Genomic DNA, 57,671 nt, shown 5'->3' with positions numbered 1-57,671 from the left:
GTTTATTTAAAACAGGTTAATGAAGCTGCCATAATTGATGAGAATTACGAGAGAATTAAAGAAGAAATGCGACGTAAACTAAAAGACGGTTTTATAGAAGCAATGGAATTAGTAACCATGGATTTAAACGACTTTGGAATGAATCTAGATGAAGATGAGGAACTGAATGAAGATGTTCAATAAGATGCAAATAACTCTTCATATAGCCTTCTTTCCTTTTAAAGATTTGCTTTTTAATAGAAACGATGAGTTAGTTGAGTTAGTTTGGCACGTTCACCATAGAACGAAACAAAACTCAAGCCTTTTAAAAGCATTTTTGAATAGATTATATCCTTCGCTTATGTCACGTTGTACTCCTTCTAGTTTGGATGAAGTGAACTTACTACTTGAAAAATTTCATCCTTATTTGTTTCAAAACTATTTTTCTAAAGAGGATTTAACAGTTCAAGAAGTGGAATTTTATTTATATGAATATTATTTTCTTCTGGTAAATCAATTTACACGTGTGTTATTGTCTCATCGTGACGGAGAAGTGGTATTTAAGTATTGGAAGCATGAGATAGGAAAGAAGGACGAGCCTTTTGCAGATGTATGGCAGGCATACTCAGAATTTGACAAGGTTCATATGTTTAGCTTATTAAGTCGATTACTGCCTCTCGATTTGTTTGTGGCTAGTTATTATGCCTCCAATAATTTATTTGAACCACTGGATCTAGATGGGTTGTACCAACATATCAATCTAGTTGACGCTCCACTACACGATGTATTAAAAAGTGGAGTTGCTGAGAATCATATGCATGCAAGTGCGGCGTTTACTTTTACAATGCTATGGCAGACTTGTATGAACTTTAATGGGGATTTTACACGTAGTCCTATTGGAAACTATTTAAAAAACTTTCGTGTATCTTTTTCATGTAATTCGAGTGAGGTTAAGGAGTATATACTAACCGCCCAATTACTGAGGTATTTGTTGGCTGGGTACATTGCTTCAAATTCAAGGTTATCTTTAAGTAAGTGGGTTAAAGATAATTTGAGATCAAATGATAATGATTTACTAAATCTAGTGTTTAATGATTCTACATTTTCTTCAGTTGAAAAATTGAAAAGCACCTTAGAAAAAGTCAAAAAGGAGCTTCCGATTGATTTGAATTTGGGAATCGACTGGATTACATCAATATTTAAAGATTATAGGTATATCCATACTTATGGAGAAAATATATTTCTACACCAAGTTATGAAATATAAACAAGAGTGTATTGGAAAAGAATTAGAGAACCTAAACGAATTTCAACATGTATTTTTTCGCTATTTGAGAATCAAAAATGAATTTTATCAAGAGGTAAACCAATCTAATTCTGTAAAGGGGCTTGATTTCTTTAGGAGTTATTTCGATAGAGCAACATCAGGATTTAGTTCTCAGGATGACCAGTATTTTTTAGAGATGCTAAGGAATCTATTTCAAAATCAGTATTTAAAGAAAGTTGAACTGCGGTTATCTATTGCAAATCGGGAGTCAACAAACCGTCTTAATATTCTTAAGGTCCTTCAGGCTTATAAGAGAATATTGATCGAGGATTATCAGGTGGACAGAAATAAAGAAATATTCTTTCCACGTGTCGGTCTTGTTTATCATTTCATAAAGCAAAAAGATAATATCGATAAGGATTGGAAACAATTTGTTGAAAACCCGAGTCAACTCGAATATCTTCATTACGGCCGTATTCAAGAAGAATATTTTAAAAAAATAAATATGATTCTACAGCTACGTAATAGGGTGCCTTATCTTTCTAATTTCGTTGTCGGACTTGATGCGGCTAGTCTAGAAAATAACACACCGGTACAAGTTTTAAGCCCTGTGTTTGAGAAAGCACGAAATAGCGATCAAGATAGAATGAGAACACTAGATCAGAATGGTCGCAAAATCAAGCAACAAAGTTTGTTTTTTACATTTCATGCAGGTGAAGACTACAGACATCTAAATTCTGGGTTGAGAAGAATTGATGAGGTGATAGATTACTGTAAATTCCATTCTGGAGACCGAATTGGACATGGAATTGCTTTGGGAGTGCCTGTTGAGAGTTGGGTTCATGAAAATGAGCAGGTTATACTTCCACAGGGTGAGTATCTGGATAATCTCTTGTGGATTTGGGGGGTGTATACTCGCACTTCAAATTACAATTTTAGAACTTTTTCTTATCTACAACACAAAATATATGAAACAGCACAGAATATACTAAAAGATGCTTTTAGTTACGGAATTTCTATAGAGATGCTTTATCAGGTATATCAGAGCCGCTTTAAGCCAATTACTGAGCTAGTTGAAACTTCCTCAAAAGAGGCAGGTGACACCCAAAGAGTAAGTCAAAATATTCATTCCCTTGCGCTGATTTTTCACGACCGAACTTATTTAGAGAGACTTATGACTCCGATTTTTGTTAGGACCACTGAAATAGAAAAAGAGATGACTCTAGATATGCAGCAGTATGTTAAGCAAAAAGTAGCACTAAATGGTATTGTAATAGAGGTCAATCCTTCATCAAATTTTGTAATCGGTGACATAAAGTCTCTCTACGAAAATCAGTTTTTTCAAATTAATGATCCCATTGAAAATAGTGTTTCCGACACTTTAATTAGTATAAACACAGATGATCCGATTGTTTTCAACACAAATATTAGTAATGAATTCGCTTATTTATATTATGGTATGCTATACCGAGGTGTAAGTAGAAGCGAGGCATTAAGTTGGATTGAAAATATACGAAAGTCAGGGATGGATACCTCTTTTATCCGAGATGATGTAAGTAATTATGAATATCTAAGACAACTAGATTGTCTTATCGATGCATTAGGGAATCCGTATTACTGTGAAGAAAGCTAGTGCGGGTAAGAGGAGTATGTCAGACATGAAGGTAATAAGCTGATGCGCTTCTTATGAAATGCTGCCAACCCTTGTATCAACGAAGAATAAAGCAGTTGTTTAGGACGTGAATGACATGACCGAGGTTGCGGCAGCTATTATTGAAAATGGACAAGGTCAGATTCTGATCGCGAGACGGAAGCAAGGGAAGTCTCAAGCCGGGATGTGGGAGTTTCCCGGTGGCAAGATTGAGTCGGGCGAAACGGCCGAAGCTTGCTTAAAGAGAGAGTTGCTTGAGGAGATGCATATCGAGATTAACCCATATGCTTATTTTGGAGTTAATGATCATCACTATGGGGCAACCCACATCAGGCTGATTGCTTATAAAGCGACGTTCGTAAGTGGTGAGATCATGCTGGTTGATCATGATGAGTTTCGCTGGATCACCGCTGCAGAACTCGGGAAGTTTACATTTGCTCCGGCGGATCTTCCGTTTGTCGACATGCTGGGGGAAGGGAAATAGCAAAAAAAGTGTCACGCCAATCAGTAAATTTGATTCGCGTGACATTTTTTGGTTTGTATGAGTATTGTTATTTATTTCGATAAGTTAGTATGTTAATATGACGGTGTTATTTCCTTGTATGTGTATACTAACTTACCAGTTTTTGAAGGCGAATACATGGTCACTCATCTACTAATAAAAGGGGACTACGATCATGCAAAAAATCGTTCGATTACGCTGTGAGTACAACCACAACCCCATTGGCATACAAACAACCCAGCCTCGCTTCAGCTGGGAGCTGGAATCTTCCAAACGTAACCGAAAGCAGGCTGCCTATCAGGTTATCGTATCCGAGAGTGAAAAGGATGCGCTCTCCGGAATCGGCGAGCTATGGGATTCGGGCAAAGTCGAATCTGCCGATACCTTCCACATTGAGTATGCTGGCAGCCCACTCGCTAGCGGGCAACGCTGTTACTGGACGGTGAAATGTTGGGACCAGGATGGAGAGCTATATGAATCGGAAGAGGCTGCTTTTTTTGAGATGGGTATCCTGAGCCCGGATGAATGGACCGCACAATGGATTGGTGCAGACGAGACGATTGCATCGCCATTATTCAGAAAGTCCTTCCACATTGATAAAGATATAAAGCAGGCCTCCATATCAGTGTCGGGACTGGGCTACTTCGAGCTGTATATGAATGGCAATCGAGTTGGTGACCACGTCCTTGTTCCAAACTGGACGGATTATGATGACCGCAAGATCGAGGGGCTGCTGTATCCTTTCGACGATCAGACTTCCAAGAGGGTCAATTATCTTCAATACGCCATGACGGACAATGTTCGGCAAGGTGAAAATGCAATCGGTGTAATGCTGGGGAACGGCTTTTACAACCAGACCGAGAGAACGATTGAAGGGAAAATGAACTACGGCGCTCCCCGATTAATTTTGCAGATGGCCATAACCTACGAGGATGGTACGGTGGATTTCATCCGCAGTGATGAGAGCTGGAATTGGAGCTCCGGACCAATCGTGTTTAATAACGTTTTTTACGGAGAAATTTATGACGCGAGGCTTGAACAGCCAGGTTGGAATGACCGAGAGTTTGACGATTCGTCTTGGGATCAGGCCCGCTTGGTTCGTTCTCCGAAGGGCCAGCTGATGGCTCAGACGTCTCCCCCGGATAAAAAGATCAGCACGCTTAAACCCATCTCCCGTGCGGAGCCCAAACCTCATACCTACATCTTCGATTTCGGTCAAAACTTTTCCGGCTGGGTGCGCATTCGAATGCAAGGGGATGCCGGGCAACAGGTTACTTTGAAGTTTGCGGAAAATCTCTGTGGCGATGGCACGCTAGATACGCTAAGCTGCGGCGGTAATGACCAAATTCAATCGGATACTTACATCATGAAAGGCCAGGGAATAGAGCAATACGAACCCCGATTCGTCTGGCATGGTTTTCGCTATGTGGAGGTCACCGGGTATCCCGGGGTACCGGAGCTGACGGACCTCGGAGGCATTGTTGTTCATGCTTCGGTTGAGCCTATAGGCGAGTTCGCTTGCTCTGATCCATTACTCAATCAAGTGCAGAGCGCTTACCGTTGGTCGCAGCTGACCAATATGCATGGAGGCGTACCAAGCGATTGTCCGCATCGCGAACGACTTGGATACACAGGGGACGGACACCTGACTGCGGGGGCGGCGAGTTACAACTTTGATATGGCTGCTTTTTACGCGAAGTGGATTGGAGATATTAGCGACTCGCAGAACAAACAGACGGGCTTTGTCCCGCATACGGCTCCGTTCAACGGGGGCGGAGGTGGAGTCGCTTGGGGATCCGCCTATATCATTTTGCCGTGGACGATGTATCGCCTGTATGGGGATCGTCGTCTGCTCACTGAGCATTATGCAGGGATGCAAAGCTGGATAAGCTATCTAGGTACGCGTAATCGCGGAGGTTATCTGGTCCAGTTCGAAGAACCGGACAGCTGGTTCCTGGGGGATTGGTGTATCCCGGGTGCGAATGAGCTTCCTCCAACCTTAGTGAGCACGTTCTACTATGCCTATACGGTAAGGATGATGTCCGAAATCGCCGGAGTGCTTGGTCATGAAGAGGACGCCCAACAATACGCGAGGCTGTTTGACTTCATATGCTCAGCGTTTAACGAGGCGTTTTTCGATCCCGAAACCGCCACTTACTCCATAGGTCGGCAAGGTGCGGATCTGTTCCCGCTGGTTCTGGGCTGTGTTCCAGAGGGATATGAGGATCAAGTGTGGGAGCGGGTGCTGAAGCATTACCGGGATGATCTAGGCGGACACTTGGATACCGGTATATTCGGGACCTTCTTCTTGTTCGATCTTCTGAGTGAGCGGGGAGAAACGGATCTAGCGTTAAAGATGGTTGCGGCAAGAGACTACCCCGGCTACGGCTACATGATTGAAAATGGCGCCACCACCCTATGGGAATCCTGGGACGGACATGACTCCCATAATCATCCGATGTTCGGAAGCGTCAGCTCCTGGTTCTACAAGCATGTGGCCGGATTGTCCCCGCATCCGGATTCCGTAGCATTCGGGCAGGTTGTCTTTAAACCGTTCCGTGTGTACGAGTTAAACCATGCATCCGCATCGGTTCATACCATTCGCGGCGAGTATGCCGTTCGCTGGTCCAGAGAGGATAGCAGCAGCTGGGCCTGCGAGATCCAGATCCCGCCTAACGGCTCGGGAGAGGTTTATTTTCCTATAAAAACCCCCAATGCCCTTATAATATCCATTTTTGAAAAAGGATACAACCGGACCATATGGCCGTCATCCGATAAGGATCAATCTTCGGAAACCATTCAGTGGAGGGCGGAACCGAACGATATCGCCGTCACTCTAGGTTCAGGTCGATATGAGTTCAATGTAACCGTAAATCCCGAGTAAAATAACGCCTGAGCCAATCCTCATTGGTTCAGGCTTTTTTATGGGAACGTTTGGCTAAATCCGATTAATCCAGCCCACGTCTCTTGCGAAGGGGCTATAATGAAATGACTGGAAGTTTAATGGAGAAAGCGAAGTGAAAGCCATGCTGAATCAGGCCATGGAACAAAGCTTAAGCAAATTAATGACGAAGATCCTTCGGCATACGCCGGAACAGTTCGGGGTCAGCCTTGATCCGGAGGATGGTTCCTGCGGGATACATGTTTTGTTAGAGGCGATACAAGCTCAGCCCAAATGGGCTGGGATCACAATGGAAGATATAGAGCAGGTCGTCCGCCATTCGGAAAAGCAGCGTTTTGCTATCGAGGATGGACGTATTCGGGCAAGATATGGGCATAGTCATGATCGGGTTCAATATAAAGCTGGTGAACCACCGGCAATCCTCTATCACGGTACCAACAGGAAGGCCTTGCCGTCCATCTTGGGAGAAGGGCTTCATCCGATGTACCGTCTGTATGTGCATTTGTCGGAGGGGACTCATTTTGCAACGCTGGCGGGAAGCCGCAGGGGAGAACTGGTGATTCTGAAGATTGATACTTCGCGTGCAAAAGAAACTGGTGTCGTCTTCTACTTTGCAGGCAACGAAGTGTGGCTCGCTGACCGTGTTCCGGCAGATTGCTGCTCGGTCTTCGAACAGAAATAAGGGAGTAGATAACCATGACGAATAACCTTATAGATATCGGCGTGAATCTGATGCACCGTTCATTCCATGAGGATCGTGACCAAGTGGTAGCCAGAGCGGCGGAGAACCATGTTACGCCTCTTATCATCACCGGCACTAGCTTAAGGAACAGTGTGGACGCGGCACGTTATGCCGGAACATATTCCGGGAAGCTGTATTCCACAGCTGGCGTACATCCGCATGATGCGAAGAATTGCAACGAAGAGACGATTGCGAAGCTGCGCGAGTTAGCGGCGATGCCGCAGGTGGTTGCGATCGGGGAGTGCGGGCTGGATTACAATCGGGACTTCTCGCCGAGGGATGTACAGCGGAAATGGTTCGGAGAGCAGGTTCGTCTGGCGCTTGAGCTGGATATGCCGTTGTTCCTTCATGAACGGGAGGCGTCGTCGGATTTTATCGGGATGCTGAAGGAGCATCGCGTGAAAAATGCCGTCGTGCATTGCTTTACGGGTACGGTGCAGGAGCTGAAGGCGTATCTGGAGATGGGTTTCCATATCGGGATTACGGGCTGGATTTGTGATGAGCGGAGAGGCAAGCATCTCCGGGAGCTGGTGCAAATTGTTCCGCTGGACCGGCTGATGATCGAGACGGATGCGCCATTCCTGACGCCGAGGGATTTGAAGGAGAAGCCGAAAGACGGGAGGAATGAACCGGCCATTCTGCCACATATTTTGCAGGCGGTTGCGGAGTGTATAGGGAAACCGGCGGATGAAGTGGCTCAAGCGACTTCGCAGACGGCGAAAGCTTTTTTTCGCATCTAAGCTAAGCATAGAAAAAAAAGCGCCGGGCTTCCCTTGACCGACGCTTCTCTTCACTTTCTTTTGTACATTTTAGCCCACTCGTTGATGATCTCAGCTCTTGTCTTAGCCAGGTCGCTTGGCCATCGGGATGTCTCCCATTCTTGAATGGCTTCTTGTTTCGTTTTGTAGAAACGGTAATCGCAAATATTCCATGGACAGTACAGCTTCCGGTACCATTTTCCGTTTGAAATATCGGTGGTGAAGCGGCGTACGGTTTTTGCGGCTTGTCTTTTAGCCCAGATGGCATTTGGTGTACTCTGTTCCGTCCATGCAGGTGATTTCTTGAAACTTCTGCTCATAATTCTCTAACCTCCTTAGGGGGAAGCTAGAGGCCGTCTAAAGTCTTCATTGGTCACCTCAATTCGAAGTTTGTTACGGATTGCCTATATTAACGCGTCGGATAGGAAAATGTTTCTTAGGTGGAGGGCAGGTTGGGCAATGAGCTGTACGACTTTTTCCATACCTTCAGTTTCCATGAATATAACCTCAAGGAATACAAGCTCGTGCAAGCCGAAGTGCATGACGAGAAGATTATTGATCTGTATATCACCGTTAAGGGTGCCCAAGACGAATGGACTTTGGTCTATAACCATATCAGCAGGATCGGTATCACGATGGATCCACCTGACCTACTTGACCGCAGAGGCTTTGACGATTGGGGCTACGATGAGCTTCTGATCGTGGATGAAAAGACGCTTTCACACGAGATTCTTTTCGCCTCCGGAGCCGTATTTCTCGTCCATTTTCTCGATAAAAACCTAATTGTTAGGCAGAATTAATGTTTTTTTCCTAATGGGTTCCATTGGTATTAGCTATTTCCATTTGGATGTGCTATAATGAATTTATTAAACGTGACCTGAATTCACATCTCGTAGAGGGTTATTTTTATCGAAGGAAATAATCCTGCACGATATGTGAATTTTTTATTTTTTGAACAAAATAAGAATGTCATGTAAATCATATACAAGGTGGTAATTGAACATGGAACAAGGTACAGTTAAATGGTTTAACGCAGAAAAAGGATTTGGCTTCATCGAAGTTGAAGGCGGCAACGACGTATTCGTACACTTCAGCGCTATCCAAGGCGACGGCTTCAAATCCCTTGACGAAGGTCAACGCGTTGAGTTCAACATCGTACAAGGCAACCGTGGTCCTCAAGCGGAAAACGTTGTAAAACTGTAGGATTTTACGTAAAAATGCCCCGGACTTCAAGGTTTGGGGCTTTTTTCATTATTACAGATCAGAGGAAAGAGGGATATGAATGTATTCTCGGAAAAAGACGGCTGAAGAACTGCCTACTGAATTAACAGTGGTATGGTCATGCTCTAGCGAGCAATGCAAGGGATGGATGAGGGATAACTTCTCATTATCCGAAGCTCCCGTGTGCTTCCTATGCCAATCCCCGATGATCAAGGAAGAAAGAATGCTGGCTGTGGTGGCGAACACGAGCTACAGCTATCAGAAATAGAAGAACGAAAGCATCTCCTCATAAGGGAGATGCTTTTTTGCTGCCAACAGCTTCTAGCCAGGAGGGGCCGTATATGCGAGGACTCGGCATGCCTATGTTATTTGCAAGTATCGTGCTTCTTATCCTTATATGGGGAGTGCACAAGATTCCGTTGGATGAACAGGCGTTAGCGGAGCGGGCATTAACTATGAGGGGTTATAAGCTCACCAATGACGCGGTAACGACTGACCGTTATATATTGGATAAGAGTATGCTGATGGTTGAAGAAGGTAATTGGCCAAGGATTATGGTATGGGGTACACAGAAGGTGTCACCGGATGCGTACCTGGGCACAATGATAGAGGAATATCATTTTGTCGTTACGAATCATCCTCTGAAGAGATTTTCCAAGACGAATACGGCGGTTACGGTCATGCTGGCAGAAGGCAGGGTGATTGGAGGGTATGCTTTTCCTCTTCCTCTAAGCAATGGCGCGATATTTATGGGCGGTCCAAGCTATTTGGACGGATCGGACATGGAGCATATAACGGGACTTACTTACGCCGAGTGGTTGGATCAGTGGACTTTGAAATATGGAAAAGCGGACTGAACCGACAGATCGCAAAGGACGGAAGGCTGTTTGAACGCCCTCGCGTCCTTATTTTTTACCTGGCAGCTGCCCCGCGCCCAATCCCCGTAACCATCCGCGCAAGGCCATACACCATCAAGTACCCCGTGCTGATGATAAAAGTCGGAGACCCCAGCACCGAGTGGATCTCGGTCATGTATATGGTATTGTCCAAAATGGTACGGGTGGCGGAAGTGGCAATGACGGTGGAGGCCAGAAAGATCGCGATGGCGGCGAGACCGCCCAAGACGGATTTGCCCATCTGGCTCCGGTAGCTGATCCATCCGACAATGGCTGCGGCTACAGCCAGCCCTGCTCCGATGATAAAGATCATAAGGTTCACCTCTATCTACAGCTTTAGGCAAAAGGGCGATTCTTATGCGGTTTCTAAATTGACAGCGTTTTTGAGAATCGTTATCATATAAGAGGATTCTTTACATAGGATGAAAGAGGCAGTCTGGCGGTCCAGAGGCCTAGGGGAATCATGAAACGGAGGTCGGAGACGTTGTTCGATTTTAGTCTCGTAAAGATGTATTATCATATTTCGCCCGAGGGGGCGGAGCATCCGATTTACGATATACCGGCAACGGGCTTTTTTGATCCGGCTACTCTGCAGGAGGCGCTAAAGCGGAGCGGGGAGACGGTGCAGGCAATCTCGAACGCGCTGCCGGCATCGTTCATAGGAACTTCCCTGTGCAAAGTAAGCATCGTGCAGCTGTTGTTCGCTTCGATGTATAATCAGTTACTCGATATGTATCCGGATAATATCAACTACCAGGTGGAGTTGCATGACGATCATGCCCATCTGGGCTATAAAATAAAAGAGCTCCGCTCCATTCCGGTGCCAACGGAGCCCGAGGCGCGCAAAGCCTTCCTGCTCCAGCATTGGGAGGAGTATTTCACGAATTTCGTTACGCCTGCGATTGAAGCGATCGCCGAAGCCGGCGACCTGAAGCCGGATGCGATCTGGCAGCAATTCAGCGGTCAGCTCAAGATGACGCAGGATTTCGTCGCTGCTCACATGCAGATGCCGCAGCTCTACGAGCAATTCCTGGCGGATGGCAAGCTGCTTGCGGAATTCCTTGATCCCGCCTTGTTTAACCGCAGACGCAATCCGTATTACCTCGCGAACCCGCGTTACGTGGAGAACCCGTACAATACGGAGGAGAAATGGCTTATCCCTTCCTCCTGCTGCATGTACGACCGCCGCGAGAACGGGGCCAAATGCTACACATGCCCGCGTATGACCCATGACGAGCGTGAAGCGAGAAAATGCGAAATTCTCGCGGAAGCCGCTGTGCACTAATACTTGCTTTTTGCATAAAAGAGTATCTCCAGACCCGGTTAACCGGAAGGAGATACTCTTTTTCGCTTGAACGGGATCAGCGGCGATAAGTAAGGAGCGCCGGCACTCTTGAGCTGCACCATGTAGAGAATAACTAATGTTGTTCCCACGATGATCCCCGTGAAATCAGGAAGGCGCCTAAGACCAGAAATACAAATTTCAGGGTGGAAATGGCAGCGACTAATTATTTAGTACGAGAAAGGTTAATAAGGGTTCGGTCATGATGCAGCTCCTTTAAGCGTCAACCTGTATAGGTACAGGTTGAAGTAAACCGAACCTTCTTATACGCTTCGAGCCGCTATAAAGCCAGATTAATTCTGAATAGGAAACTGCATTTGCAGCCGATGAATAAAGGTTTTGATAATCTTGGAATTGGACTTGCTCTTCGATTGCATCCAGCCAAGCGGGACGGGCGGTGCGGTTGGCAGATCAATGTCCAGTATCTTATAGGTCGGGTAGTTCCGGTAATTGCCGTAATTGAAGGAATAGTTCAAACCGAGCGTAATGGCAAGCTCATCGTCGAGAGCCTGACGGATCGCCTCCAGATTATTGGTCGTGAACAGCAGGTTGGTTGCGCCGTAATGCTCGTTCAGGTGCTTGACGTACCAGTCGATATAGTCCTCATTGTAGAGGGCAAGCGGATAACGCATCAGATCCTCCGCTTTTACCCGTTCGCGCAAGGCGAGCGGGCTATTCTTATTGACGCAGCAGGTCATGCTGACGTCCATCACTTTCGTGAATTTGAGTCCTTCGACGCTAGGCTCGAGATCTTTGTAGAGGACGAGCAGGCCAAGGTCGATTTTATCCTGGTGAATGCTAGTGATCATCTCCTGGGAGCGGGTTTCCGAGATCTCGATCCGGATATTCGGAAAATCTTTCTTAAACGCCGCTATCGTCTTCACTAATAGCGACATCGGTCCCGGAATGGTGGCAATGCGCAGCTCGCCGCTGATCGTATTGGTGAAGCTCTGCGCTTCTTCGCGCAACTCCCGTACCTTTTCGATAATTTCGCTAACCTTCTCGATAAGGATGGTGCCTTCTGCCGTAGGGAAGGTCCCGTGCCTGGAACGGGTGAACAGCTTTACGCCAAGCTCGGTCTCTAGATGCGTAATGGATTGGCTGATCGCGGGCAGCGTGACATGCAGGTTGTTGGAAGCGGCCGAGATCGACTTCACCTTGGCGACTTCCAGGATATATTCAAGCTGATCAATATTCATGGCGGATGATCGTTCCTTTATTTTTATTTAACATCCCGTAAATTTAACTAAATTTATTATTACACTAAACCGTCCTATACTTGAATTGTAAGTTCATTCTTTATTCGTTTCGGGTGACACAATATAGAGACAAGGATGGTGCTTGGTATGCGTCTGGAAGGCAAAGTAGCGATTATTACAGGTGCGGGTACCGGGATTGGGAAGTCGACGGCGCTTCGTTTTGCGAAAGAGGGAGCGAAGGTTGTCGTTACGGATATTAATGAAGCAAGCGTGAAGCAGACGGCCGACGAGGTGAAAAAGCTGGGCGGCGAAGCGTTAGCGATTCGCCACGACGTTGGCAGCGAGGACAACTGGATTCAGGTTGTTGACGAGGCGGTTAAAGCGTTCGGAACAATCGACGTGTTGTTCAATAACGCCGGTATTTACGTAATAAAGCCGCTGTTTGACACAACGGTGGAGGATTGGAACCGTCTGATGAATATCAATGTGACCAGCGTCTTCCTCGGCATGAAGCATGTCATTCCGGTGATGCTGAAGCAGCAGCGCGGTTCGGTCATCAATGCATCTTCCATCGCGGGTATTGGCGGTTCGCCGAACCACGTGCTGTATGGCGCCAGCAAAGGCGCGGTGCGGACGATGACGAAGGATGTAGCGATGGAATTTGCCACGCAGGGCATACGGGTCAACTCGATTCATCCGGGGTACATTAATACGGCCATGGTTGATTATGCAGCGGCAACAACGCATCGCGACAAGGAAGCGCTTGGACAGGCTGTTTCGCCGATTGGCCGGGTAGGCAACGTGGATGAGGTTTCGAATCTCGTCTTGTTCCTGGCTTCGGACGAATCGTCTTACATGACCGGCACTGAGATGGTAATCGACGGCGGCGCGATGGCTAGATAAGCAATCATTTATTATTCTTCGAATAAGAGGTGGCAATAACGATGCGTTTTGAAAACAAAGTAGCAATCGTAACCGGCGGAGCAAGCGGTATTGGGGAAGCGACAGTCCGTGCATTCGCGGCTGAAGGAGCGAAGGTTGTAATCGCGGACTTTTCGGACCACGGGGCAGCGGTAGCCGAAGAGTTGAACAAGCAGGGCTATGATACCCTGTTCGTAAAAACAAACGTAGCTGAAGAAGCAAGCGTCAAGGCGATGGTGGCCGCAACGGTGAAAAAATACGGCAAGCTGGATATCTTGTTCGCGAATGCGGGGATTGGCGCGCAAGGCGTTACTCATGAGCTGTCTATGAAGGACTGGCAGCGCATGATCGACATCAATCTGACAGGCGTATTCCTGTGCGATAAATACGCGATTGACCAGATGCTGAAGCAGGGCACTGGCGGAGCGGTCGTGAACTGCGGCTCGATTCACAGCCACGTGGCCCGCAACACCATTCCGGCTTATTCGGCGGCAAAAGGCGGCGTGAAGCTGTTAACGCAAAGCACCGCGATTGCTTATGCGCAGCAGAACATCCGCGTGAACGCGGTTTGCCCGGGTTATATCGATACGCCGCTTATCCAAGGCGGCAGCGAAGAGGCGCGACAATATCTGATTAACCTGCATCCTATGGGCCGTCTCGGCAAGCCGGAGGAGATTGCCAAGTCCGTTCTCTTCCTCGCAAGCGAGGATGCATCCTTCATTACGGGTACGACACTTACCGTAGACGGCGGTTATACGGCGCAATAATAGGCTGCAAACCGCAGACCGAACCCCTTATCCAGACGCGATAAGGGGTTTTTCTAATAGGCGTTTTTTGCATCTGACTCCCGGGATGGTACAATAGTCCAAGAATTTGAAATTCGAGGAGTTGTTCTAACGATGAGCGAACTGAACGAAAAAGAATTGGTGAACTATCTGGCGGAGAAGACCAAGGTTCCGGCTGAAACGATCAGCCTGGTGCTGAAGCATGAGCAGGCTTTTATCGATAAGGCGCAAAGCTCGGCGAAAGGCCAAGTTATCGATATCGACAGTGACGAGCTGGTCGATTATGTGCTGAAGCAGCGCGATGTGAAGCTGGACGAAGTGACGGTCGAGAAAATTCTCGATATGGAGATGGATTATCTCGTCGAGAACGGCTATGCGGAGCATGAAGACTAATCGGATGTACATAACCGTAACGAAGAAGGCCATCTGTCCGTTTGGGCAGATGGCCTTTCTATTATCGGCTTATTATTGCGATACCGCGGCTTTCTCGCTGTCTACCGGAACAGGGCGGGCTTGTTCGATCTCTACTGTGGAAGCGGCCTTGCGACCCATCATCCGGTCGTAATAAGGCATTAGCCTTGAAGAGACAAAGGCTACGATTGGCGCGGTAAGAATCACGCCGATACTGCCGGTCATGCCTTGCAGCACTTCAATGGTGACAAGGTTCATATTGACCAGCTGGTCATAAGGCACCTTGTACGCATACAGGACAAGCAGGGACATAAGCGAGGAGCCGGTAAAGGCGAGAATCAAGGTGGTTGCCATCGTCCCCATCATATCGCGGCCTACGTTCATGCCGGCAAGGAACAAGGCGCGTGGACCCAGCTCGCGATTTGTTATGTAAACCTCATGGACGGCCGATGCGATGGAGATGCCTAAATCCATAATGGCTCCAAGCGCGGCGATAATGACCCCGGCGAAGAGAAGGCCTTCAACCTTCATGCCGGTATTGTCGGCGATAATAAGGAGCGTCTCGGAATCATTGGTATTAAAGCCGGAAATGTGAAGCAGATGACCCGCCAATATAGCTACGCCGCCTGCCAGGATTACGCCAATCATCGTGCCGATGATGGCGGACAGCGACTTGGAGCTCCAGCCGTCGAGCAGCAGCAAGGTGGCGATTATCGTCGTCGTAACGACGATAATGGCTGCGAGCATCGGCGAGTAGCCTCGATACAGCATCGGCAGGAAGAGGAAGACGATGCTGCTGAAGGTAAAGAGGAGGGCAACAGCCGATTTCAGCCCTTTTTTGCCTCCGATTGCCCATAAAATAGCCAGGAAAATCGCGATCATGCCATAGAGATACGGCGCGCGGTAATAGTTGTAGATCGTCACGTTGATATGGGAGGCATCGGCCGTTGCGATGTTCACGACAAGCTTGGTGCCTACCTTCGCATGGACGTTAAACATGGTGCTGAGATAGTTGGTAACGGGCATGATTTCACCTTTATGTTCGCCGGACAGAATCTTAAGCTTCAGCTCCTGCGTTCCCCGGTACAGTCCTTCGATATTGGGATCCTTCTCAAGCTGTTCTTTCGTGATCTCCACGACCCGTGCTTTCTCGTAACGTTCATAACCGCTGCCTAGCTGCTCGTTAAACGTGAATTCATTCATCCGGTTGAACTGGTATACCGAGGCTGCGAATATAATCAGCAATGCGATAAATACGCCTGTCCGAAATCTGGGCTGCGCCATTTTGCTCCAAAATACGTTCACTGAAGATTCCCTCCGTGTCCTTCAATCTTGTCCCCATCATAATAATGAATTGTTAATTAGGGATTAATTTACAATTTATTTAAGGAATAAACCAATTCCATTAACAATTCACCTATACGATAGGACAAGAGTAGACATGAACTGGAGGTTATTTGGACTATGAACCGTAAGAGGATCCGCCGGCTGCTTGCGGCAAGCATGCTGGGTCTGTTTCTGCTCGTTGCCGGATTAGGCGGGGGGAAGGCCGCATTAGCGCATAGCGGCAACAGCGTCGCGTATTCCGATATTGGGCTGAAGGACGGCTCCATTGCTTATGATCTTCGGATCGATATGTACGATCTTCGCCTTGCCGTCGCCCCGAACGACCCGGATGTAGGCGACTTTTCGCCGGAAGTGCTGCAGAAGTTCGTTACCGAGCATAAGGACGATGTGGAAGCTTACCTTTTGGACAAAATCCATCTCTATGCGGACAGCCTGCCGCTGAATGGTTCCTTGCTGACATTGGATGCAACGGTAGCTAGGGATCAGCCGTATGCGGAAGCGATCCTTCGCTTCAACCTTTCGGGCAAGCCGGAGCATTTCGTACTCGACTACCAGCCGATCTACGATGACGTGGATCAATGGCACATGAACTACGTGACGCTGGACCTCAAGCAGGACGGCAGCGGTAAGCAAAGCTACGTCTTAAACTTCGACAACCGGGAAGTGGAGCTGGGGAAAATCAGTCTGCTCCGCGCGGTGAAGCAGTTCTTCATTCTTGGCATCGAGCATCTGATTACGGGTTATGACCATATTTTGTTCGTGCTTAGCCTCTTGATCGGCGCGCGTTCGATGAAGCAGATTCTTGGCGTCGTGACGGCATTTACCGCGGCTCATACGGTAACGCTCCTGCTGGCCGGCTTTGGCGTTATTCATCTGCCGGGCAAGCTGGTCGAGTCGGTGATCGCGCTGAGTATCATCTATGTGGCCTTGAACAGCATTCTGAACAAAAACGCGAGCAAGCATAATCTGTTCCTGGCCTTTGGTTTTGGTCTGATTCATGGGTGCGGCTTTGCGGCCACGCTGTCGGAGATGAGGCTGGACGGGGGGCAAATGGCAGCATCGCTGCTGACGTTTAACGTTGGCATCGAGTTCGGTCAACTGATGATCGTATTGCTGCTGTATCCGGTTATTCATTATGCCCGCCGGATCCGTTGGACCATGCCGGCCATGTCGGCGACGATATCGGTGTTTGGTCTGATCTGGCTGATTCAGCGTGCGTTTTTATAGGAAGGAATTGCGATGCTTAGTGTATAGATTTCATGAAGGTACGACAGGATTTTACAAATACTTCACCATGAGGATAACATTGCCAAAACATTTGAGCACTAAGGTTTTTATGATGCCTTAGATAGACAAGCTTTACCGTTCAAGGCAATCAAAAAGTGGGAGGGTATTACATTGTTTAACGTTTTGAAGCAACAAAAAGGCGTGCGCAAAGGACTGTACTCCGTACTGGTCGCTTCTGTACTCGCCACGTCACTGATGGCAACGCTCGTTAACGCGGCGGATGAGCCGGGCACGGGTGTCAGCACGCAAGCGGTTGATCCGTACACGGTGAGCAACATTCTGCTTAATCCCGGCGCGGACGAATCGCAGGTCAACCTGACTTGGTATTCGGCAGCAACGCAGCCGGTAGGCACGGTTGTTCAGATCGCGAAAAAAGCGGATGTGGTTGACGGCGTATTTCCTGCTGCAACGGCTGCTTCGTTTAACGGTACATCCTCGGCTGCGGTGACGGGCTTTTTCTCCAACAAAGCTACGATCACGGGACTTCAGGAATCAACCGATTATGTATACCGCGTAGGTGACGGTCTGGACGAGCATTGGAGCACGGCATATGACTTCAGCACGAAAGACTCCCATGATTTCAGCGTCATGTTCGTAGGCGACCCTCAGATCGGCGCTAGCGGCAACGCAGCGACGGATGCAGCCGGCTGGGCGAACACGCTGACGAAAGCGACTCAAATGTTCCCGGACATGAGCTATATTATGTCGGCCGGTGACCAAGTCAACACCGCTTCCAGCGAATCCGAGTACAGCGGCTTCCTGAGCCCGGCTCAGCTTCGCAATCTGCCGGTTGCAACCGTTGTCGGCAACCATGACGGCGCGGTAAACTACAAGTACCACTACAACCAGCCGAATGAGTCGGCTCAATACGGTGTTACGCCTGCCGGCGGCGACTACTACTATACGTACGGCGAGACTTTGTTTATGGTATTAAATACAAACTCCGCTAATAGCGCGGAGCATGAGACATTTATGAAAAACGCGATTGATGCGAATCCGGATGCAAGATGGAAAATTGTCACGTTCCACCACTCCATCTACAGCCCGGCTAACCATTCCACGGATGCCTCGATTCTTAACCTTCGCCAAGTGCTGTTCCCGGTATTTGATAAGCTGGACATCGACCTCGTCTTTATGGGCCATGACCATTCCTACGTAAAGACGTACCAAATGGAAGGCGACCAGGCGATCAAAGGCCAAGCGATGGACAACGGCGTTTTCGTTAACCCGAAAGGGATCATGTACCTGACTGCGAACTCCGCTTCTGGCAGCAAGTACTACGATCTGAAAACAACGCTGAACGACTACTACTCCGATGTGAAGAGCCAGCTGAAGGTTCCAACCTTCTCGATGATCAACATCGACCACAACTCGATTTCCGTAGATACTTACCGCACGGACACCATGGCTAAAGTGGACACTTACACGATGGTTCACACGGACATGTCGGGTCTTGAAGTAACAACGCCTCCAACGAAAAAGAGCTACGGGGTAGGCGAACTTCTGGATACAACGGGCCTGACGGTCAGCAAAATCAACCTTGACGGCTCCAAAACCGCATTGCCGCTCGACCAAGTAACGATCACCGGCTTTGATTCCGCAACAAAAGGCACGAAGCATGTCACGGTTACTTATACGGTTGCCGGCGTTCCTTACACAGGTACGTTTGACGTGGTAGTCGGAACGATGGTGAAGATTCACGCGAAGCAGGATACGATTATCAAGGAGGAAAGTCCGGGGGCAGAGTTCTATCTGGCTCTTGGCAAATCCGACAAGGTTAATGTGCTTGATGTAACGTTCAAGTTTGATGCGTCGAAGTTTACGTTTGATCCGGCGACAGGGGCAGAGCTTCTGGACAAAACAAACGGCTTCCTGCAGGCCAATGAAGTCGAGCCGGGCACGGTACGCGTGATCGCGGGCTTCCAAGAGCATCCGATTACGCTCACCGAGTTCACGGATCTGATCAAGCTGACGTTCAAACCGGTTAATCCGGATGTAGACAACGTTCAAGCGGATGTTCAGCTTGATAAAGTTATCGTGAACACCAGCTCGGAGAATACCGATCTGGGCGCTATTTTCGATAAATTGCCATCCTCCATCCTAATCCGTTCCTACAAAGATATTACGGACCTGTACAAGGACGGTACGCTGACTTCGGCCGACTTGTCGGTCGCAATCGATCATTACCGCGCAAGCTCGACTGACGCTGACTGGGCAACATCGAAGCTGGCGGACGTGAACTTCGACGGCAAGGTCGACTTGACGGACTTCACGATTATTATCCTTCATATTTTCCAAGGCAAGTAAGCACTTATTAGCAGCAGGAAAAGGCGCCCGCCGCCTTTTCCTGTATTTTAAACCCATGAGGAGTTCATGATGATGAAAAAGAAATTGTTAGCAGGTCTGCTGTTTATCTGCTTCCTGGTTCTCCCGTTTAACGCCTTGGCTTTTGCGGCCGATTCTTCTACGGTTCAATTCTCGAAGCAAGCGATCGAAGTCGACAAGAATGCCTCCTCCTTCTCGGTTGATCTCGTTCTCAATTCGCAGACTCTATTTAGCAGCGCGGAGTTTGGTATCAAGACGGACAGCCATGTACAGTTAAAATCGGTAACTTATTCGCAAGCAATCGGCAGTGCCTCGCAAGTATCCATGAAAGAAAAGAACGGCATCAGCTATTTTGGATTTTTTGATACATCGAACCATTTTTCGGGAAGCTTTACGGCTTGTACGCTTACCTTTACTTACACGGACAGCGCGGCTACCGTTGTTACCTTGGCAGAGACAACTCTGACGAGATTGACCGGAACGGGCGGGGCCACCAGCGAGAGCCTCACTCCTAATCAAACGTTGCAAATTACGCGTTCAGCTTCGAATACACCAGGCGGGGGGACACCTGATCCGGGCAATGGCGGAAATACGGGCACAGGCAATACGGGTGGATCGGATTCCAACGTTTACACGCATGTGATCGACAATACGAAAGCTCTGGAAGCTCTAGAGCACGCGGCTCTGAACAGCCAAAATATTAAAACGATCTCCTTCGAAGTGAAGAGCACGGATGTAGGCGGCGCGAAGGAAATTGCGTTCCAGCTGCCATACTCTCTGTTCAACGCCAACGAGAAACGCCAGGTTGAGATCAATACGCCGTTTGGAACGGTTACCATTCCGGATCATGTCATCCCGGCTGGCCAGCTTGGCTCGGCTCAAAGCTTGACGCTACGCGTAAAACAGGTCGATCCGGCAACGCTGCCGGCTTCCGCCCAGCAGCAAGCAGGCAGCCGCCCGGTGCTGGAGCTGCATTTTGAACTGGATGGCAAAGCGATTGAATGGAAGAACGAGCAGGCGCCTGTTCAGGTCGTGCTTCCGTTCACGTTGTCTCCGACGGAGAAAGTAAACGCGGATCTGATTGTTGCTGCTTATATCGACGGCAACGGTAAGCTGCAGATTGTACCGACAGGACGCTTCCATGCGGAAAACGGTGAAATGAGCTTCTCCACCACGCATTTCAGCTTGTATACGATTGTGAACAGCAGCAAAGCCTTCAAGGACACAACGTCCTCGTGGGCGCGTCAGGACATTGAAGCGCTGGCGATCCGCGGCATTATTAACGGCACAACCGCCGATACGTTCTCGCCAAACGCTAATATTACGAGAGCGGATTTCACGAAGCTGCTGGTAGGCGTAGTGGCCAAGCATGCGGAGTCGACGGGCACGGGCTTCAAGGACGTTACGTCCAAGGCTTATTACTATGAAGACGTTATGACTGCTCAAGCGCTTGGTCTCGCAAGCGGCTCGGGTGAAGGCAAGTTTAATCCGGGGGCGTCGATCTCCCGTCAGGATATGATGGTGCTGCTCGACCGTGCCTTCACGGCAGCGGGTCATCCGCTCAAGGAGTCGGCAGCGCTATCCGGCTACAAGGATGCCGCCAAGGTAGCGGTTTACGCGAAGCCAAGCGTAGAGAAGTTGATTGCTTCGGGCATCATTAACGGCAGCAACGGTTACCTGACCCCTCAGAACAACTTGACCCGCGCCGAGGCGGCTAAGGTTCTTCATTTGTTGTATAACGAGCTTTATTAGACGCAAAGACACCGTGGATGCAGTCCGCGGTGTCTTTGTCGTCGTAAAATGTGCGCCTTTCAGTCCGATTTCACTGGAGTGAATCCAATGTAAGTACGCTAAGAAGCAAAGCAAAGGGCTGTCTCAATGAGACAGCCCTTTGCTTGGAGCATTGTAGATCAGCTCCGCGATATCGGTACAAACTACCCTTTGATCGTTACCGAATTATCGGTCGTATTGTTCTTCATCTCGAGGTGAAGAATTTTGCTGAAAAATTCATCCGGCACATAGAGCGAGCCTTTTATTAGTTTAGGCGCGGCAAACAGCTGAACCGGAGCCATTTTATTAATGGTGTAGCTGTTTTTGCCTACGGTTACGGATGTCCATTGCGCATCGCGGGAAATTTCAGCGCTTTGCGTCTTGTTGCTCCATTTTACCTTGTAGCCCAGCGCTTCCGCAGCTTTACGAAACGGAATGTAATGGGCTCCGTTCGGACCGGCCGTCAAATCCTTGGTTGACAAGGTTAAAGTTGGGCCAACCGAAGTGGTCGCATCCACCGGAATGTTGATGATGCCGCCGGCATAAGGCGCAATCTCATATTGCTGGAACACCAGATTCACGTTACCTTTGTTATCCACGAAGTAAGTATGATCGGCATCGATTTTGAACGTTGTCATAGCGTCCGGGAAGAAGTTATCCGGGTTTTTGCTGATGGCGTAACGCACCGCGCTGTTGGCTGCCGCAAAGCCGCCGTCGCCAAGCGCCTGCTCTAGCGTCAGCTCGGCAGCCTGCTGGCTATTTACGATATTGTAGCCCTCTACGGCAGTGCCGCCGTGAGCGCCGCCGGTGTACTCATAGGTGGACACGGTGAAGGAGACAATGCCCTTCGCGGCCGTGCTGCCGTCGGCTTTTAGCTCATAGGTTACATTGAGTTCGTAAGCGCGGAACGGATAATCGTTCTCCTGCGCGGACTTTTTGTCATCTGCAGCGAGAGCTTTCAGCTTGTTGATTTCCTTCGTCGCTTTTTCCTCGATGCTGGCGTTTAATTTATCTTGATAGGAAGTATCAAGCATACCGCTGATGACGGGAACGGAGATTTTTACGGTAAGCAGATCGGAGGATTCCTCAATCACTTTCGTTGTTACTTTAACGGCTTGCGTATCGGGAAGCACTGCGCTTATTGGCACGGCTGTAATCGGTTCGGCAGTCACGGCAACGGGTACGGCGGTGGATTCAGCTGCCATGGCCAGCGCGGGAGTAAAGGCAAGCAGGCAGGAGCCGGCAACGGCAATGGTAAGCATTTTAAAAGGTTTTTTCATGATGGGTGGCCTCCTAGTTATCAATTCGGGAATTGAAGTCACCAAGTAGACGGTTAAGGGTATCGAAAAGTTTCATTGCTAAACTAAATTTTTATTCCGGCCGGCCGGAGACTCCTCCTCCGAAAGCGATCCGGTATCCATCGGCGTCTTTAATGGTAAATTCGCTCCAATGCTCCGAGTAGTTAGGGCCGTTAACAAACTCGACAGCTTTAGACAGGCACTCTTCCGCGAGCAGGTCCACGGCATCCGTGTAAGCAAAAGCATCGAAATATAAGCCGCCTTGCACCGCGGAATTTGGCCGCACGTCATCCTTGTTTACGGCAGGGTGCAGAATAAAGGTTATATTTTCTCTTGTTACATGGACATGTCCGCCAATCTCTTCATAAGTAAAACCGAGATTGAGGTAGAACGATGAGGCCTCTTGTATATCTTTAACCAGCAAAACGATAGATGAACCCGTTATCTTGGCTTTTGCTGCTGTTAACTCGCTCATTTTACCCTCCCCAAACGTATGGAATAAAAATACAATTATATTAAGATCATACAATGGGCCTTGAATTGGAGCAATATAAGAAATGGACTTGCCGGTTAGTGGCTGAATGAATAGGTTAGTAAGGAATTTCGTTTCGACTACGTTGCACGGAATGCAGGATAATTAGCCTCGAAGGGTCATTGCTAGGATGTACGCTGCACGGAATGCAGGATAATCGGCCTAATTGGTTCAAAAAGCCCCCGAGGAGGGCCAATATACTGCATTCTATACAGCATAACTTGAGCAGGCAGCGCGAAAGCGGCGATTATCCTGCATTAAATGCAATCAGGCCTTGGCAGATTGAACGGCTGAAGAGCGGCAGGGCCGGAGCGGAGCGGAAGGCATGCTCGCTGAGAAGCGCAGCGCTCGCCTTTGTACCCGGATTTCAACCGCTATAACGGTATATTCGAGGAAATCAGGGTACAACAGCGATCGAAGGAGCATGCCTTTTGCGCAGCGATAATGCCCGCCAAACTCATCAGTTCAGCAGCACACAGCCAGATTGTAGAGTTTTTCGGCTATTCCCGACATATTGCTGTCCGGCGGCAATCGGTATAATGGAAGAGAACAAGAAATCATCCGATTCAAATGGAGGGTTTGTCCACGTGACGAAACAATCAATGACAGCTCTACTTGAGCAAATGACGCTGGAAGAAAAGATTTTTCAGCTGATGCAGCTTACTCCTAATTTTCTCAGCGAAGATGACGCTAACCTGACGGGTCCGCTGGCCTGGATGGGCGTTACGGAAAATATGGTGAACAATGCAGGATCCGTGCTGAGTGCCGTAGGCGCGAAGGAAACGATAGCTCTGCAGAAAAAATACATGGAGAACAGCCGCCTTGGCATTCCTCTGCTTCTTATGGCGGATATTATCCACGGCTACCGTACGATTTTCCCGGTGACGCTGGCGATCGGCAGTACCTGGGACCTGGAGCTGGCGGAAAAAAGCGCCGCGATTGCAGCGAAGGAATCGGCCGTTACGGGCATCCACGTGACGTTTGCGCCGATGGTGGATCTCGTCCGCGACCCGCGTTGGGGCCGTGTGATGGAGTCGACAGGCGAAGATCCATACCTGAACAGCGAATATGCGCGTGCCTTCGTCCGCGGCTTCCAAGGCGATGACCTGGCAGGCGATATGGACCGCGTTGCCGCATGCGTGAAGCATTTTGCCGCTTACGGCGCAGCGGAAGGCGGACGCGATTACAACACCGTCAACATGTCGGAAAGACAGCTTCGCGAGTCCTATCTGCCGGCTTATAAAGCCGCGCTGGACGAGGGCTGCGAGATGGTGATGACGGCCTTCAACACGGTTGACGGCATCCCGGCCACCGGCAACAAGTGGCTGATGCGGAACCTGCTTCGCGACGAGTGGGGCTTTGACGGCATGCTGATCTCTGACTGGGGCGCGGTAGGCGAGATGATTCCGCATGGCGTTGCGGCGGACGGCAAGGAAGCCGCGCTGAAGGCGATTGAAGCCGGCGTCGATATGGAAATGATGACCTCCCACTATGCGAACCATTTGAAGGAGCTTGTGGAAGCAGGCGAAGTGGATGTCAAGCTGATTGACGAGTCTGTGCTCCGTATTCTGAAGCTGAAGGACAAGCTGGGTCTCTTCGAGAACCCGTACCGCGCCGCAAGCGAAGAACGGGAGAAGGAAGTGCTGCTATCGCCCGACCACCGGGCTGCGGCACGCGAGATCGCGGCCAAGTCCTTCGTGCTGCTGAAGAACGAACAGCAGGCGCTTCCTCTCCGCAGCGGGCAAAAGCTTGCGCTTATCGGACCGTTTGCGGAAAGCGGGGATATTCTAGGCCCTTGGTCGATCTGGGGCAAGCAAGAGGAAACGGTGCAGCTGCATGCGGGTCTATCTGCCCATAAGGCTGCGGATATCGTTGCGGTAGCGAAAGGCTCCGACATCGACACCGTGACCGAGGAGCAGCTTCAGGAAGCGGTCGCAGCGGCATCGCAAGCCGACGTAATCGTACTGGCGCTGGGCGAAAGCTCCGAGATGAGCGGGGAAGCGGGAAGCCGCGGCGACATCCGTCTGCCAGAGGCGCAGCTAGAGCTTATTCGGAAGCTGAAGCCGCTTGGCAAGCCAATCGTGGTGGTGCTGTTCAACGGCAGACCGCTTGACCTGCATGGCGTTATCGAAGAGGCGGATGCGCTGCTCGAGGTTTGGTTCCCGGGTACGGAAGGCGGCAATGCGATCGCGGATGTGCTGTTCGGCGACGTGAACCCGTCAGGACGTCTGACCATGTCTTTCCCTTATTCCGTTGGCCAAGTCCCGGTGTACTACAACAACTACAATACCGGACGTCCTCTTACGCCTCAGAATGCGAATGAGCGTTACGTCTCGAAATATCTGGACATGCCGAATGCGCCGCTTCTGCCGTTTGGCTACGGTCTGAGCTATACGAGCTTCTCGTACAGCGAGGCCACCCTATCGACGGACGTTATGAACGCAGGAGATACGCTTCGGGTATCGGTTGACGTGACAAACTCGGGAGCTTCTGCCGGCGAAGAGGTTGTCCAGCTATACGTACGCGATCTTGCCGGCGAGGTTGTCCTTCCGCTGAAGGAGCTGAAGGGCTTCCGCAAGCTCGCTATCCAGCCGGGCGAGACGAGGACGGTGACGTTCGAGATTACCGAGGAGCAGCTTCGTTATTACCATGCGGATCTGCAATTGAAGAGCGATGCAGGCGAATTCCATGTCTTTGTAGGCCCTAACAGCCGCGATGCGGAAGCGAAATCGTTCCGCCTTACGAAATAAAAACAAAAAAGCGCAAGCCGGCCACAGGCAGGTTCGCGCTTTTTTTGCTTACAGCGACTTTAATAGAGCATGCCCGTCAGGTAATAGCCAATCTCCACTGTTATATCAGGGATTATCTACCGATTGCACGGTAAAAGGAAGCATGGCGGTTTATTTGGGACATTCCGAGAGCCAGCCAATTATGTATCCGCATTCATGAATGGAAAACAGACTAATCTGCCCTTTTTCGCGTTTATATCGCAGTTTACAGAAATGGGGGAACGGGTCTATGATCAAATCTGCAAAACTTCATATGTTCATATTCGCTGAGTTTCCGTTAGAAACGGAGAGCAGGGGAACCAATTGCGATAGGCAGGAGAGTGCATGCTTGTCGCCGGGGTGAATCGGCATGCCGGCCGCATTATAGGATTGCGGCAGCAAGCTGTAGGGCGACTCTAAACGCCCGAATCCGTCAGCTAACCTTGTAAGCGTTGATAGAGAGGGTGAACTTCGGTTATTTACGGGCCGCGGGAGGATACTCTGCGGTTTTTTTCTGTGCGTAGAAAAAAGCAAAAGTGGTTACATTAGCACTGATAAGTGTTTGAGTAGCCAAGTATCCAGGTATTAGATGTTTAACTTCAACGTTGGCGGTGACCTGTGTGTTTACTCTTATCAAAAGATTACTGATCGGGCGTCCCCTCAAGTCCACGGAATTAGGGGAACAGAAGCTCATTAAGACGAAGGCGCTTGCGATCCTGTCCTCGGATGCCTTATCATCCGTTGCATACGGGCCAGAGCAGATTTTGCTCGTCTTGATGACCGTTAGCGCAGCGGCGTTTTGGTATTCGATTCCGATTGGTGTCGGGGTGCTGGTCTTATTAACGGCACTTATCCTGTCTTACCGGCAAATCATATTTGCCTACCCGCATGGCGGGGGAGCTTATGTCGTATCGAAAGAAAATCTCGGTGTATTCCCGGGCCTCATATCCGGCGGCGCCCTGTTGGTCGATTATATATTGACCGTAGCGGTAAGCGTGTCGGCGGGTACGGACGCGATCACGTCCGCTTTTCCAAGCCTGCACGAGCATTCGGTACTAATCTCTATCCTGTTTGTCCTTTTTATTACGATATTAAACCTGCGGGGCGTGACGGAATCGGCGTCTATCCTTGCTTATCCCGTTTACTTGTTTGTGCTGGCGATTGTTGTCATGGTCCTTGTAGGCTTGTATAGAATCGCTGCAGGCGACGTATCCCCTACGCTTCACACTTCGTTAGGCACGCCGGTTGCGGGCATCAGCCTGTTCCTGCTGCTCCGTGCGTTTGCATCCGGCAGCTCGGCCCTGACCGGGGTTGAAGCGATTTCGAATGCCATCCCGAACTTTAAGGATCCGGCGCCGAATAATGCGGCCAAGACGTTATTAGCGATGGGCGCCCTGCTCTCGATCCTGTTCTCCGGCATCGTGTTCCTTGCTTACTACTACGGCGTCTCTCCGAAGGAAGACGTGACGGTTGTATCGCAGATTGCCGAGGGGATATTCGGACGTCATACGATGTATTATTTTATCCAGGGTACAACGGCCCTTATCTTGATCCTGGCGGCCAACACCGGTTATTCCGCCTTCCCGCTGCTTGCGGTTAACCTGGCGAAGGATAAATTCATCCCGAGAATGTTTACGGCACGAGGTGACCGTCTCGGTTACTCGAACGGCATTATCAGCTTGGGGGTTCTGTCCATCATCCTGATCGTGGCGTTCCAGGGCAAGACCGAGCATCTCATTCCGCTGTACGCGGTTGGCGTATTTATCCCGTTCACTCTGTCGCAGACGGGGATGTTGGTCAAATGGTTCCGCCAAAGGCCGAAGGGCTGGGTTGGCAAGTTCATCATTAACTCGATTGGCGCCTTGATCAGCTTTATCGTAACGATGATGTTCTTCCTGACGAAGTTCGAGCAGGTATGGTCGATTCTGATTTTCCTGCCGCTCATTATTTTCGTGTTCCACCGGATCAAGAAGCACTATGAAGCGGTTGGCGAGCAGCTTCGCCTGGCGACCTGCGAACCCGTGATGCCGATCGTAGGCAACGTAATGATTTTGCCGGTATCGGGGATTACGCATGTGGTTGAGCATTCGATTATGTATGCCAAGTCGCTGAAGGCCGAACAGATTATTGCCGTTTATGTTCCTTTCGAGAAAGAGGATGAGGCGGTCTTCGAAGAGAAGTGGGAGAAGTTCATGCCGGATGTCCGGCTCGTAACTTTGCATTCTCCGTACCGGTCGATTACGAATCCGCTCTTTAAGTTTATTGATACCGTGCAGCGCAAGGCGAGCGAGAACAATTACCAGGTAACCGTCATTATTCCGCAGTTTATTCCGAAGAAGGGCTGGCACAACATTTTGCATAACCAAACGAGCCTGATGCTTCGTGCCCAGCTGCTGTACCGCAAGGATGTCATCATCACCACCGTGCCTTACCATTTGAAAAAATAGCGAGAAGCCTCGGTCCAGTCGGAACCGAGGCTTTTTTTGCTGCCTACAGCTCAAGCCCCGTTCCTTGCTTAAAGCGTTTGATAACCATATGGGTGTTGACGTTTACGATCCCTTCAAGCACATAGATTTTTTTGAACAAAAAATGCTCCAGCGCCTCCTCGTCCTTCAGCAGCGCATGCATATGCAGCGAGCTTGGTCCCGTCATCTGATAGATGCTGATCACTTCCGGTTCCTCCGATAACAGTGCCCCGGCTTGCTCTACGAATCGAGGCTCAACCTCAACTTCGAAAAAAGCGGAGATGGATTTGCCAAGCTTGGTTGTGTTTAACCGTACGGTAAAGTTCTCGATAATTCCGTTATTCACCATCGCATCCACGCGCTTCTGGATCGCGACTCTGGATAAATTGAGAAGCTCGCCGATCTTGGCGTACGACATCCGTCCGTTATCGTGCAGCAGGCGGATAATTTCCTGATCTGTGTCATCCAAGTGCGGTAAATGCATGAGGCCACTCCTCTTCGATAAAATTTCACGTTAAGCTACTTTGTGCGAGATAAATGTCAGGTATTGGTTTCGAATTTGGTTGTTTTTATGTCAGTTAATATAACATTAGTAACCAAATTGGTCTATAGAAAATGACAAAACAGTCCAGATAAGCCCTTTTTTAGTTACGATGTGGTTGACGCACTGCTAGGGCGCTCATATAATCATGTCATAAAACATTACATACGAAACCATAAACATACGGAATGGTTGCGAAAACTTCAAATTGCGGGTTAATCAACTTACATGAGGGTGTGATCGGTGTGAAAAAGCAGCTGATTCGTAACGGGACCGTCATCACGATGAATGAGGAGATGCGGGTGATCCCTAATGGTTATGTTCTCATGGAGGGGGATCTTATTTCGGAGGTGGGAGAGTGGCCGGCAGACGGCTCGAAGGATGAGCTTCTCCGGCAGGTGGATATGTTGCTGGATGCGCAGGGGAAGGCCGTCATTCCCGGACTGGTGAACGGGCACACCCATTTGTTCCAGACCTTTATTAGGGGCGTTTCCGATGATTTGCCGCTGGCGCAATGGCTTCGGCAAATCATATGGCCGGCATCTCTAGCTATGGAGGAAGAGGATTTCTATCTGGCTGCCATGATCGGCTGCATTGAGAATTTGAAGTCGGGCGCCACCTACATTATGGACCACCACTATGTTCACACTCATGCCGGCAATGATGACGGTGTCCTGAAGGCCATGCAGGAGTCGGGCATTCGCGGTCATATGGCCAGGGGAGGCGTTGATCTCAGCTACGAGCCAAGGCTTAGCGAAACGATTGAGCAAATATTCGGCCGTACGGATGTTCTGCTTGATCGCTGGCAGGGAGCGGCCGAAGGCCGGATCTCCATTGCGCTTGGCCCGCTTAATTTATACGGCTGCTCGGAGAGCTTCCTGAGGCAGGCGGCTGATTACAGCGAGCGGAACAAGCTGATTACGCACCTTCACGTCGCGGAAACGAAGGACCAGATCGACAATACGATGGAACGTTTCGGGCTTCGGAATTTGGAACTGGTTGAAGCGGTGGGCCTGCTCGGCAAGCATACGCAGGTCGTCCACGGCGTCTGGCTGGATGATAAGGAGCTGGATTTACTGAAGAAGAATGAGGCTACCGTAATTCATTGCCCGGTTTCCAATATGTATCTCGCTTCCGGCGTAGCGCGCGTGCCCGAGATGCTGGAGCAAGGCATTAATGTGGCCCTGGGGACGGACGGTCCCGGCAGCAATAACTGCCAGGATAATCTTGAAGTACTGAAGTTCACGGCCTGCCTGCATAAGGTGGATCAGCTCGATTCAACGCTGCTGCCGCCTATGCAGGTGCTGAAGATGGGGACGATCAACGGGGCCAAGGCCGTTGGGAGAGAGCGGGAGCTTGGCAGCCTGGAGCCGGGGAAAAAAGCGGATGTCGTGATCATTGATCTGCAGAAGGCGCATATCGCGCCCATTCACCGGGTCAGCTCGGCCATTGTGTATAACGCAAACGGCAATGACGTGGATTCGGTTTTTGTGAACGGTCAGCTTGTCGTTCATCGCGGCAAATGCACGCTGGTGGACGAAGAAGAAATTATTCGAAGGGCGCAGGCAAGGGTCGATGTGCTGCGGCAGAGGCTGGGCACGGCTTATCCGGTATTTAACGTAGTGGAATAAAGAAGGCGGAGGAGCGGTCTTCATGAGTGAAGCAAGGAGCGTTAACGAAAAGGCGGAACGATGGGTGAAAGCCGTGGTCGAGGTTCTGTTTTACGCCGGAGCAGTGCTTGTCGCTCTGCTCGCCGGGGGTTTGGTTATGGCGGCGGCGGGCGTATCGCCGCTGGAGGCGTACCGTCTTATCTGGGACGGCGCTGCCGGCGACGCGAACAGCGTGAAGGAAACGCTGGTCAAGGCAACTCCGCTCTTGTTCGCCGGTCTATGCTACACGTTCGCTTACCGGAGCGGCTTGTTCAACATCGGCGCGGAAGGCCAGATCTATATCGGAGCGATGACCGGTACGATGGCTGCGCTATATGTCCCGGGTCTTCCTGGCTTTGCGCATCTGCCTCTCTGCATTGCGGCCGGTGCGGCTGGAGGCGCGGTCTGGGCGGGTATTGCCGGGGCGCTCAAAATATTCAAAGGCGCCAGCGAGATTATCAACACCATCATGCTCAATTATATGGGAATCTACTTGGTCAGCTACATGGTAACCGGTCCGATGAAGGATCCGTCCGGTACGCTTCCGCAGTCCGCGAGGCTCCCTGAATCGGCGCTGCTTGCGAGGCTGCTTGACTCCAGGCTGCATTACGGCTTTGTGCTGGCGGTTGCTCTGGCGGTCATTCTGTACGTTGTCTTGAACAGGACGGTCTGGGGCTATGAAATCCGGTCAGTCGGCTTCAACAAACAGGCCACGAAGGTTATGGGCATTCCGGTTAGCCGCAATATGCTGCTCGTCATGATGGTCAGCGGAGCGATTGCCGGAATCGGGGGTTACGTGGAAATAGCCGGCGTGCAGAACCGTCTCTTCCAGAACTTTTCGCCCGGCTACGGCTATGACGGCATCGCTGTCTCGTTGGTCGGCGGGGCGCATCCGCTTGGCAATATCGGCTCGGCTATTCTGTTTGGCGGATTGCGGAGCGGGGCCAATGCGATGCAGCGGATGACGGGTACCTCGACCTCGCTTGTATACGTTATTCAGGCCACGATCATTGTGCTGGTTGTATGCAACCGGTACTGGTTCGGCGGATGGAAGCGGCGGCTGATCGCTTCGCTTGCGGCCCGATTCGGCGGCGACAGCCGTCCTGAAGAGTTGAAGGTTGTGCAAGCGGCGCGGGAGACGGCTCTCAACGTGAACAAAGGGGAGGGATCAAGATGAGCGAGGAAGTGATTGTCAGCTATTTGGCTTCCGCCATTCGCCTGTCGGTTCCGCTGCTGCTCGCCGCGCTTGGCATTCTGTTCATGTCGAGGAGCGGGATTCTGAACATCGGAATGGAGGGCATGGTTCTGATTGGCGCATTGTCCGGTGTCGTTGGCGCGTATTATTTCGGCAGTGCGGCAGCAGGCGTAGGGTTTGCCATTGTCGCGACCGGGCTGGTCGGACTGCTGTTCGGTTTTCTCGTGATTACGACAGGGGCGGATCAAGTTGTGATCGGGACGGCGCTTAATTTATTCGGTTTAGGCATAACAACGGTATTTGGCCGGAGCCTGCTTGGGATGGGGCAGGAGGCGGTGCGGGTGAACGGGATTCCCAGCCTGCGGATTCCGCTGCTGAGCGACATTCCGTATGTCGGGGAAGCGTTGTTTGATCAGAATGTGCTTGCGTATGCTTCTTACTTGCTGGTGCCGGCTGCCGCGTTTATTTTCTACAAGACCAATTGGGGACTCCGGGTTAGGGCGGTAGGGGAAAATCCGCTGGCCGCCGATACGCTTGGCGTACGCGTTCACCGCATCCGATATATCTGCTGCCTGATTGGCGGGATGCTGGCTGGCGTAGCCGGGTGCTCGTTATCGCTTGGCATACTGAATCAATTTACGGAGAACATGGTGGCAGGCCGTGGTTTTATCGCCTTGTCGGCGGTTATTTTCGGCAAATGGACGCCGCTTGGCACGATGGGAGCTTCTCTCTTGTTTGGCGGGGCGGATGCCCTGCAGTTAAGGTTTCAATCGCTTGGAATTAAGATTCCGTACCAGTTCATGCTCATGTTTCCTTATCTGCTGACGATGGTGGCGCTCGCTTGGTTCTCGGGCAAGAGCAAGCAGCCTGCCGCCACGGCCGCTGCTTATAAAAGTCTCGCAGACCGGAACGGTTAGGAGGGAAGCTTATGGAGCCGATTATGGAAATCCGAGGTTTAGTGAAGCGCTTTGGTTCCTTTGTGGCGAATGACCGGTTGAATCTCGCCATTCGGCAGGGCGAGATTCATGCTCTTCTCGGCGAGAACGGTGCCGGCAAAAGCACGCTTATGAACATGCTCTCGGGCATGCTGGAGCCCGACGAAGGCGAGATTCTGTACAAGGGCAAGCCGGTCCGGTTTGCATCGCCCCGTGAGGCGGGCAGCGCGGGGATTGGGATGGTGCATCAGCATTTTATGCTCATTCCGGCGCTGACGGTCGCGGAAAACGTGCTCCTTGGATTGAAGCAGGATCGCAGCCCGTTCTTTCGCTTTAAGAAGGCTTGCGCGGAGATTCGGGAGCTGTCGGACCGCTTTGGTCTGGATGTTCGGCCAGAAGCGAAGGTTAGCGACCTGTCGGTCGGTCAGCAGCAGCGCGTGGAAATCATCAAGACGCTGCTTCGTGGCGCCGAGTTTATTATTCTGGATGAGCCGACGGCGGTGCTGACACCTTCGGAGGTGAAGGATTTGTTCCGGGTGCTGCGGACGCTTAAGGAGCAGGGGAAGACGATTATTTTCATCAGCCACAAGCTTCAGGAGATTCGGGAGATTTGCGATCGCGTAACCGTGCTCCGGCTTGGCAGGCTGATCGGCACGCATAGTCTTGACGGCATAACGCCGGCCGATCTCGCACGCATGATGGTCGGGCGAGATGCTGCCGCTCCGGTCCGGAAGGCAGGCGTCGTTAGTCAGAGGGACCGTCTGAAGGTGACGGGGCTCCACGCCAGCGAAAGCGGCGTACCGGTCCTTAAGGATATCTCTTTTCGCATCCGGGAGGGAGAGATTCTTGGCATAGCCGGCGTAGACGGCAACGGGCAGCGCGAGCTGAGCGAGGTGCTGTTCGGACTTCGTCCCAAGGATGCGGGAATCATCGAGCTGGATGGAGAGACGCTGCAGCGCCAGCAGCCTCGAAGCATGAAGGAGAAGGGGGTCGCTTATATCCCCGAGGACCGGCATAAGGAAGGGCTTATGCTTCAGATGAGCGTGGAGGAGAATCTGATCGCGAAGGAATACCGGAAGCGCAGATTCAGCAAGGGCGGCATCATCAGCAGAAGGAGGATGCGGGAATGCGCGGAGGAGCAGATCAAGAGCTTCGCGATTAAGACCTCCGGCGCCTCGGTTCCGGTCGGCAGACTGTCCGGAGGTAATCAGCAGAAGGTGATTCTGGCCCGTGAGCTGATGCTGAATCCGAAGGTTATCGTCGCGATGCAGCCTACGCGCGGAATGGATGTCGGGGCGGCGGAATACGTCCACAAGCGGCTGCTTGAAGCTAGTGAGCAAGGCTGCTCCATTCTGCTTATCTCGACGGAGCTGGAGGAGGTAATGGCGCTGTCGGACCGCATTGCGGTGCTGTACAAGGGTGAACTGCTAGGCACGATGGATAGAGAAAGCGCGGATAGGGGTCGCATCGGCCAGTTGATGGCGGGGATCCGGCCAAATGCTTCTTTTGCCATATAGAGGGGGACATATCATTCCAATTTGGAGGGGTTAGGATGAGAATGGGGAAATGGGCGAAATCGATGGCGGTATTAGGCGTGTGTGCGTTGATGATTGTGTTGGCGGCCTGCGGAAGCAATAAAGCGGTGAACAGCGGTGAATCGGGGAATGCCGGGACATCAGGCAGCGGCGGCAAAAGCTTGAAGGTGGCCTTGCTCACCCCGGGTCCGGTCAATGACAACGGCTGGAACGCAACGGCATACGCCGGACTGATGAAGATCAAGGAAGAGCTTGGCGCGGAGACGGCTTATTCCGAGAAAGTAAGCAACTCCGATGCGGCTGAATTTATCCGCGGTTATGCCGATGACGGTTACGACGTTATTATCGGTCACGGCTTTGAGTACGGCGACATTATGAAGGATATCGCTCCCGATTACAAGGATACCTGGTTTCTCGTCAACAGCTCGACCGTTTCGCAAGAGCCTAACCTCACTTCCCTCAGCTTGAACAACAGCGAGCAAGGTTACCTGATGGGCTCGATTGCGGCCCTGATGTCGAAGTCGGGCACGGTTGCGGCAATCGGCGGCTCCGATATCCCTCCAATCACAAATTCGGTGAAGGGCTTTGAGCTTGGCGCGAAGGAGACGGTTCCTTCTATTAAAGTGCTGTCTACGATGATGGGCGGCGACAGCGATGTAGCCAAAGCGAAGGAAACCGCGATCTCCTTTATCGAGAAAGGAGCCGATGTCGTGATGACCAATGCGAACCAGGCCGGACTCGGAGGAATCGAGGCTGCGCAGCAAAAAGGCGTATTGGCCATCGGCTCGAACCAGGACCAGAATCCAAACGGTCCGGATACGGTTGTCACCAGTGTCATTCAGGATTATCCGGAAGCGATGAAGGTCGTCGTGGAGCGTATTCAAAAAGGCGAGATGAAGGCCGAATCCCAGCTCCTTGGCGTTAAGGACGGCGCGATATATCTGGCTCCATTCCATAGCTTCGAGGATAAAATCTCGAAGGATATTATGGACAAGATTAATGCCATTGTTGAATCTTTGAAATCCGGCGAGAAAGTCATCGGCAACCAATAACAAGGAGAGTGGCTCATATGCTGACAGCAACCGTGAAAGATACCGTATTGCTTAACGAATGGCATCCCGTATTTATTGCGAAAGACCTTAAGGAAGAGCCTGTCTCCGTTATCGTATTGGGCGAGCGGGTGGCCGTATTCCGTGCGGCAAGCGGCCAGGTCTATGCGCTGCGCGACTTGTGCATCCACCGCGGTGCCATGCTGTCGAAGGGGAGAGTGGAAGGGGAGACACTGGTCTGCCCTTACCACGGCTGGAAGTATGACGGCAGCGGCGCATGCGTATGTATCCCGGCTCAGGCGAAGACGGACAAAATTCCGCTGCGGGCGAAAGCGACCAAGTACCAGGCCGTTGAAAAGTATGGTCTCGTATGGGTTTGCCTGGGAGAGCCGACAAGCGAGCTGCCGTATTTGGAAGAGTTCGAAAATCCCGAATACCGTCCGCTTCCATGCGGGCCTTACGCGGTGCATGCGGCGGGAACCCGCGTGATCGAGAATTTTACGGATTTTGCCCATCTGATGTTTGTGCACGGTGGTCTGCTTGGTCACCCGGACTATGCGGAGCTGCCGGACTTTAAGGTGTATAAGGAGCCTGGACGCGTCTATACCGGGGATGTTCCGATCTTCCAGCCCGTAGCCCATTCCGGCTCCGAGATGGAGGAAGGCACGACGTATGTATACGTGAAGGAAGTGTTCCGCCCGCTTGCGGCCCGGCTGTCCAAACGCGATGCGGCTACAGGGCAGACGCTGTGGATCCTGTTGACGGTGCTCCCGGTCGAGGAGAAGGAATGTCTCGTCTACATGTCCGTCTCCCGGAATTACGGCTTCGACGTGCCGGATGAGCAGTTCATCAACTTCCAAGACACCGTATTCGAGCAGGATAAGTGGATTATCGAAACACAGAAGCCGGAATTGCTGCCGCTCGACCTCCAGCTAGAGCTGAATCATAAGGCGGACTCGCTGTCCGTCGCCTACCGCCGTTGGCTCATCGAGCTTGGCGTTACGTTTGGCACAACGTAGCCGCGATGATAAACAGAGACGACCCCGCCAGCCGGAAGGCATGGCGGGGTCGTCTCTGTTTGTTTTATTAATGGTCTTAACGATGCCGCGCATCGTTAAGGAATGGAATATTGGCTGGAATCGCGCGGAAAGGAGCAGATTGGGCCAGCTTAACGATGCGGCGCATCGTTAAGCACGTTAAAAGTAACCTCAGCTGCTAGCTTAACGATGTCGCGCATTGTTAAGCGGAAGGCGCCACCGCCGGCCTGGGCGGGTTACAACTCCACTTCCTTAACGGAAGCGGCTCTTTGCTTCGACGGCCAGAATACCCATTTGCCGATCCATACCGTCAGCGCCGGCACGAGGAAGGAGCGGACGATAAACGTATCGAGCAGAACGCCGATAGCCGTCACCGTGCCGAACTGCACCAGCACCTGAATCGGCAGCGTTGCGAGCACGGCGAAGGTACCCGCCAGAATGATGCCCGCGGAAGTAATAACGCCGCCGGTCTGTGCAACGCCTTCTACGATAGCGCGGTTAAGCGGCATCGTTTTGCTCTTTTTCCAAATGCTCGACACCATAAAGATGTTGTAGTCTTCGCCCAAGGCAACCAGGAAGACGAAGGCGTACAGCGGAATCAGACCTTGAATCGCTTCGGCGCCGAACAGGTAATGGACGACAAGCCAGCCTATGCCCAAGGCGCTGAAGTAGGAGAGCAGCACGGTGCCCATCAAGTACAGCATCGCCACGAACGAACGCAGGTAGAGCAGCAAGAGTAAAGCGATCATCCCGATAATGACGGGAATGATTCGATACGCATCATTCGTTGTTTCATGACGGGTATCGTACTGCTCGGCAGTCGCGCCCGCAATCCATACTTTATCCGCGGCATCCGTAATGCCGGCGTCCGATAGCGATTGTTCCGCGGCAGAGCGGATCACCGGTATCATGTCGAGCGCTTCAATCGAATACGGATTCATCGCCAGCTCAACGTTATAGGAGACGATGCTTGAATCCTTCGTATTCGCCGCAGGTTCCGAGACGCTGCTGATATTCGCCAGTTCTCCGAGCTTCTGATCAAGCGGAAGGTTCTTGCCATCGGTTTTCACCAGCACCTGTACCTTCGCCAGGCTTCCCTTGGAAAAATGATCGCCGATTAAATCGAAGCCTTCGCGCGAAGGCATATCCTTCGGGAAGGAGGACAGCGTGTCGTACGTAAATTTGATTTGAGTCGAAAAAGCTGCCGTTATGCCAAGCACGATTAATGTGGAAATCGCGATGGTCTTGGGACGTTTCACAATAGCTTCGCCCAACCGGATGCCAAAGGCCGGCCTGGTCTTTGGCGCGGGCAGCGGTTTGTTTTTGCGCGCGGCGCGGGCAGCCTGCATTTCCGGCGTACGCGGTACGAACGGATAGAAGGAGGCGCGGCCGAGAATGGCAAGCAATGCCGGTACAAGCGTCAGGCTTGCGATCATCATAATGAGGATGGACAAGCTGAAAGGCACCGCGAACCGGTGAATCGCGCCGTATTCCGCCAGCAGCAGCGCAAGCAGCGACATCACTACGGTCAAGCCGCTCATCGTAATGGCGCCGCCGGAATCGCCCAGTGCTTTGAGCAGGGCTTGCTTTTTATTGGACTCCTCCGTCAGCACGCTGCGGAAGCGGGCAATGAGGAAGAGACAGTAGTCCGTTCCTGCGCCGAAGAGCAGCACGGTCATGATCGATAAACCCTGCGAATCATAGGTGATCCAGCCTTCGTCTGCCATCCAGCCGAGAATCGGACCGGTCAAGCCGTAAGCGAAGCCAACCGCGACCAGCGGAATAAGCGCAAGGATAGGCGAGCGGTAAATGAATAAAAGAATAACGAGTACAAGCAGCGTTGTTGCGATTAACAGGGACACGTCCGCGTCCTTGAAAAGCGAGGTGGCGTCCACGCCGATACCGGCGGGTCCGGTAATCCGGCCGACAAGGCCTTCTTCGCTCAGGGCGGCGTCAAACGGCTTGGATGGAAAAATGCCGTCCGCGTCGGCCTGCAGCTGCTCCAGGCTGATCTTCAGATCGTCGGAGGAAGCGTTCTTGTCGAATACAACGGTCTGCAGGATGGTCGTGCCGTCTTCCGACACCATCGCTTTTAATGCCGGAAGCGGCATTTCGTGAAGCGGCGGCAGCTCCGTCTGCTGCGGCAGCGGTTCATCCGCCAGCTTCTTGGATAAAGCCTGGATCTGGCCAAGATCCTCGTCGGTGAGACCCGCGTCTCTATGCCAGGCGATAATAGCCGGAATGCCGTTATGCTCGTTTAAGGCATCGGCCTGCACGGACGGGGCGCTGCTCACAAGATTGGCTGCGGCATCGTCTTTATGATCGCTCGACGACGGCAGAAAGGCATTGGCAAGACCTACAATAACAATCCACAGCACCAAAGTGATCCATCGTCCCCGTTTGCCGCTCACGGCATCCGCTATACGTTTCAATCCGTTCATCATTTCTCATCTCCCTATCAATAAACATAAACCTTATCTCTTTTCTTCTCTTCCTTGATCGGAGGCAAGCCCGTACAGCAAAATATCGACGGTTCGCGTGGCCCGTGCTTCCGCCGGTATGGGGACGCTTGCGCCTCCGCGCGGCTTGCGTTGAACCATGCTTAGCAGCGTAAAGGCGGAAGGAATCGGATCCAGTCCGAGCTGCTCCGCTCCGTTCAAATGGCCCTTCTGCTGTCCTTCCTCGAACAGGGAGGCAATGGGTATCAAATAGCATTCCTGCCACCACTGATTGATGAGCTGCCGGTTTTCCGGGCGGAGCTCCTGGCGGATGTCCCGTTCCATCTGGCTCAGATCATCGGGCATGTTGTTCAAAATATAAACGACAAGCTTGATGAGTCGTTCTCTTACCGAGCCTTCGCTTGCGACAAGCTCATTCATCGCGATTTTTGTCTCTTCCGTAACGGCTCGCAGCACCTCGGTATAGAGAGCTTCTTTATCCGCGAAATAATGGTACATGGCGGGCTGCGTAAGGCCGCAGGCTTCCGCGATCTGGCGAGTCGTAACCGACCGGTAGCCATGCTCCATGAACAGGTCATGCGCGGTATGGATAATCATCGAGCGGGTTGCTTCGTCAAGGGGTTGTTTTTTTCGGCGTGCCATCGTTAAATACTCCTTTTATCTGAAATACGGTTTCCTCCTTTTATTTTATCACATGATAAATAAACTGATTCAAAAATTATTTTATCGCTTGATAAATTAATTGGCAAGATAAAAAAAAGCCAGACGAACCTTTTTTGGTTCATCTGGCTTGTCTTGTTCAAAACCCGTTCACAAATGATTAGAAATCGAAGTTGTCCGGGTCCGGACCAACGCGGCGGTCTTCGTTCAGAGCGTCGATTGCGGCCACATCGTTGGAGGACAGCTCGAAATCAAACACGTGGGCGTTCTCGATGATGCGGGATTCCTTGATCGATTTCGGAATCGTTACGACACCGTTTTGCAGATCCCAGCGCAGGATGACTTGGGCTACCGACTTGCCGTGTTTGGCTGCGATTTCGCCCAGTACCGGGTGATCAAGCAGCTGGCCTTGCATGAGCGGGGACCAAGCCTCCAATTGAATGTTGTGCTCGCGTGTGAAGGCACGAAGCTCATTCTGGGCAAGCATCGGATGGTATTCGACTTGGTCAACCATCGGCATAACTTCGGCGTCCTTCATTAAGTTTTGCAGATGATGCACGTGGAAGTTGCTCACGCCAATCGCCTTCACGCGGCCTTGCTTGTAGAGCGTCTCGAGAGCGCGCCATGCGTCTTTGTATTTGCCTTCGACCGGCCAGTGAATCAGGTACAGATCCAGATAGTCCAGGCCAAGCTTGTTCAGGCTTGTCTCGAAAGCCGCAAGCGTCGACTCGTAACCGAGATCGGCGTTCCATACCTTCGAAGTGATAAATAAATCTTCTCTTTCAATGCCATGCTCGGCCATCGATTCGCGGACAGCTTGGCCAACGCCGGTTTCGTTATCGTAGATAGCCGCCGTATCGATGCTGCGGTAGCCGTTTTTGATCGCGTCTTTCACGGATTGAATCACGACGCTGCCATCCTCTACTTTGAATACGCCAAGGCCAAGCCAAGGCATCGCTACGCCGTTTTGCAGAATCACTTTATCGTTTAAATGTTTTGCTGTTGTCATGTTGGGAATCCTCCTAAAATGAATGATCACCCAAATGGCCTTAAATAAAGGCCATTTGTGATGATTCATGCTTCGAAAGCATGGACCTAATGTTTGGTTACACGGAAAAGTTCTCTTTTAAGCCGAAGCTTTCAGTTCTTTGCCTTTTGAATCTTTGTTTTCCATGGAGCGGCTCCATGCCGTCAGAGCAACGGCGCCAAGCACCATAATCGCGCCAATCCAAGGGGTGTGAATCAAGCCAAGCTCATCTGTAATAATGCCGCCGATATAAGCGCCAATGGCGATTCCGGCGTTAAAGGCCGAGATGTTCAAGGCCGAGACGACATCAATGGATTTTGGCATATACCGTTCCGCGAGCAGAACGACATACATTTGAAGACCTGGGACGTTCATGAAGGCCAGCAGGCCCATCAAGGTAATCGTCACTAACGCGGCTGCCGCGTAAGGCGCCGTAAACGTCAATATCAGCAGAATAACCGCCTGTAGAATAAACATCGCAAGCAGAGCCGACAGAGGCTTTTGGTTAGCCGCTTTGCCGCCGATGATATTGCCTACCGCAATCGCGACGCCGTACAGAACCAGAATGCCCGCAATCGTGCTCTCTTTAAACCCGGTGATATCATGAAGCAGCGGCGACAGGTAGGTGAAGACGACAAACGTACCGCCGTACCCAAGCATCGTAATGGCAAAAGCGAGAAGCAGCCGGCCGTTCTTCAGTACTTTGAAAGGCTCGCTCAGCTTCGTCCGGTTTCCCTTGCGCAAGGTATTCGGGATAAGCAGCAGGTTGGAAATAAGCGCGATGACGCCAATCACGGCAATAGCGATAAAAGCGGTGCGCCAGCCCATATGCTGTCCAAGCAGCGTGCCAAGCGGCACACCGGTCACGGTAGCGACCGTAAGGCCCGAGAACATCATCGCAATCGCGCTGGCCCGGCGGTCTTCAGGGACAAGATCCGCGGCGATCGTAGAGCCGATGGACATAAACACGCCATGCGAGAAGGATGAGATCACGCGGGCGATGAGCAGCATCGCAATGCTGCCCGCGGTTGCCGCAAGGCTGTTGCCGAGAATAAAGATGATCATAATGGCAATCAACAGCGTTTTGCGCGGCACTCTGGAGGTCAGGGCGGTAAGCAGCGGCGCCCCCACGGTAACGCCTACCGCATATAAAGTAACGGATAAACCCGCTGTCGTAACGGATATGTCCAGATCTTCCGAGATTAAAGGCAGGAGTCCAACACTGATGAACTCCGTCGTTCCGATGGCAAAAGAGCTGATGGCAAGCGCGAGCAGCGCCAGCGCCGAGCGGCTCTGTTTTGTAACCATTTCGTTGCACTCTCCGTTTCGTAATTGTATTGTTCGGCCGGTAAGTGCTATTATGGAGGCAATCAGTCGATGTGACTAGTACGCACTATTTTGTAATATAGATACTAAAAAGTAATATAGGCACTAAAAAGTACCTATGGAACGGGAGGATCAGCAATGGAGACAACCATAATACCGCCGAAGAAATACAACATCTCCGTGGAAGCAACGCTTGAAGTCATCGGGGGCAAGTGGAAATGCGTGATTTTATGCCATCTGACGCACGGCAAGAAAAGAACAAGCGACTTTAAGCGGCTTATGCCTTCTATCACGCAAAAGATGCTGACCCAGCAGTTAAGGGAGCTGGAGGACGACGGCATCGTGAACCGGATTGTCTACAATCAGGTGCCCCCAAAGGTTGAATACGAGCTTACGCCATACGGAGATAGTTTGCGCCCGATCCTTGATTCCTTATGCAATTGGGGAGAGCAGCACATTATCAAGGAATACGGCAGCAAAGCAGCGGTGCTTGAAGATAACATCCTTAATAATTTGCATGATTAAAAAATAAGCCCATCCGGTCAACTTGGCGGATGGGCTTTCTGTTTATTCCTCGTGGTCGGAGATGAGCACGGTCGCCGGATTGGATGGAACCGTGCCCGGCAGGCGTGCGCCGCTTGGCGTGACATAGTTGAACGTTAGGCTGGCGCTGTTTACGGTGAGCGGATTCTCCGGTTCCTGGACGGCTTGGGCGGCAAAGGTTACGCGAACCGTCTGCAGCGCGCCGATAATGGCAAGCGGAATGCCTATCGCGGGATTAACCGCAGGAGAGCTCACGCCGTTGATCGAGACGCTGCCCGGGATAAACGACAGGCCGGCTGGCACGATATCGTGAAGAACAGCGCTATCCAGCGTTGAGACCTCAGGGTTATTCACGACCAGCGTATAGATAACGGAGTCGCCCACAAACACTTCTCCTACATTAACCGATTTAGTCACGGTAGGCGGCTTCATCTTCTACTTAAATGCCACTGATTCCAGTAAATAGAAGTATTTCGTACCGAGGAGGGACGTAAGTTTGACGCTGACGAGCTGGGGAAGTATAATTGGACTACTAATTTAGTAATTTAGTAAACACATTAATGACATAAATATTTCTTTTTGAAAACGGAGGAGCTTCCCATGAAAATTCCTACAACGTTAAAGCATAAACCGGTGATCGTCTCTGAAAATTACGAGCAGGTGGATGGACGTTACGCCGAGCATACCGATGCCAAGGGGCTGTCGCTTGGACTTGCCCAATGGAACGACAGAGGCAAGGTTGAAATCTCGGCGAAGGTATGGCGTTACACCGGCGAGAAATGGTCGCGCCAATCCGAGGAGCTGCCGCTTCACCGCGTGCTGGATCTGGCGATCCTGATCACCCGGTCGATGCAGCATTTTCGCGAAGAATCTTACCGGTACGCTAACCTGTACGATCCGGAGAAGCCGGTCATTGACCGCATCGGCCTGCAGGGGGATGCAATGACCGTCGAGGTGTGTACGGATAACGAGAAGATCGATCAGGATATCAAGCTGTTCAGCCAGGCGCTGAGCGACGACGATGAGCTGAACGGGGAACGTTTGCGCACGTTGTCCCGCATTTTGAAGGAGCTTGGCTATTAAGGTTTGTGTTCGTCCTTCTGACAGCCGGCGTTAATCTTCCTTCCCGCAATGGTAGTCATGGGGCGGTATGCCATTTCATAGAATAAGGCATACCTTAAAAGGAAGTGAAGCCATGAGGAGTTATCAGTGGATCAAGTGGCGTAGATTCCTCCTCAGGCTAGTAGTCCTCGTCATCATCGTCTGGCTTATCTGGTCAGGAGGACCAACGGCTTGGAATGCTGCGCTTGTTGTTTCCAGCTATTTGTTTCAGCTGCTGTTCGCCATCTTGTTCATGATTATTCAGTTTGCCGCCTTGTTCTGGTTTCTGTCCAGGGGGCGCACATACTGGGTATTGCCCGGGGAGACCGGCGCCACTTGGGATGATTACCGGGGCAACCCGGAGATCGTGGAGAACGCCAAGCGGATCGTCAGCCTGCTGAAAGGCGTGAAGGATTTCAAGAAGATGGGCGGCGAGGCCATACGGGGACTGCTGCTATGCGGACCGCCGGGAACAGGCAAGTCCTATCTGGCTCAAGTTATTGCCAACGAAGCGCAAGTGCCGTTTGCTTACGCCTCGGCTCCAAGCTTCCAGAACATGTTTTTTGGCGTCGGCAATCTGAGGGTGATGCGGATCTACAAAAAAGCCCGGAAGCTGGCGCGCATGTACGGAGCCTGCATTATTTTCATCGACGAAGTAGATGCCATCGGCATGTCGAGACAAAGCGGCGGGGGCGGGGGCGGCATGTTCGGCATGGGCGGCGGCACCGGGCTTCTGAACGAGCTTCTCCTGCAGATGGATCCTCCCAACCTCGACAGCTCGAGGTTTAAGAAATTCCTGCGCCAGCTTGGCCTGCTGCGGAAGAAAGCGGAACGCCCGCCCGTGCTGACCATAGCCGCAACCAACCTGCCGGATGTGCTGGACCAGGCTTTGCTCCGCCCTGGGCGATTCGACCGCCAGCTATGGGTAGACTCGCCGGATTATGACGGACGCGTTGACGTGTTCGGGTACTATCTACAGAAGATAAAAACCGACTCGACGCTTACGCCGGAGAAGGCCGCGATGGATACGATCGGATACAGCCCGGCCCAAATCAAGCATATCGTCAACGAAGCCGTCGTTATTGCGCATCAGCGTGGTGCGCAGGAAGCGGGATACGAGGACTTCCGCGCCGCGATGGAGACGTATGAATGGGGCCTCAAGCAGCCTCTTCGTTCCATGAAGGACGACGAGAAGAGGAATGTGGCGTATCACGAAGCAGGGCACGCGGTGGCGCAATTCCTGCTCAAGCCGCATGAACGGGTATGGAAGGTGACCATTATCCGGCGCGGCGGATCGCTTGGGCTTGCGGCTACGAAGCCGACGCATGAGCGGTATAACCGGAGCGACAGCGAGATACTGGCTCATATTCAGGTCTGCCTCGCTGCCCGCGCCGTCGAGGAAGAGTTCCTCGGCAAGAAGCTGAATGGCGTAACCTCCGACCTGCGCCAGGCCACGGAAAGCGCGGGTGCTTATCTGGGCATGGTCGGGATGGGCGACGAGCTGTACAGCTTCCTGGCGGCCGGATCCCGAATGGATGCCTTGAAGTCCCTTCGTCCGCAGATTAACGAGCTTCTGAAGGATCAGATGAAGCAGGTTAAGAAGCTTGTCACCGATCATGCCGACTTCGTGCACAAGATTGCGGAAGAGCTGCTCCTGCATGGCGATCTGACCGGGGAGGAAATCGAGCAGATTTATCAGGATTTGTACGGCAGGCCGCGTCCGGAGCCGTCCGAGGTGAAGGTAACCGTTACGCCTGCTGCACCGGCACCGGTCAAGGCGGCGGCTTCGCCTGCGGCGGAGCCGATCGAGGAAACGGCGGAGCAGGAAGATCATAAAGAAACGGAATCCGATCCCGATCGCGGGGAACCGGAATCCTGAAGTTGGAAGGCCCGGCCGTTATGGCTGGGTCTTTTACCGTTCCGGTGGTACAATAAAAGGCATAGCAAGAGAGGAGCGGTCATTTTAAAGCATGATACAAGAGAAAAGCATGGTGAAAAAAGGCGTCTTTTTTGACGTAGACGATACGCTGTACGATCATTTATCCCCTTTCCGTCAGGCGGTTATCGCCATTGTTGGGGACCGGGAAGGCTTTCCTTACGAAGAGGCTTACCACCGGATGCGTTACCATAGCGACATGCTGTCGCTCGAGATGGGCGGGGCAGGCGCGATGGAGAGCGGCTCAAGCACGGAGCTGATGCGCCGGCGGCGGTTCGAGCTGGCCCTTGCGGAGTTTGGAATCGCGCTCAGCGAGGAGCAGGCCTCCGCTATGCAAGCCGCTTATATTGGCTGCCAGTTCAACATTACGATGTTCGAAGGGGCCAAGGAGTTAATTGAACGGCTGGTTAAAGCCGGTTATGTCGTTGGTCTGCTGACGAACGGCGCCGAGAATCATCAGCTCCGGAAAATCCGGGCGATGGAGCTTGATCATCTCATTCCGCCGGAGCGGCAGTTCGTCTCCGGCAAAATTGGCTGGGACAAGCCGGATATACGGGTATTTCATCACGTGAACGAAGCAACCGGGACTAGGCCGGAGAACAGCGTTTATATCGGCGACTCCTGGCGCAATGACGTTATTGGCGCACTCGAAGCGGGCTGGTCGGTGATCTGGTTCAACCACCGGGAGGCAAGCCCGGAATCGGGCGAGCATACGCCGAATCATACGGCAGTAAACTATGAGCAATTGGCCAAGCTGCTGTTATAGCAAAGAAAAGCGGAATTAGAATGCTGTGGTTTATGGCGCAATTACGGATGAAGGAAGGAATCAATGATGAATCAACGTCGACCAAAGCTTGTCGTTATCGGCAGCTTGAATATGGATATCGTGGTGGAGACGAGCGCGTATCCGCAGGTAGGAGAGACGATAACCGGCCAGCGCGTCCGCTTTATTCCGGGCGGCAAAGGGGCTAACCAGGCGGTAGCCGGAGCGCGCCTTGGCGCAGATACGGTGATGATCGGGGCGGTAGGCGACGATGCCTTTGGAGAAGAGCTGCTCGGCAGCCTTCGGAAGGACGGGGTGGATATTGCCGGCGTGAAGAGGGTAGAGGGAACGGCGTCCGGCATTGCCTCCATCTATGTCGCGGAAGGAGACAACAGCATTGTTGTCGTTCCGGGGGCGAACGGACTTGTGGAACCGGCGGATATCGACCGCAGCGAGGACAAGCTGAAGGAAGCGGATCTCGTGCTGCTGCAGCTCGAGATTCCGGTGGAGACCGTGCTGTATGCCGCCCGCAAAGCAAAGGCGCTCGGCAAGCTGGTGGTGCTGAACCCTGCGCCGGCGCAGCAACTGCCTGAAGAGCTGTTCGGGCTGGTTGACTATTTTACGCCGAATCGGACCGAGCTCAGCGGTTATGCGGATATGAGCGCGGACGGCGATTCGCTGGAGCCGGCTATACGCCGGATGATGGAGCTTGGAGCCGCTCATGTGGTGACGACGCTGGGCGCAAGCGGTTCGGCTTATTTGGATGAAGAGGGCAAGCTTGTTCGGATCAACGGTTATACAATGCCGGTAGTCGATACGACGGGGGCGGGAGATTGTTATAATGCGGCACTAGCCGTGGCGCTGGCATCCGGACGGAACCTGCGTGACGCGGTCGATTATGCCTCGATGGCGTCCGCGCTGGCGGTTACGAAATTCGGAGCGCAGACGGGCATGCCTGCGGAAGAAGAAGTGGCAAGGTTCGCGAAGGAACAAGGGAAGGAATTCGCCGGTTAGGGATATGGCGGAGCAATTGCGGAATAATACCTATGATGCCATCCAGGGAGGAGTAACTTCATAGGTATGAAACGATTCGTATTGGGTGTAACGGTCACAGCGCTTTTATGCGGTTTTTCGGCGCCAGTGGCAACCAAAGACAGAGCCTACTATGAAAAGCGGGGCGAGATCATTTGGGAAGTACCGGGCGAGAACAAGAGAATCGCGTTAACGTTTGATGACGGGCCTTATCCGGACACAACGGAACCGATCCTGGACCTGTTGAAGGAATATCATGCGAAGGCGACTTTTTTCGTTGTGGGCAACCGCGTGGAGAGCTTCCCGGAAACGATTAAACGGGAAATTGCGGAAGGCCATGAGGTAGCGAACCATACGTTCAACCACTACTTCCTGCAGAAAAAGACCTACGAAACGGTGCAGAACGAAATTGTGAAGACAGAGCAGGCTTTAGAGAAGGTGACCGGCAAAAAGCCCTTATTGTTCCGCCCGCCGGGCGGCTTTTATAACGATCAGATGCTTGCAATCGCCAAGAAAAACGGTTATACCACCGTCTTATGGTCCTGGCATCAGGATACGAACGACTGGCGCAGCCCGGGCGTACAAAAGATTGTGAACAAGGTGTTGAACAATGCCCGCAACGGGGACATTATTCTGCTCCACGATTACGTTCCGCGCTCGGTGCAGACGGTGGAAGCGCTAAAGATCATTCTGCCGGAGCTCCAGCGAAGAGGCTACGAGATGGTAACGGTCTCCGATCTGATCAACAACCGCGACAGTGTATTAAATCCATATTGAGGAATATTCAAGCAGAAGGGAAAGGGGAGGCGGATGTCGAGCCTTTCCCTTTACTTATGTACGCGGCCGCTCATTTTTGAGGGGCTCGGATAAAGGTGTGCTCATTCTTCTCTGCTCTGCTTGAACCATTCTGCTAGTAGTGGAATAGTTTGAACGGAGAGCCATACAATATTGTAAGCGCTATCAACGTGTTGGGAGGCCAATTTACACGAGAAGGTGGTATTGCGATGGGAACTCGTCTTTGGTGGGAGCAGGCAGTCAGACAACGTTTTCCGCATATTCGATATGTCACCATTCGCAGCTGTGGACATCATAAGGCGACGATCTATGCATGGGACGACCAGCTTCAGTTGTCCGAAGCGGATGCAGCCAAGCTGCACCGTTATGCGATGGAATGGATGTCACCGGATATTTGCGTGTCGGTGAAACCGTACAATGAAGCGGCTGCGGATCAGGTATCATGCGCAAAGCCTGACGAGGAGCTTGCGAAGACGGCGCTGCGGGGCAGACTGGACCAGTCGGCCGTGTTTGCGGTGCTGAACAATTTGTTTGCCGGTGTTGTGGTCTCCTTCAACCGGTATGATGTCCGTACCGGAACGGTCCATCTGGCCGCGTACAGCCATTCCCCCTTCACAGAGACGGCCAAGAGCAAAATCCGCCACTACGCCGAGGAACTGATGCCCATTGGTTCGACGGTGAACGTTACTTACTACGGCTAATGCATTGCAAATCAGAGGATCAGCGCACTTCGGCTACGACGGAATGAGCAGGCTGCGAAGAGACCCCAAGGCAGAGGCTTGCCGGGGCAGCGGATGCTTAAAGTAAACGTGTAGCTTGGACCGCCCGCTGGTCCTTTTTTTGTCGCCGAACCCTTCCATATCCTGTATAATCAATAGTACAAGCTGGCGATGTGGAATCCAGGCAAAAGGGGATCTGAGTGCGGGATGAGACTGAAACGATGGCGAAGTACGAAATACGCGGCCACTGTGGCCTATCTGGTTCTAATTGTTCTAGGCGTGACGGGAATGATCCCGAGCCGGTTATCGACAAGCCTGGTTGTTATTTTGCTGGGCGTTGTCCTGTTTATTCAAAGCTACGAAGACGCGAGGCGGGGAAGAACGGCCAGCATGCTGTTCTCGGCTATCGGCGGCATTATTTGCATATCGGCGCTGACGCTGATCCTGATCCTGACGGAGTTCAGCTAGGCGATAGGGAATGTGGATTTGAAGGACAAGCCTTAACGATGTATGCCATCGTTAAGGCTTTTTATATGCGCGAGAAGAGGGTGCGCTATACTGAGATCGAGTGTCAGGGGCGGGTGCGGACGGGCGAAAAGTTGGCTTTAGAAGGCGGAGCTTAACGATACGCGGCATCGTTAAGGTAATGAAATAACGGCCAAGCCTGAAGCTTAACGCTGTGCGACATCGTTAAGGTTGATTGGAATCGCCCAAAGTAGGCGGAAAGAGTGCGCAGAAGCTGGACGGGGAGGGGAAAAATCCCTCCTCGAGCGACAGCCATCCCCTTGTAATAAAAATTAGGACTTTACTTGTATACAAGAATACAAGTAAAGTGAAGATAAGAGAAAAACGCGGAAGGAGGATTGCAGATGACCTTCATTTCTTCGCTGCAGCCGCAGCAGCGCAAGACGCTGGGCGATCAGATCTACGAGTCGATCCGGGAGAGCATCGTTTCGTTCAAGCTGCCGCCGGGTACGATGATTTACGAAAATGAGTTGGCCGAGACGATGAAAGTAAGCCGGACGCCGATAAGGGAAGCCATCCGGCTGCTTGTCAGCGAACAGCTGCTGGAGGTGCTCCCGCAGCGGGGCACGCGAATCGCCCTCATCTCGGCGCGCAAGGTGAGCGAAGCCCGTTTCATCCGAGAGCAGCTCGAGCTTGGCGCGTTCCGTCTGGCCGCAGTCAAATGGGGCGAGCGTGACCGCTCCGCCGAAAGCGCTGCATTCGAAGCGCTATTGGAGCAGCAGCGTGCCGCAGCCGAAGCGAAAGACATCGCGCTGTTCATGCAGCTCGACGAGGCTTTTCACCGCGCGGTTCTGGAGATTGCCGGCAACGAAACGCTGATGCAGATGATCTATTACATGCGCGCGCATCTTAACCGCGCCCGTTACCTGGCCATTGACCAGTTCGGCCATATGGACCGTGTCATTGAGGAACACCGCCAGCTGTTCGAGGCGATACGAAGCGGGGATGAGCAGCTTGCCGCGGCGCGGCTGGAGCAGCATATCCGCAAGCTGGACCAGGAGCTTCCGCAGCTGCGGGAGGCGAATCCGGATTATTTTACCGATTAGATTAAATTCAAATTTCCTTGGGAGAGGACAACTATCATGAGAATGACTTTTCGTTGGTACGGGGAAGGCAATGATTCGGTAAGTCTGAAGCAGATCAAGCAAATTCCGGGGGTAGAAGGCCTCGTATGGGCGCTGCACGACGTGCCGGCAGGCGAAGAATGGCCAATGGACAAAATCATGGAATACAAGCGTCTGGCCGACGAGCATGGCTTCCATCTGGAAGTGGTGGAAAGCGTTAACGTACACGATGACATTAAGCTGGGCCTGCCTTCGCGCGACCGTTACATCGAGAACTACAAGCGGACGATCGAAAAGCTGGCGACGGTAGGCGTAAAGGTCATCTGCTATAACTTCATGCCGATCTTCGATTGGATGCGTACGGATCTGTTCAAGGAGATGGAAGACGGCTCAACCGCGCTGTTTTTCGATAAAGCCAAAATCCAAAGCATGAGCGCGGAAGAGCTGGTTGCCAACATCGCGGGCAATTCCTCGTACTCGATGCCGGGCTGGGAGCCGGAGCGCCTGAAGCGTCTTGCTCCGCTGTTCGAAGCGTACAAGGACGTGACGGAAGAGGACCTCTTCAACAACCTGAAATATTTCCTCGAGCAGATCATCCCGGTGTGCGAAAAGCATGACATCAAAATGGCCATCCATCCGGACGATCCTCCGTACTCGGTATTCGGCCTGCCGCGGATCGTCACCAATCGCGATAACCTGGCCAGACTTCTGAAGCTGGTAGACAGCCCGTACAACGGACTGACGCTGTGCAGCGGCTCGCTTGGCGCGAACCCGGACAACGATATTCCGGCGATGGTGCGGGAGTTCGCGGACCGGATTCCTTTTGCCCATATCCGCAACGTGCGCGTGTACGAGAATGGCGATTTTATTGAAACCTCCCACAAATCGAGCGACGGCACGGTCGATATCGCGGAGGTTGTCCGCGCGTACCACGAGAGCGGGTTTACGGGATATGCGCGTCCCGACCACGGCCGCCATATTTGGGATGAGGAATGCCGTCCGGGGTACGGTCTGTATGACCGCGCGCTTGGCATCATGTATCTGTGGGGCGTCTGGGACGGACTTGAGCGAATTCGAAAGGGGAATGCATAAAGATGGTACCGAATCATGAGAATCTGGCGGGCAAGGTTGCCGTTATTACCGGAGGAAGCGGCGTGCTATGCGCCGAGATGGCGAGAGAGCTGGGACGTCAGGGCGTAAAGGTAGCGATTCTGAACCGCACGGCGGAAAAAGGCGAAGCCGTGGCGCGCGAAATCCGCGAAGCAGGCGGCGTGGCTATTGCGGTTGCGTGCAATGTGGTGGATGCGGAGAGCGTGAAGGAAGCTAGCGCGGTTGTGCTGGAGCAGCTCGGCAGCTGCGATATTCTGATCAACGGCGCCGGCGGCAATCATCCGGACGGCATCACGACGAAAGAGACGTTCCATCCGGACGATCTGGCGAACCCTGACGTGACGAGCTTTTTTGATCTGAAAAAAGAAGGCTTTGGCTTTGTTTTCGATCTGAATCTTCTCGGCACCCTGATTCCGACGCAAGTCTTCGCTCAGCAAATGATCAACAAGCCGGGGGCAACGGTCATCAATATGTCTTCGATGAGCGCTCCGAGTCCGATGACGAAGGTGCCAGCGTATAGCGCGGCCAAGGCTGCGATCAACAACTTTACGCAATGGCTGGCCGTTCACATGGCGGATGTCGGCATTCGCGTAAACGCGATTGCGCCGGGCTTTTTCCTGACGGAGCAGAACCGTAAGCTTCTTACGAACGAAGACGGCTCCCTGACCGAGCGCTCGAACAAAATCATTACCCATACCCCGATGCGCCGCTTCGGCAAACCGGAGGATCTGCTCGGAACGCTCGTATGGCTTGCCGATGACAGCGTGTCCGGCTTCGTAACCGGCATTACCGTTCCGGTCGACGGCGGCTTTATGGCTTACTCCGGCGTATAGGACTAGGCGGGAAGAGAACCGCTGAGCCTTCCGTAACTCGAAACTTGCAAGCGCAATGTGGTAATATAAGGTGCAGTATAGTTCGTGAAAATCGGAAGGAGTGGCGATTGTGAAATACCGGAGACTCGGAAGCACGGATCTTAACGTATCGGTCATTGGCATCGGAACGTGGCAGTTCGGAGGAGAATGGGGCCGCGAGTATACGCAAGGCGAGGCGGATGCGATTCTCGACAAAGGACATGAGCTTGGCATCAATCTGATTGATACCGCGGAATGCTACGGCGATCATCTGTCGGAATCGCTTATTGGCGATTATATCAGCCGCCGCAAACGCGAGGACTGGATTATCGCAACGAAATTCGGCCATCACTTCCATGAAAGGTTCACGCGTACCGATTCTTTTGACCCGGCGGGTGTAATTGAGCAGCTGGATGCATCTTTAAAGGCCTTAAAAGTTGATTATATTGATCTTTATCAGTTCCATTCCGGCCCTGACCAAGCGTTTGACAACGATGACTTGTGGACGGTGCTGGACAAGCAGGTGCAGGCGGGCAAAATCCGTTTCCTTGGCACTTCGATCGGCAGCAACGCCAACATTCATCAAACGGAAGCATCGGCAAAAGTAGGCTCCCGCGCGATCCAAGTCGTGTACAACCGTCTGGACCGCGTGCCGGAGGAGCAGGTCTTCCCGTCCTGCCAGCGGCAGGACCTCGGCGTGCTTGCGCGCGTACCGCTGGCGAGCGGATACCTCAGCGGCAAGTACAAGCCGGGAGCCGTGTTCAGCAGCACGGACGTGCGCCATCGTCACGATGCGGAAAGCACATTGGAAAAGCTGAAGGAAGTCGAGCGCATCCAGCGCGAGGAAGTGCCCCAGGGCGTGGACATGGCCAGCTGGGCGCTCGCATGGTGCCTCAAGCACCCGGCCGTAACGGCAGTAATCCCGGGCTGCAAGGATCCGGAGCAGGTCGCATCGAATGCGCTAGCGGCGCAGCTTGCGAGCGAGCCTCATCCGCAGGACGTGAAGTTATCGAAGGAATAGGAATGCGTGAAGGGCCGGCCCATTCAGGGGGCTGGCTCTTTTCTATTTGGACGGAAAGGCGGTTGGATGGTGTATAGAAGGTGGATAGCAGCAGGGCTTGTTGCGCTGGTACTGGTTATAGCGGCTGGCTGCAGTCAGAAAAAAGAGTCGGATATGGCCGCGGTACCGGACTATGCGCCGTTCCTTACGGAACAAGCCGGGGAGCTGCGAGTCGTTGTATTGGTGAAGGACAAGGTGCAGGAAGAAACGCGGGCAGTCAACGATATGGTGGCCGCAATGGCGGGACGCTTCACGCCGGTCATCTACGATGTAAATTCGGAGGAAGGAAAGAAAGCAGAGGAGCAGCTCGAAGCCGGCAGCGGAGGTTATCCCGCGTACTATTTGTTCGATGACCGGCAGCTTTTAACGGAAGGCCATGATCTCCCGCAGATTGCGCAAGCCGCTATGGACTACAAAGACAGGCTGTCGATTGGCGGGACCGGTGGGTAAAGGGCATCAAACGCCAATAGGACCTAACCTGGCCTCACTCGGATGCGGGGAACGCGGGAGTGGGGGAGCTAGGCCCTGCGGCAGGTTAGCGTTTAGAAGAAAAAGAACGAGCGCAGGCCGCGTTTTTTGCGTTTGCCTTCGTTCTCGGCGGCGGCTTTGGCGCTCTCTCCGAACGCAAGCAGCTCTTGCTGCGGCGTGCGAAGAGCTTCAATGGTTGCGGCAAGCTCGGTCAGCGATCTGCGGAGCTCCTCAAGCTCTTTGCGATGATGGAGCAGCTGGACGGTAACGACTTCATCGGCCTTCTGGGACAGGGCAGCTTCTATGGCATTAAGACGTTCGAGCATCGGATCGAGTTCGTCGGTTACGGAGGATGAAGAATGGACAGGGGCGGAAGGGACGATGACTTGCGTAGCTACAGACGATTGGGAAACAGATCCCGCCGGCGATTGAGCTGCATCAACGGATGCCGCAGCATGCTGAAGACCGGTTGCAATCTCAGCCGTTGCCTTGGCTCCTTGAGCTCCTCCTCCGCTGCCTGCCGCGTATACGTTTCCGGCACTATCCACCACCAGAGCGCCAATGCTGCTTCTGCCGGTAAGATTAGCCCCGGCGCCCATAGGAGAGCTGCCGCCAACCGTATGAAGGTTGCCCGCATTGTCTACTACGCCGCCGGCTCGGCCTACGCCTGCCGCTGCGCCAACCAAGCCATCCGCCGCAACAACATTCCCCTTCGCATCAACCAACAGCTTACCGGAATCATCTGACTTGCTTGCCGGGCGTTCCGCCGCAACAGGCGGAGCGGATTCGGCCGTTCCCATTACCTCAGCGGCGACAGCCGCCAATGACTCTTCTTCCGCCAGCGACAGAAGCCGGATGTCGTACAGGGCTGTACCGGAATCCAGCTGGCCTTTGATTTTCCGCAGCTTCTCCATCGCCGGGGTGTCAAAAATATAATGTCCAAACATGTCCTTCCGGAAGGAAGCCGGAAAGGTCGACACCCAACGCCTGACGGTTGTTTCACTGACGGCCAGCTGATGGGCCGCCTCTTTCGTTTTGAGCAACGTCATTTCATCACCTCATTCATTTGTCACTTACGAGACTTATTCGTCCTCGAAAACGATCTCCCTGCCCGCCTGACAAAGGTAGTGGTATATCGCTAAAAGAAGTGTTCATCCGATTCGATTCGCGAAATCCGGGTCGTTCGACAATATTCAGCAAAGCTTTCCGATAAAATGCTTTTTCTATAAAAAACGAACATTATAAATGGAAATAAATAAATAGTTCGTGAATAGCACGTATTTTCGTAAAAAAAGGATTGACAGTGCCTAGGTTTGTCCAGTAACCTTATGAAGGTTAATTGAACAGCTAACATCACTATCATTCGTATATCCTCATCAATATGGCGTGAGGGTCTCTACAAGGAGCCAAAAATCCTAACTACGAATAAGGGACACGTGTAACCATCTTCCCTTCATTCGCGGCGCGGGATTTTTTTGTTTTTCCAGATTTACTAATCCGGCGCATTCAAGGGGACAATAGGTAACACGCAATCCGGACAATAAGGACAACCTGGAGGGAACAAGCAATGGATCGCCTGTTTAAACTGAAGGAGCGGGGCACTACGTTAACAACGGAGCTGCTCGCGGGAATTACGACCTTTCTTACGATGGTCTATATCGTAATCGTTAACCCCGGCGTGCTAAGCGAAGCGGGAATGGACTTTCACGGCGTATTTATCGCCACCGTCCTCGCAAGTATCGTGGCAACGCTCATTATGGGACTTTTCTCGAATTACCCGATTGCGCTGGCGCCCGGCATGGGGCTTAACGCTTATTTCGCGTTTTCTGTCGTAGGGGGAGAAGGCGTATCGTGGCAGACGGCGCTTGGCGCGGTTTTTGTCGCCGGGGTCATCTTCATCCTGCTGTCTTTGACTTCCTTCCGCTACATGCTGCTTGATGCCATTCCGTCAAGCCTGAAGCATGCCATTACGGCGGGTATCGGTTTATTCATTACGTTTATCGGTCTGCAAAATGCAAAAATCGTCGTTGCTTCGCCGGCGACCCTCATCACGATGGGGGATCTGTCGCAGCCGATGACGCTGCTTACGATCGTAGGTCTTATTATCTCGCTTATTCTGATGGCTTACCGGGTAAAGGGCTTCCTGTTCATCGGCATGATCATCACGGCTATTATCGCGGTTATCACAGGCCAAATGCATTTGCCGGAAAAATGGGCTGCGCTGCCTACAGGCCTTAGTGCGACGGCTTTCCAGCTGGATATTGGGGGCGTGTTCCAAAATGGCCTTTATGCCGTTATTTTCACTTTCTTGCTTATTACGCTGTTCGACACAACCGGTACGATGCTTGGCGTTGCGGAGCAAGCCGGCCTGCTGAAGGACAATAAGTTCCCGCGTTCGCGCGGCGCGCTGCTTGCCGATGCCATCGGTACGACTACCGGCGCATTGCTTGGCACAAGCCCAACCTCCGCGTATGTCGAGTCGAGCTCGGGGGTAGCCGTAGGAGGCAGAACCGGTCTAACGGCCATAACGGTAAGCGTACTGCTGGCGCTGACGCTCTTTTTCTCCCCGACGGTATCGGTTCTCGCGGGTATTCCCGCCATTACGGCTCCGGCGCTTATTATCGTGGGCTTCCTGATGATAAACGTCCTGCGCAAAATCGAATGGAGCGACATTGAAGAAGCATTCCCGGCGTTCCTGATTGTTGTTCTTATGCCTCTTACGTACAGTATCGCAACGGGAATTGGCATCGGCTTTATCGTGTATCCGATTCTGAAGCTGATCCGCGGCAAAGGCAAAGAGGTTCATCCGATTTTCTACGTGTTCGCGGTTCTGTTCTTTATTCAGATCGGTTTCTTCAGCCACTAGCCACCCGCTATAATGCCCGTGGCGCAGCCTAGGGAAGAGCACCAATCCCTGCCCTTACACGTACAATAACCCATGGCATGATCATGGGAGGGGTAGGGGAATGCTTCAAATTTCGGGCAATGACGCCGGGGACATTAACCCGTTTACGTTAACGCCAGTCGAGCGGGACGTGCTGCAAGGCAAGCAGAACAGTCCCGTTGTCTACCAATATGATTCAATGGACTCGCTCCGGTTCGAGCTGCGCCTGCGGGACCGTACGGTGAATGCGGCCAGAATGCTGCAGGACAGCCGGGCGGATTTCGCGGTATTCCGTAACTCCAGATGCAATCCGCGTTATTGGACGAGGACGGAGAACGGCGGCTTCCAGATGAATCCGGATGTTCAGCCTTCGGATGCGATTAACGATATTTTCCGGAATGGCGAGAATTATGGGTTCGAATGCGCGACCGCGATTGTAATCGTGCTGTACAAAGCAGTGCTGGATACAATCGGGGAGCAAGCGTTCAACAAGCTGTTTGATCCGCTTTATCTGCGGGATTGGAACCATGACGGCGACTTATGGTTCATTACGACACATAACAAGAATGAATCGTACCCGGGCGACGTGATGTACTTCCGCAATCCGGATTTCGACCATGAGACGCCGGAATGGCAAGGGGAGAATGTCGTGAAGCTTTCGGATAATCTGTTCTTCGGGCACGGCATCGGCATTGAAACGGGCGAACAGATTATTAGCGCATTAAATAGAATGCGAGAGCCGTTCAGCTCCGAATCGGCTTATCTCGACGATCTGGTCGTTCATCCGAACTTCCAGCATTTGAGGCAGATCGCGGCTCGGGGCAGCCGCTTTGCGGTAAGATTGTAAATGGAATCAGAGAACTGGGCGTCTCGGGCGCGCACAGGTGAAATAAAACCCTCCCGGGGTCTTATTGAGCACCAGTGGAGTAACTTGAGTTGCGATAAGACCCTGTCAGGGTCTTATTAACTTGCGGCAGTCCTTGAACGGACCTACCTTGGGCGCGCACAGGTAGCGTCAAGAAGTTTGTGTAGTAGGGATT

54 protein-coding genes and 2 riboswitches (1 of these 56 running past the window's edge) are annotated in these 57,671 nt (G+C 52.1%); of the genes, 40 read left to right on the top strand and 14 right to left on the bottom strand.

The window, feature by feature from the left end:
- The 6 genes from CFI03_RS18000 to CFI03_RS17975 all read left to right on the top strand — a co-directional run.
- Window positions 1–183, top strand: partial view of a hypothetical protein gene (locus CFI03_RS18000; RefSeq protein ID WP_248758296.1) — the end only. 2,013 nt of this gene lie to the left of the window's left edge; the window shows 183 of its 2,196 coding nt (coding positions 2,014–2,196); its start codon lies off the left edge, out of view; the stop codon is at window positions 181–183.
- Window positions 167–2,878, top strand: coding sequence for an amidohydrolase family protein (locus CFI03_RS17995; RefSeq protein WP_248758295.1), 2,712 nt, complete (start codon window positions 167–169; stop codon window positions 2,876–2,878). The genes CFI03_RS18000 and CFI03_RS17995 overlap by 17 nt, the downstream gene beginning before the upstream one ends.
- Before the next feature lie 115 nt (window positions 2,879–2,993).
- The gene (gene mutT, locus CFI03_RS17990; RefSeq protein ID WP_248758294.1) at window positions 2,994–3,380 is read left to right on the top strand and encodes an 8-oxo-dGTP diphosphatase MutT; all 387 of its coding nucleotides are present in this window, start codon (window positions 2,994–2,996) and stop codon (window positions 3,378–3,380) included.
- 193 nt (window positions 3,381–3,573) lie between these two features.
- Entirely contained in the window at window positions 3,574–6,282 is a 2,709-nt protein-coding gene (locus CFI03_RS17985) for an alpha-L-rhamnosidase (RefSeq protein ID WP_248758293.1), read from the top strand.
- Between the two features lie 142 nt (window positions 6,283–6,424).
- Complete coding sequence (locus tag CFI03_RS17980) at window positions 6,425–6,982, top strand: RNA 2'-phosphotransferase (protein ID WP_248758298.1); 558 nt, start codon at window positions 6,425–6,427, stop codon at window positions 6,980–6,982.
- A 14-nt stretch (window positions 6,983–6,996) separates the two neighbouring features.
- Window positions 6,997–7,782: a TatD family hydrolase gene (locus CFI03_RS17975; RefSeq protein ID WP_248758292.1), complete on the top strand. Its 786-nt coding sequence runs from the start codon at window positions 6,997–6,999 to the stop codon at window positions 7,780–7,782.
- 50 nt (window positions 7,783–7,832) lie between these two features.
- Here the strand turns inward: CFI03_RS17975 and CFI03_RS17970 are convergent, their stop codons facing one another.
- Window positions 7,833–8,120, bottom strand: a complete 288-nt coding sequence (locus tag CFI03_RS17970) for a hypothetical protein (protein ID WP_248758291.1) — start codon at window positions 8,118–8,120, stop codon at window positions 7,833–7,835.
- Window positions 8,121–8,252: 132 nt separating this feature from the next.
- On the opposite strand from CFI03_RS17970, the gene CFI03_RS17965 reads away from it, so the two are divergent.
- The 4 genes from CFI03_RS17965 (at window position 8,253) to CFI03_RS17950 (ending at window position 9,878) form a co-directional block, all read left to right on the top strand.
- Window positions 8,253–8,600, top strand: coding sequence for a hypothetical protein (locus CFI03_RS17965; protein WP_248758290.1), 348 nt, complete (start codon window positions 8,253–8,255; stop codon window positions 8,598–8,600).
- A gap of 202 nt (window positions 8,601–8,802) precedes the next feature.
- Complete coding sequence (locus tag CFI03_RS17960; RefSeq protein ID WP_012772304.1) at window positions 8,803–9,003, top strand: cold-shock protein; 201 nt, start codon at window positions 8,803–8,805, stop codon at window positions 9,001–9,003.
- A 79-nt stretch (window positions 9,004–9,082) separates the two neighbouring features.
- On the top strand, window positions 9,083–9,289 hold the full coding sequence (locus CFI03_RS17955) for a cold-shock protein (RefSeq protein WP_132312856.1): 207 nt from the start codon (window positions 9,083–9,085) through the stop codon (window positions 9,287–9,289).
- Between the two features lie 73 nt (window positions 9,290–9,362).
- A complete protein-coding gene (locus CFI03_RS17950; RefSeq protein WP_248758289.1) occupies window positions 9,363–9,878 on the top strand; it encodes a hypothetical protein in 516 nt (171 codons plus the stop codon).
- Window positions 9,879–9,933: 55 nt separating this feature from the next.
- Here CFI03_RS17950 and CFI03_RS17945 read toward each other — a convergent pair whose 3' ends face one another.
- Complete coding sequence (locus CFI03_RS17945; protein WP_248758288.1) at window positions 9,934–10,230, bottom strand: transposase; 297 nt, start codon at window positions 10,228–10,230, stop codon at window positions 9,934–9,936.
- A 150-nt stretch (window positions 10,231–10,380) separates the two neighbouring features.
- Between CFI03_RS17945 and CFI03_RS17940 the strand changes: the two genes are divergently transcribed.
- Window positions 10,381–11,202, top strand: coding sequence for a (2Fe-2S)-binding protein (locus CFI03_RS17940; RefSeq protein WP_248758287.1), 822 nt, complete (start codon window positions 10,381–10,383; stop codon window positions 11,200–11,202).
- A 38-nt stretch (window positions 11,203–11,240) separates the two neighbouring features.
- Here the strand turns inward: CFI03_RS17940 and CFI03_RS17935 are convergent, their stop codons facing one another.
- Both CFI03_RS17935 and CFI03_RS17930 read right to left on the bottom strand, forming a co-directional pair.
- A complete protein-coding gene (locus tag CFI03_RS17935; protein WP_248758286.1) occupies window positions 11,241–11,351 on the bottom strand; it encodes a spore germination protein in 111 nt (36 codons plus the stop codon).
- A gap of 201 nt (window positions 11,352–11,552) precedes the next feature.
- A complete protein-coding gene (locus tag CFI03_RS17930; RefSeq protein WP_248758285.1) occupies window positions 11,553–12,458 on the bottom strand; it encodes a LysR family transcriptional regulator in 906 nt (301 codons plus the stop codon).
- Between the two features lie 147 nt (window positions 12,459–12,605).
- Here CFI03_RS17930 and CFI03_RS17925 point away from each other — a divergent pair, with 147 nt between their 5' ends.
- The 3 genes from CFI03_RS17925 to CFI03_RS17915 all read left to right on the top strand — a co-directional run bounded on the left by CFI03_RS17925 (window position 12,606) and on the right by CFI03_RS17915 (window position 14,557).
- Window positions 12,606–13,361 carry an SDR family NAD(P)-dependent oxidoreductase gene (locus tag CFI03_RS17925; protein WP_248758284.1) on the top strand — a complete coding sequence of 252 codons (756 nt, stop codon included), beginning with the start codon at window positions 12,606–12,608 and terminating at the stop codon, window positions 13,359–13,361.
- A 41-nt stretch (window positions 13,362–13,402) separates the two neighbouring features.
- On the top strand, window positions 13,403–14,146 hold the full coding sequence (locus CFI03_RS17920) for an SDR family NAD(P)-dependent oxidoreductase (RefSeq protein ID WP_248758283.1): 744 nt from the start codon (window positions 13,403–13,405) through the stop codon (window positions 14,144–14,146).
- A gap of 132 nt (window positions 14,147–14,278) precedes the next feature.
- Window positions 14,279–14,557: a hypothetical protein gene (locus tag CFI03_RS17915; RefSeq protein WP_248758282.1), complete on the top strand. Its 279-nt coding sequence runs from the start codon at window positions 14,279–14,281 to the stop codon at window positions 14,555–14,557.
- A gap of 72 nt (window positions 14,558–14,629) precedes the next feature.
- Here the strand turns inward: CFI03_RS17915 and CFI03_RS17910 are convergent, their stop codons facing one another.
- The gene (locus CFI03_RS17910) at window positions 14,630–15,880 is read right to left on the bottom strand and encodes a YibE/F family protein (RefSeq protein WP_248758281.1); all 1,251 of its coding nucleotides are present in this window, start codon (window positions 15,878–15,880) and stop codon (window positions 14,630–14,632) included.
- Between the two features lie 159 nt (window positions 15,881–16,039).
- Here CFI03_RS17910 and CFI03_RS17905 point away from each other — a divergent pair, with 159 nt between their 5' ends.
- The 3 genes from CFI03_RS17905 (at window position 16,040) to CFI03_RS17895 (ending at window position 21,286) form a co-directional block, all read left to right on the top strand.
- The gene (locus tag CFI03_RS17905; protein ID WP_248758280.1) at window positions 16,040–17,149 is read left to right on the top strand and encodes a HupE/UreJ family protein; all 1,110 of its coding nucleotides are present in this window, start codon (window positions 16,040–16,042) and stop codon (window positions 17,147–17,149) included.
- A 171-nt stretch (window positions 17,150–17,320) separates the two neighbouring features.
- Window positions 17,321–19,516: a metallophosphoesterase gene (locus CFI03_RS17900; protein WP_248758279.1), complete on the top strand. Its 2,196-nt coding sequence runs from the start codon at window positions 17,321–17,323 to the stop codon at window positions 19,514–19,516.
- A 72-nt stretch (window positions 19,517–19,588) separates the two neighbouring features.
- A complete protein-coding gene (locus tag CFI03_RS17895; protein WP_248758278.1) occupies window positions 19,589–21,286 on the top strand; it encodes an S-layer homology domain-containing protein in 1,698 nt (565 codons plus the stop codon).
- A 182-nt stretch (window positions 21,287–21,468) separates the two neighbouring features.
- Here the strand turns inward: CFI03_RS17895 and CFI03_RS17890 are convergent, their stop codons facing one another.
- Window positions 21,469–22,584, bottom strand: a complete 1,116-nt coding sequence (locus CFI03_RS17890; protein WP_248758277.1) for a PdaC/SigV domain-containing protein — start codon at window positions 22,582–22,584, stop codon at window positions 21,469–21,471.
- Between the two features lie 91 nt (window positions 22,585–22,675).
- Window positions 22,676–23,077 (bottom strand): VOC family protein, encoded by a 402-nt coding sequence (locus CFI03_RS17885; protein ID WP_248758276.1) that lies wholly within the window; start codon window positions 23,075–23,077, stop codon window positions 22,676–22,678.
- Between the two features lie 644 nt (window positions 23,078–23,721).
- Between CFI03_RS17885 and bglX the strand changes: the two genes are divergently transcribed.
- A complete protein-coding gene (gene bglX / locus CFI03_RS17880) occupies window positions 23,722–25,884 on the top strand; it encodes a beta-glucosidase BglX (protein ID WP_248758275.1) in 2,163 nt (720 codons plus the stop codon).
- A 293-nt stretch (window positions 25,885–26,177) separates the two neighbouring features.
- A riboswitch (cyclic di-AMP (ydaO/yuaA leader) is annotated at window positions 26,178–26,370 on the top strand.
- A gap of 152 nt (window positions 26,371–26,522) precedes the next feature.
- Window positions 26,523–28,349, top strand: a complete 1,827-nt coding sequence (locus CFI03_RS17875; protein WP_248758274.1) for an APC family permease — start codon at window positions 26,523–26,525, stop codon at window positions 28,347–28,349.
- 43 nt (window positions 28,350–28,392) lie between these two features.
- On the opposite strand, the gene CFI03_RS17870 is transcribed toward CFI03_RS17875, so the two are convergent.
- Window positions 28,393–28,851, bottom strand: coding sequence for an Lrp/AsnC family transcriptional regulator (locus tag CFI03_RS17870; RefSeq protein WP_248758273.1), 459 nt, complete (start codon window positions 28,849–28,851; stop codon window positions 28,393–28,395).
- Between the two features lie 302 nt (window positions 28,852–29,153).
- On the opposite strand from CFI03_RS17870, the gene CFI03_RS17865 reads away from it, so the two are divergent.
- The 6 genes from CFI03_RS17865 to CFI03_RS17840 are packed head-to-tail and all read left to right on the top strand — an operon-like array spanning window position 29,154 to window position 36,290.
- Window positions 29,154–30,539 (top strand): amidohydrolase family protein, encoded by a 1,386-nt coding sequence (locus CFI03_RS17865; protein WP_248758272.1) that lies wholly within the window; start codon window positions 29,154–29,156, stop codon window positions 30,537–30,539.
- Window positions 30,540–30,561: 22 nt separating this feature from the next.
- Window positions 30,562–31,734: an ABC transporter permease gene (locus tag CFI03_RS17860; protein WP_248758271.1), complete on the top strand. Its 1,173-nt coding sequence runs from the start codon at window positions 30,562–30,564 to the stop codon at window positions 31,732–31,734.
- A complete protein-coding gene (locus tag CFI03_RS17855) occupies window positions 31,731–32,669 on the top strand; it encodes an ABC transporter permease (RefSeq protein WP_248758270.1) in 939 nt (312 codons plus the stop codon). The genes CFI03_RS17860 and CFI03_RS17855 overlap by 4 nt, the downstream gene beginning before the upstream one ends.
- Before the next feature lie 11 nt (window positions 32,670–32,680).
- Entirely contained in the window at window positions 32,681–34,204 is a 1,524-nt protein-coding gene (locus CFI03_RS17850; RefSeq protein WP_248758269.1) for an ABC transporter ATP-binding protein, read from the top strand.
- Window positions 34,205–34,239: 35 nt separating this feature from the next.
- Window positions 34,240–35,274, top strand: coding sequence for a BMP family protein (locus CFI03_RS17845; RefSeq protein ID WP_248758268.1), 1,035 nt, complete (start codon window positions 34,240–34,242; stop codon window positions 35,272–35,274).
- A 17-nt stretch (window positions 35,275–35,291) separates the two neighbouring features.
- Entirely contained in the window at window positions 35,292–36,290 is a 999-nt protein-coding gene (locus tag CFI03_RS17840; RefSeq protein ID WP_201007397.1) for an aromatic ring-hydroxylating oxygenase subunit alpha, read from the top strand.
- Window positions 36,291–36,544: 254 nt separating this feature from the next.
- Here CFI03_RS17840 and CFI03_RS17835 read toward each other — a convergent pair whose 3' ends face one another.
- The 4 genes from CFI03_RS17835 to CFI03_RS17820 all read right to left on the bottom strand — a co-directional run bounded on the left by CFI03_RS17835 (window position 36,545) and on the right by CFI03_RS17820 (window position 41,762).
- Window positions 36,545–38,749: an MMPL family transporter gene (locus CFI03_RS17835; RefSeq protein WP_248758297.1), complete on the bottom strand. Its 2,205-nt coding sequence runs from the start codon at window positions 38,747–38,749 to the stop codon at window positions 36,545–36,547.
- A gap of 33 nt (window positions 38,750–38,782) precedes the next feature.
- Window positions 38,783–39,409, bottom strand: a complete 627-nt coding sequence (locus tag CFI03_RS17830) for a TetR/AcrR family transcriptional regulator (RefSeq protein WP_248758267.1) — start codon at window positions 39,407–39,409, stop codon at window positions 38,783–38,785.
- 178 nt (window positions 39,410–39,587) lie between these two features.
- Entirely contained in the window at window positions 39,588–40,436 is an 849-nt protein-coding gene (locus CFI03_RS17825) for an aldo/keto reductase (protein WP_248758266.1), read from the bottom strand.
- A 117-nt stretch (window positions 40,437–40,553) separates the two neighbouring features.
- Complete coding sequence (locus CFI03_RS17820; RefSeq protein WP_248758265.1) at window positions 40,554–41,762, bottom strand: MFS transporter; 1,209 nt, start codon at window positions 41,760–41,762, stop codon at window positions 40,554–40,556.
- A gap of 171 nt (window positions 41,763–41,933) precedes the next feature.
- Here CFI03_RS17820 and CFI03_RS17815 point away from each other — a divergent pair, with 171 nt between their 5' ends.
- Window positions 41,934–42,305 carry a winged helix-turn-helix transcriptional regulator gene (locus CFI03_RS17815; RefSeq protein ID WP_085982402.1) on the top strand — a complete coding sequence of 124 codons (372 nt, stop codon included), beginning with the start codon at window positions 41,934–41,936 and terminating at the stop codon, window positions 42,303–42,305.
- A gap of 42 nt (window positions 42,306–42,347) precedes the next feature.
- Here the strand turns inward: CFI03_RS17815 and CFI03_RS17810 are convergent, their stop codons facing one another.
- Window positions 42,348–42,740: a DUF11 domain-containing protein gene (locus CFI03_RS17810; RefSeq protein ID WP_248758264.1), complete on the bottom strand. Its 393-nt coding sequence runs from the start codon at window positions 42,738–42,740 to the stop codon at window positions 42,348–42,350.
- Window positions 42,741–42,923: 183 nt separating this feature from the next.
- Between CFI03_RS17810 and CFI03_RS17805 the strand changes: the two genes are divergently transcribed.
- From CFI03_RS17805 to CFI03_RS17750, 12 genes are all read left to right on the top strand, one after another.
- The gene (locus CFI03_RS17805) at window positions 42,924–43,406 is read left to right on the top strand and encodes a DUF6530 family protein (protein WP_127498700.1); all 483 of its coding nucleotides are present in this window, start codon (window positions 42,924–42,926) and stop codon (window positions 43,404–43,406) included.
- Between the two features lie 112 nt (window positions 43,407–43,518).
- Window positions 43,519–45,303, top strand: coding sequence for an AAA family ATPase (locus CFI03_RS17800; RefSeq protein ID WP_248758263.1), 1,785 nt, complete (start codon window positions 43,519–43,521; stop codon window positions 45,301–45,303).
- A 91-nt stretch (window positions 45,304–45,394) separates the two neighbouring features.
- Complete coding sequence (locus CFI03_RS17795) at window positions 45,395–46,126, top strand: HAD family hydrolase (RefSeq protein ID WP_248758262.1); 732 nt, start codon at window positions 45,395–45,397, stop codon at window positions 46,124–46,126.
- Between the two features lie 63 nt (window positions 46,127–46,189).
- On the top strand, window positions 46,190–47,137 hold the full coding sequence (gene rbsK, locus CFI03_RS17790; RefSeq protein ID WP_248758261.1) for a ribokinase: 948 nt from the start codon (window positions 46,190–46,192) through the stop codon (window positions 47,135–47,137).
- 66 nt (window positions 47,138–47,203) lie between these two features.
- A complete protein-coding gene (locus tag CFI03_RS17785) occupies window positions 47,204–47,932 on the top strand; it encodes a polysaccharide deacetylase family protein (RefSeq protein WP_127498692.1) in 729 nt (242 codons plus the stop codon).
- A gap of 227 nt (window positions 47,933–48,159) precedes the next feature.
- Window positions 48,160–48,651, top strand: coding sequence for a hypothetical protein (locus tag CFI03_RS17780; protein ID WP_248758260.1), 492 nt, complete (start codon window positions 48,160–48,162; stop codon window positions 48,649–48,651).
- A gap of 225 nt (window positions 48,652–48,876) precedes the next feature.
- Window positions 48,877–49,137 carry a hypothetical protein gene (locus CFI03_RS17775; protein ID WP_012772333.1) on the top strand — a complete coding sequence of 87 codons (261 nt, stop codon included), beginning with the start codon at window positions 48,877–48,879 and terminating at the stop codon, window positions 49,135–49,137.
- 401 nt (window positions 49,138–49,538) lie between these two features.
- Complete coding sequence (locus CFI03_RS17770; protein ID WP_248758259.1) at window positions 49,539–50,240, top strand: GntR family transcriptional regulator; 702 nt, start codon at window positions 49,539–49,541, stop codon at window positions 50,238–50,240.
- 36 nt (window positions 50,241–50,276) lie between these two features.
- A complete protein-coding gene (gene uxuA / locus CFI03_RS17765; protein WP_248758258.1) occupies window positions 50,277–51,350 on the top strand; it encodes a mannonate dehydratase in 1,074 nt (357 codons plus the stop codon).
- A gap of 2 nt (window positions 51,351–51,352) precedes the next feature.
- Window positions 51,353–52,201: an SDR family oxidoreductase gene (locus tag CFI03_RS17760; protein ID WP_127498684.1), complete on the top strand. Its 849-nt coding sequence runs from the start codon at window positions 51,353–51,355 to the stop codon at window positions 52,199–52,201.
- 109 nt (window positions 52,202–52,310) lie between these two features.
- Entirely contained in the window at window positions 52,311–53,240 is a 930-nt protein-coding gene (locus tag CFI03_RS17755; RefSeq protein ID WP_248758257.1) for an aldo/keto reductase, read from the top strand.
- Between the two features lie 66 nt (window positions 53,241–53,306).
- Window positions 53,307–53,729, top strand: a complete 423-nt coding sequence (locus CFI03_RS17750) for a hypothetical protein (RefSeq protein WP_248758256.1) — start codon at window positions 53,307–53,309, stop codon at window positions 53,727–53,729.
- Window positions 53,730–53,821: 92 nt separating this feature from the next.
- On the opposite strand, the gene CFI03_RS17745 is transcribed toward CFI03_RS17750, so the two are convergent.
- The gene (locus CFI03_RS17745) at window positions 53,822–54,796 is read right to left on the bottom strand and encodes a MerR family transcriptional regulator (RefSeq protein WP_248758255.1); all 975 of its coding nucleotides are present in this window, start codon (window positions 54,794–54,796) and stop codon (window positions 53,822–53,824) included.
- Window positions 54,797–55,090: 294 nt separating this feature from the next.
- Window positions 55,091–55,189, top strand: a riboswitch (purine riboswitch).
- A 125-nt stretch (window positions 55,190–55,314) separates the two neighbouring features.
- Here CFI03_RS17745 and CFI03_RS17740 point away from each other — a divergent pair.
- Both CFI03_RS17740 and CFI03_RS17735 read left to right on the top strand, forming a co-directional pair.
- Window positions 55,315–56,613: an NCS2 family permease gene (locus CFI03_RS17740; RefSeq protein ID WP_248758254.1), complete on the top strand. Its 1,299-nt coding sequence runs from the start codon at window positions 55,315–55,317 to the stop codon at window positions 56,611–56,613.
- 100 nt (window positions 56,614–56,713) lie between these two features.
- Entirely contained in the window at window positions 56,714–57,478 is a 765-nt protein-coding gene (locus CFI03_RS17735) for a protein-glutamine gamma-glutamyltransferase (RefSeq protein WP_248758253.1), read from the top strand.
- The last annotated feature ends 193 nt before the right edge of the window (window positions 57,479–57,671 follow it).

The sequence above is a fragment of the Paenibacillus sp. ATY16 genome (assembly GCF_003399985.2).
In the GTDB taxonomy this organism is placed as follows: domain Bacteria; phylum Bacillota; class Bacilli; order Paenibacillales; family Paenibacillaceae; genus Pristimantibacillus; species Pristimantibacillus glycanilyticus.
This window is presented reverse-complemented; position numbering and strand designations above follow the sequence as displayed.

Excerpts from the sequence above, each read along its gene's own strand:
- CFI03_RS17995 (WP_248758295.1), top strand. The coding sequence starts at position 167 with ATGAAGATGTTCAATAAGATGCAAATAACTCTTCATATAGCCTTCTTT.
- mutT (WP_248758294.1), top strand. The coding sequence starts at position 2,994 with ATGACCGAGGTTGCGGCAGCTATTATTGAAAATGGACAAGGTCAGATT.
- CFI03_RS17985 (WP_248758293.1), top strand. The coding sequence starts at position 3,574 with ATGCAAAAAATCGTTCGATTACGCTGTGAGTACAACCACAACCCCATT.
- CFI03_RS17980 (WP_248758298.1), top strand. The coding sequence starts at position 6,425 with ATGCTGAATCAGGCCATGGAACAAAGCTTAAGCAAATTAATGACGAAG.
- CFI03_RS17975 (WP_248758292.1), top strand. The coding sequence starts at position 6,997 with ATGACGAATAACCTTATAGATATCGGCGTGAATCTGATGCACCGTTCA.
- CFI03_RS17970 (WP_248758291.1), bottom strand. The coding sequence starts at position 8,120 with ATGAGCAGAAGTTTCAAGAAATCACCTGCATGGACGGAACAGAGTACA.
- CFI03_RS17960 (WP_012772304.1), top strand. The coding sequence starts at position 8,803 with ATGGAACAAGGTACAGTTAAATGGTTTAACGCAGAAAAAGGATTTGGC.
- CFI03_RS17955 (WP_132312856.1), top strand. The coding sequence starts at position 9,083 with ATGTATTCTCGGAAAAAGACGGCTGAAGAACTGCCTACTGAATTAACA.
- CFI03_RS17950 (WP_248758289.1), top strand. The coding sequence starts at position 9,363 with ATGCGAGGACTCGGCATGCCTATGTTATTTGCAAGTATCGTGCTTCTT.
- CFI03_RS17945 (WP_248758288.1), bottom strand. The coding sequence starts at position 10,230 with ATGATCTTTATCATCGGAGCAGGGCTGGCTGTAGCCGCAGCCATTGTC.
- CFI03_RS17940 (WP_248758287.1), top strand. The coding sequence starts at position 10,381 with ATGAAACGGAGGTCGGAGACGTTGTTCGATTTTAGTCTCGTAAAGATG.
- CFI03_RS17930 (WP_248758285.1), bottom strand. The coding sequence starts at position 12,458 with ATGAATATTGATCAGCTTGAATATATCCTGGAAGTCGCCAAGGTGAAG.
- CFI03_RS17925 (WP_248758284.1), top strand. The coding sequence starts at position 12,606 with ATGCGTCTGGAAGGCAAAGTAGCGATTATTACAGGTGCGGGTACCGGG.
- CFI03_RS17920 (WP_248758283.1), top strand. The coding sequence starts at position 13,403 with ATGCGTTTTGAAAACAAAGTAGCAATCGTAACCGGCGGAGCAAGCGGT.
- CFI03_RS17915 (WP_248758282.1), top strand. The coding sequence starts at position 14,279 with ATGAGCGAACTGAACGAAAAAGAATTGGTGAACTATCTGGCGGAGAAG.
- CFI03_RS17905 (WP_248758280.1), top strand. The coding sequence starts at position 16,040 with ATGAACCGTAAGAGGATCCGCCGGCTGCTTGCGGCAAGCATGCTGGGT.
- CFI03_RS17895 (WP_248758278.1), top strand. The coding sequence starts at position 19,589 with ATGAAAAAGAAATTGTTAGCAGGTCTGCTGTTTATCTGCTTCCTGGTT.
- CFI03_RS17890 (WP_248758277.1), bottom strand. The coding sequence starts at position 22,584 with ATGAAAAAACCTTTTAAAATGCTTACCATTGCCGTTGCCGGCTCCTGC.
- CFI03_RS17885 (WP_248758276.1), bottom strand. The coding sequence starts at position 23,077 with ATGAGCGAGTTAACAGCAGCAAAAGCCAAGATAACGGGTTCATCTATC.
- CFI03_RS17870 (WP_248758273.1), bottom strand. The coding sequence starts at position 28,851 with ATGCATTTACCGCACTTGGATGACACAGATCAGGAAATTATCCGCCTG.
- CFI03_RS17860 (WP_248758271.1), top strand. The coding sequence starts at position 30,562 with ATGAGTGAAGCAAGGAGCGTTAACGAAAAGGCGGAACGATGGGTGAAA.
- CFI03_RS17855 (WP_248758270.1), top strand. The coding sequence starts at position 31,731 with ATGAGCGAGGAAGTGATTGTCAGCTATTTGGCTTCCGCCATTCGCCTG.
- CFI03_RS17850 (WP_248758269.1), top strand. The coding sequence starts at position 32,681 with ATGGAGCCGATTATGGAAATCCGAGGTTTAGTGAAGCGCTTTGGTTCC.
- CFI03_RS17845 (WP_248758268.1), top strand. The coding sequence starts at position 34,240 with ATGAGAATGGGGAAATGGGCGAAATCGATGGCGGTATTAGGCGTGTGT.
- CFI03_RS17840 (WP_201007397.1), top strand. The coding sequence starts at position 35,292 with ATGCTGACAGCAACCGTGAAAGATACCGTATTGCTTAACGAATGGCAT.
- CFI03_RS17835 (WP_248758297.1), bottom strand. The coding sequence starts at position 38,749 with ATGAACGGATTGAAACGTATAGCGGATGCCGTGAGCGGCAAACGGGGA.
- CFI03_RS17830 (WP_248758267.1), bottom strand. The coding sequence starts at position 39,409 with ATGGCACGCCGAAAAAAACAACCCCTTGACGAAGCAACCCGCTCGATG.
- CFI03_RS17825 (WP_248758266.1), bottom strand. The coding sequence starts at position 40,436 with ATGACAACAGCAAAACATTTAAACGATAAAGTGATTCTGCAAAACGGC.
- CFI03_RS17820 (WP_248758265.1), bottom strand. The coding sequence starts at position 41,762 with ATGGTTACAAAACAGAGCCGCTCGGCGCTGGCGCTGCTCGCGCTTGCC.
- CFI03_RS17805 (WP_127498700.1), top strand. The coding sequence starts at position 42,924 with ATGAAAATTCCTACAACGTTAAAGCATAAACCGGTGATCGTCTCTGAA.
- CFI03_RS17800 (WP_248758263.1), top strand. The coding sequence starts at position 43,519 with ATGAGGAGTTATCAGTGGATCAAGTGGCGTAGATTCCTCCTCAGGCTA.
- CFI03_RS17795 (WP_248758262.1), top strand. The coding sequence starts at position 45,395 with ATGATACAAGAGAAAAGCATGGTGAAAAAAGGCGTCTTTTTTGACGTA.
- rbsK (WP_248758261.1), top strand. The coding sequence starts at position 46,190 with ATGATGAATCAACGTCGACCAAAGCTTGTCGTTATCGGCAGCTTGAAT.
- CFI03_RS17785 (WP_127498692.1), top strand. The coding sequence starts at position 47,204 with ATGAAACGATTCGTATTGGGTGTAACGGTCACAGCGCTTTTATGCGGT.
- CFI03_RS17780 (WP_248758260.1), top strand. The coding sequence starts at position 48,160 with ATGGGAACTCGTCTTTGGTGGGAGCAGGCAGTCAGACAACGTTTTCCG.
- CFI03_RS17775 (WP_012772333.1), top strand. The coding sequence starts at position 48,877 with ATGAGACTGAAACGATGGCGAAGTACGAAATACGCGGCCACTGTGGCC.
- CFI03_RS17770 (WP_248758259.1), top strand. The coding sequence starts at position 49,539 with ATGACCTTCATTTCTTCGCTGCAGCCGCAGCAGCGCAAGACGCTGGGC.
- uxuA (WP_248758258.1), top strand. The coding sequence starts at position 50,277 with ATGAGAATGACTTTTCGTTGGTACGGGGAAGGCAATGATTCGGTAAGT.
- CFI03_RS17760 (WP_127498684.1), top strand. The coding sequence starts at position 51,353 with ATGGTACCGAATCATGAGAATCTGGCGGGCAAGGTTGCCGTTATTACC.
- CFI03_RS17750 (WP_248758256.1), top strand. The coding sequence starts at position 53,307 with ATGGTGTATAGAAGGTGGATAGCAGCAGGGCTTGTTGCGCTGGTACTG.
- CFI03_RS17745 (WP_248758255.1), bottom strand. The coding sequence starts at position 54,796 with ATGACGTTGCTCAAAACGAAAGAGGCGGCCCATCAGCTGGCCGTCAGT.
- CFI03_RS17740 (WP_248758254.1), top strand. The coding sequence starts at position 55,315 with ATGGATCGCCTGTTTAAACTGAAGGAGCGGGGCACTACGTTAACAACG.
- CFI03_RS17735 (WP_248758253.1), top strand. The coding sequence starts at position 56,714 with ATGCTTCAAATTTCGGGCAATGACGCCGGGGACATTAACCCGTTTACG.